46 protein-coding genes and 2 pseudogenes are annotated in these 55,415 nt (G+C 57.5%); 17 read left to right on the top strand and 31 right to left on the bottom strand.

Annotated features, from left to right (window positions below; genetic code table 11):
* Nucleotides 1–21: 21 nt before the first annotated feature.
* The gene (locus HW556_RS09465) at nucleotides 22–783 is read right to left on the bottom strand and encodes an alpha/beta fold hydrolase (RefSeq protein ID WP_246289591.1); all 762 of its coding nucleotides are present in this window, start codon (nucleotides 781–783) and stop codon (nucleotides 22–24) included.
* Between the two features lie 172 nt (nucleotides 784–955).
* Here HW556_RS09465 and HW556_RS09460 point away from each other — a divergent pair.
* Nucleotides 956–1,117: pseudogene (locus HW556_RS09460) on the top strand (enoyl-ACP reductase); the annotation flags it as partial.
* Between the two features lie 96 nt (nucleotides 1,118–1,213).
* Here the strand turns inward: HW556_RS09460 and HW556_RS09455 are convergent.
* The 10 genes from HW556_RS09455 to HW556_RS09420 all read right to left on the bottom strand — a co-directional run bounded on the left by HW556_RS09455 (nucleotide 1,214) and on the right by HW556_RS09420 (nucleotide 9,579).
* Nucleotides 1,214–2,131, bottom strand: coding sequence for a carboxypeptidase-like regulatory domain-containing protein (locus tag HW556_RS09455; protein ID WP_176899775.1), 918 nt, complete (start codon nucleotides 2,129–2,131; stop codon nucleotides 1,214–1,216).
* 69 nt (nucleotides 2,132–2,200) lie between these two features.
* Nucleotides 2,201–2,860 carry a DUF3885 domain-containing protein gene (locus HW556_RS19100; RefSeq protein WP_449404412.1) on the bottom strand — a complete coding sequence of 220 codons (660 nt, stop codon included), beginning with the start codon at nucleotides 2,858–2,860 and terminating at the stop codon, nucleotides 2,201–2,203.
* Nucleotides 2,861–2,911: 51 nt separating this feature from the next.
* Nucleotides 2,912–3,346 carry a porin gene (locus HW556_RS18660; RefSeq protein ID WP_317170502.1) on the bottom strand — a complete coding sequence of 145 codons (435 nt, stop codon included), beginning with the start codon at nucleotides 3,344–3,346 and terminating at the stop codon, nucleotides 2,912–2,914.
* 18 nt (nucleotides 3,347–3,364) lie between these two features.
* Nucleotides 3,365–4,003, bottom strand: a complete 639-nt coding sequence (locus HW556_RS18655) for a porin (protein ID WP_317170501.1) — start codon at nucleotides 4,001–4,003, stop codon at nucleotides 3,365–3,367.
* A 108-nt stretch (nucleotides 4,004–4,111) separates the two neighbouring features.
* The gene (locus tag HW556_RS09440; protein ID WP_176899773.1) at nucleotides 4,112–5,113 is read right to left on the bottom strand and encodes a hypothetical protein; all 1,002 of its coding nucleotides are present in this window, start codon (nucleotides 5,111–5,113) and stop codon (nucleotides 4,112–4,114) included.
* 289 nt (nucleotides 5,114–5,402) lie between these two features.
* A complete protein-coding gene (locus HW556_RS18650) occupies nucleotides 5,403–5,636 on the bottom strand; it encodes a hypothetical protein (RefSeq protein ID WP_246289586.1) in 234 nt (77 codons plus the stop codon).
* Between the two features lie 54 nt (nucleotides 5,637–5,690).
* Nucleotides 5,691–6,473 carry an SDR family oxidoreductase gene (locus HW556_RS09435; RefSeq protein WP_246289585.1) on the bottom strand — a complete coding sequence of 261 codons (783 nt, stop codon included), beginning with the start codon at nucleotides 6,471–6,473 and terminating at the stop codon, nucleotides 5,691–5,693.
* 127 nt (nucleotides 6,474–6,600) lie between these two features.
* Nucleotides 6,601–6,750 carry a hypothetical protein gene (locus HW556_RS09430; protein ID WP_176899772.1) on the bottom strand — a complete coding sequence of 50 codons (150 nt, stop codon included), beginning with the start codon at nucleotides 6,748–6,750 and terminating at the stop codon, nucleotides 6,601–6,603.
* 305 nt (nucleotides 6,751–7,055) lie between these two features.
* Nucleotides 7,056–7,649, bottom strand: coding sequence for an REP-associated tyrosine transposase (locus HW556_RS09425; protein WP_176899771.1), 594 nt, complete (start codon nucleotides 7,647–7,649; stop codon nucleotides 7,056–7,058).
* Nucleotides 7,650–7,767: 118 nt separating this feature from the next.
* Nucleotides 7,768–9,579: an ABC transporter ATP-binding protein gene (locus tag HW556_RS09420; protein WP_176899770.1), complete on the bottom strand. Its 1,812-nt coding sequence runs from the start codon at nucleotides 9,577–9,579 to the stop codon at nucleotides 7,768–7,770.
* 164 nt (nucleotides 9,580–9,743) lie between these two features.
* Here HW556_RS09420 and HW556_RS09415 point away from each other — a divergent pair, with 164 nt between their 5' ends.
* Entirely contained in the window at nucleotides 9,744–11,330 is a 1,587-nt protein-coding gene (locus HW556_RS09415) for a M28 family metallopeptidase (RefSeq protein ID WP_176899769.1), read from the top strand.
* 240 nt (nucleotides 11,331–11,570) lie between these two features.
* Here the strand turns inward: HW556_RS09415 and HW556_RS09410 are convergent, their stop codons facing one another.
* Nucleotides 11,571–12,275, bottom strand: coding sequence for a hypothetical protein (locus tag HW556_RS09410; RefSeq protein ID WP_176899768.1), 705 nt, complete (start codon nucleotides 12,273–12,275; stop codon nucleotides 11,571–11,573).
* A gap of 217 nt (nucleotides 12,276–12,492) precedes the next feature.
* Here HW556_RS09410 and HW556_RS09405 point away from each other — a divergent pair, with 217 nt between their 5' ends.
* Nucleotides 12,493–12,945 carry a 3-oxoacyl-ACP synthase gene (locus HW556_RS09405; protein ID WP_176899767.1) on the top strand — a complete coding sequence of 151 codons (453 nt, stop codon included), beginning with the start codon at nucleotides 12,493–12,495 and terminating at the stop codon, nucleotides 12,943–12,945.
* A 93-nt stretch (nucleotides 12,946–13,038) separates the two neighbouring features.
* Here the strand turns inward: HW556_RS09405 and HW556_RS09400 are convergent, their stop codons facing one another.
* Complete coding sequence (locus tag HW556_RS09400; protein ID WP_176899766.1) at nucleotides 13,039–13,524, bottom strand: hypothetical protein; 486 nt, start codon at nucleotides 13,522–13,524, stop codon at nucleotides 13,039–13,041.
* A 174-nt stretch (nucleotides 13,525–13,698) separates the two neighbouring features.
* On the opposite strand from HW556_RS09400, the gene HW556_RS09395 reads away from it, so the two are divergent.
* The 3 genes from HW556_RS09395 (at nucleotide 13,699) to HW556_RS09385 (ending at nucleotide 17,124) form a co-directional block, all read left to right on the top strand.
* On the top strand, nucleotides 13,699–14,877 hold the full coding sequence (locus tag HW556_RS09395) for a 1-deoxy-D-xylulose-5-phosphate reductoisomerase (protein ID WP_176899765.1): 1,179 nt from the start codon (nucleotides 13,699–13,701) through the stop codon (nucleotides 14,875–14,877).
* A gap of 229 nt (nucleotides 14,878–15,106) precedes the next feature.
* Nucleotides 15,107–16,453 (top strand): RIP metalloprotease RseP, encoded by a 1,347-nt coding sequence (gene rseP, locus HW556_RS09390; protein ID WP_246289584.1) that lies wholly within the window; start codon nucleotides 15,107–15,109, stop codon nucleotides 16,451–16,453.
* Between the two features lie 173 nt (nucleotides 16,454–16,626).
* On the top strand, nucleotides 16,627–17,124 hold the full coding sequence (locus tag HW556_RS09385) for a DUF6702 family protein (RefSeq protein ID WP_176899764.1): 498 nt from the start codon (nucleotides 16,627–16,629) through the stop codon (nucleotides 17,122–17,124).
* Nucleotides 17,125–17,311: 187 nt separating this feature from the next.
* On the opposite strand, the gene HW556_RS09380 is transcribed toward HW556_RS09385, so the two are convergent.
* On the bottom strand, nucleotides 17,312–19,366 hold the full coding sequence (locus tag HW556_RS09380; RefSeq protein ID WP_246289583.1) for an OmpA family protein: 2,055 nt from the start codon (nucleotides 19,364–19,366) through the stop codon (nucleotides 17,312–17,314).
* 450 nt (nucleotides 19,367–19,816) lie between these two features.
* Between HW556_RS09380 and lon the strand changes: the two genes are divergently transcribed.
* The 4 genes from lon to HW556_RS09360 all read left to right on the top strand — a co-directional run bounded on the left by lon (nucleotide 19,817) and on the right by HW556_RS09360 (nucleotide 26,021).
* A complete protein-coding gene (lon, locus tag HW556_RS09375; RefSeq protein WP_176899780.1) occupies nucleotides 19,817–22,273 on the top strand; it encodes an endopeptidase La in 2,457 nt (818 codons plus the stop codon).
* 200 nt (nucleotides 22,274–22,473) lie between these two features.
* Nucleotides 22,474–23,529 (top strand): type IX secretion system protein PorQ, encoded by a 1,056-nt coding sequence (gene porQ / locus HW556_RS09370; RefSeq protein ID WP_176899763.1) that lies wholly within the window; start codon nucleotides 22,474–22,476, stop codon nucleotides 23,527–23,529.
* Between the two features lie 183 nt (nucleotides 23,530–23,712).
* Nucleotides 23,713–25,128 carry an ATP-dependent protease ATPase subunit HslU gene (gene hslU, locus HW556_RS09365; protein ID WP_176899762.1) on the top strand — a complete coding sequence of 472 codons (1,416 nt, stop codon included), beginning with the start codon at nucleotides 23,713–23,715 and terminating at the stop codon, nucleotides 25,126–25,128.
* Nucleotides 25,129–25,286: 158 nt separating this feature from the next.
* Nucleotides 25,287–26,021, top strand: coding sequence for an SDR family NAD(P)-dependent oxidoreductase (locus HW556_RS09360; RefSeq protein WP_176899761.1), 735 nt, complete (start codon nucleotides 25,287–25,289; stop codon nucleotides 26,019–26,021).
* Between the two features lie 132 nt (nucleotides 26,022–26,153).
* On the opposite strand, the gene HW556_RS09355 is transcribed toward HW556_RS09360, so the two are convergent.
* The 7 genes and pseudogenes from HW556_RS09355 to HW556_RS09315 all read right to left on the bottom strand — a co-directional run bounded on the left by HW556_RS09355 (nucleotide 26,154) and on the right by HW556_RS09315 (nucleotide 39,765).
* On the bottom strand, nucleotides 26,154–27,545 hold the full coding sequence (locus HW556_RS09355; RefSeq protein ID WP_176899760.1) for a SusD/RagB family nutrient-binding outer membrane lipoprotein: 1,392 nt from the start codon (nucleotides 27,543–27,545) through the stop codon (nucleotides 26,154–26,156).
* A gap of 29 nt (nucleotides 27,546–27,574) precedes the next feature.
* Complete coding sequence (locus tag HW556_RS09350) at nucleotides 27,575–30,880, bottom strand: SusC/RagA family TonB-linked outer membrane protein (RefSeq protein ID WP_176899759.1); 3,306 nt, start codon at nucleotides 30,878–30,880, stop codon at nucleotides 27,575–27,577.
* A 170-nt stretch (nucleotides 30,881–31,050) separates the two neighbouring features.
* Nucleotides 31,051–32,005 (bottom strand): annotated as a pseudogene (locus tag HW556_RS19095) (transposase).
* Nucleotides 32,006–32,165: 160 nt separating this feature from the next.
* Nucleotides 32,166–32,744, bottom strand: a complete 579-nt coding sequence (locus HW556_RS09330) for a hypothetical protein (protein ID WP_176899755.1) — start codon at nucleotides 32,742–32,744, stop codon at nucleotides 32,166–32,168.
* A 36-nt stretch (nucleotides 32,745–32,780) separates the two neighbouring features.
* On the bottom strand, nucleotides 32,781–34,349 hold the full coding sequence (locus tag HW556_RS09325; protein WP_176899754.1) for a SusD/RagB family nutrient-binding outer membrane lipoprotein: 1,569 nt from the start codon (nucleotides 34,347–34,349) through the stop codon (nucleotides 32,781–32,783).
* 31 nt (nucleotides 34,350–34,380) lie between these two features.
* Nucleotides 34,381–37,548: a SusC/RagA family TonB-linked outer membrane protein gene (locus HW556_RS09320; RefSeq protein WP_176899753.1), complete on the bottom strand. Its 3,168-nt coding sequence runs from the start codon at nucleotides 37,546–37,548 to the stop codon at nucleotides 34,381–34,383.
* Nucleotides 37,549–38,901: 1,353 nt separating this feature from the next.
* Nucleotides 38,902–39,765, bottom strand: a complete 864-nt coding sequence (locus tag HW556_RS09315) for a dienelactone hydrolase family protein (protein ID WP_176899752.1) — start codon at nucleotides 39,763–39,765, stop codon at nucleotides 38,902–38,904.
* A 95-nt stretch (nucleotides 39,766–39,860) separates the two neighbouring features.
* Here HW556_RS09315 and HW556_RS09310 point away from each other — a divergent pair, with 95 nt between their 5' ends.
* The 3 genes from HW556_RS09310 (at nucleotide 39,861) to HW556_RS09300 (ending at nucleotide 41,083) form a co-directional block, all read left to right on the top strand.
* Nucleotides 39,861–40,232: a LytS family sensor histidine kinase gene (locus HW556_RS09310; RefSeq protein WP_176899751.1), complete on the top strand. Its 372-nt coding sequence runs from the start codon at nucleotides 39,861–39,863 to the stop codon at nucleotides 40,230–40,232.
* Nucleotides 40,233–40,417: 185 nt separating this feature from the next.
* Nucleotides 40,418–40,588: a hypothetical protein gene (locus HW556_RS09305; RefSeq protein ID WP_176899750.1), complete on the top strand. Its 171-nt coding sequence runs from the start codon at nucleotides 40,418–40,420 to the stop codon at nucleotides 40,586–40,588.
* A 15-nt stretch (nucleotides 40,589–40,603) separates the two neighbouring features.
* Complete coding sequence (locus HW556_RS09300) at nucleotides 40,604–41,083, top strand: LytR/AlgR family response regulator transcription factor (RefSeq protein WP_176899749.1); 480 nt, start codon at nucleotides 40,604–40,606, stop codon at nucleotides 41,081–41,083.
* A 13-nt stretch (nucleotides 41,084–41,096) separates the two neighbouring features.
* Here HW556_RS09300 and HW556_RS09295 read toward each other — a convergent pair whose 3' ends face one another.
* The gene (locus HW556_RS09295; protein WP_176899748.1) at nucleotides 41,097–41,468 is read right to left on the bottom strand and encodes a cupin domain-containing protein; all 372 of its coding nucleotides are present in this window, start codon (nucleotides 41,466–41,468) and stop codon (nucleotides 41,097–41,099) included.
* A 20-nt stretch (nucleotides 41,469–41,488) separates the two neighbouring features.
* Nucleotides 41,489–41,737: a Kazal-type serine protease inhibitor domain-containing protein gene (locus tag HW556_RS09290; protein WP_176899747.1), complete on the bottom strand. Its 249-nt coding sequence runs from the start codon at nucleotides 41,735–41,737 to the stop codon at nucleotides 41,489–41,491.
* A gap of 212 nt (nucleotides 41,738–41,949) precedes the next feature.
* Here HW556_RS09290 and HW556_RS09285 point away from each other — a divergent pair, with 212 nt between their 5' ends.
* A complete protein-coding gene (locus tag HW556_RS09285) occupies nucleotides 41,950–42,384 on the top strand; it encodes a YtxH domain-containing protein (protein ID WP_176899746.1) in 435 nt (144 codons plus the stop codon).
* 138 nt (nucleotides 42,385–42,522) lie between these two features.
* Nucleotides 42,523–42,819, top strand: coding sequence for a YtxH domain-containing protein (locus HW556_RS09280; protein ID WP_176899745.1), 297 nt, complete (start codon nucleotides 42,523–42,525; stop codon nucleotides 42,817–42,819).
* A 327-nt stretch (nucleotides 42,820–43,146) separates the two neighbouring features.
* Here HW556_RS09280 and lysS read toward each other — a convergent pair whose 3' ends face one another.
* The 7 genes from lysS to HW556_RS09245 form a co-directional block, all read right to left on the bottom strand.
* Entirely contained in the window at nucleotides 43,147–44,703 is a 1,557-nt protein-coding gene (gene lysS / locus HW556_RS09275) for a lysine--tRNA ligase (protein WP_176899744.1), read from the bottom strand.
* A 224-nt stretch (nucleotides 44,704–44,927) separates the two neighbouring features.
* Nucleotides 44,928–45,968 (bottom strand): hypothetical protein, encoded by a 1,041-nt coding sequence (locus HW556_RS09270; RefSeq protein WP_246289581.1) that lies wholly within the window; start codon nucleotides 45,966–45,968, stop codon nucleotides 44,928–44,930.
* 237 nt (nucleotides 45,969–46,205) lie between these two features.
* Nucleotides 46,206–48,353, bottom strand: coding sequence for a carboxy terminal-processing peptidase (locus HW556_RS09265; protein ID WP_176899743.1), 2,148 nt, complete (start codon nucleotides 48,351–48,353; stop codon nucleotides 46,206–46,208).
* Nucleotides 48,354–48,665: 312 nt separating this feature from the next.
* Nucleotides 48,666–49,361 carry a hypothetical protein gene (locus tag HW556_RS09260; RefSeq protein ID WP_317170499.1) on the bottom strand — a complete coding sequence of 232 codons (696 nt, stop codon included), beginning with the start codon at nucleotides 49,359–49,361 and terminating at the stop codon, nucleotides 48,666–48,668.
* Between the two features lie 187 nt (nucleotides 49,362–49,548).
* Nucleotides 49,549–49,929, bottom strand: a complete 381-nt coding sequence (locus HW556_RS09255) for a hypothetical protein (RefSeq protein ID WP_176899742.1) — start codon at nucleotides 49,927–49,929, stop codon at nucleotides 49,549–49,551.
* 108 nt (nucleotides 49,930–50,037) lie between these two features.
* Nucleotides 50,038–51,225, bottom strand: coding sequence for a proline dehydrogenase family protein (locus HW556_RS09250; RefSeq protein WP_176899741.1), 1,188 nt, complete (start codon nucleotides 51,223–51,225; stop codon nucleotides 50,038–50,040).
* A gap of 246 nt (nucleotides 51,226–51,471) precedes the next feature.
* Nucleotides 51,472–51,915, bottom strand: a complete 444-nt coding sequence (locus tag HW556_RS09245) for a hypothetical protein (protein ID WP_176899740.1) — start codon at nucleotides 51,913–51,915, stop codon at nucleotides 51,472–51,474.
* Nucleotides 51,916–52,049: 134 nt separating this feature from the next.
* On the opposite strand from HW556_RS09245, the gene aroB reads away from it, so the two are divergent.
* Both aroB and HW556_RS09235 read left to right on the top strand, forming a co-directional pair.
* Nucleotides 52,050–53,096: a 3-dehydroquinate synthase gene (gene aroB / locus HW556_RS09240; protein ID WP_176899739.1), complete on the top strand. Its 1,047-nt coding sequence runs from the start codon at nucleotides 52,050–52,052 to the stop codon at nucleotides 53,094–53,096.
* A gap of 104 nt (nucleotides 53,097–53,200) precedes the next feature.
* Nucleotides 53,201–54,421: a 3-phosphoshikimate 1-carboxyvinyltransferase gene (locus HW556_RS09235; protein WP_176899778.1), complete on the top strand. Its 1,221-nt coding sequence runs from the start codon at nucleotides 53,201–53,203 to the stop codon at nucleotides 54,419–54,421.
* Nucleotides 54,422–54,460: 39 nt separating this feature from the next.
* Here HW556_RS09235 and HW556_RS09230 read toward each other — a convergent pair whose 3' ends face one another.
* Entirely contained in the window at nucleotides 54,461–55,270 is an 810-nt protein-coding gene (locus HW556_RS09230; protein ID WP_246289580.1) for an ABC transporter substrate-binding protein, read from the bottom strand.
* Nucleotides 55,271–55,415: the final 145 nt, after the last annotated feature.

The following is a 55,415-nucleotide window of genomic DNA, read 5'->3' as shown; positions in this document are numbered from 1 at the left end:
AATGGCTGGCCGGTTCGCGGGTCAGGCTGCCAGGAAAGTTTCCATTACTTCTCGGGTGAGAGCCGGGGCGCTTACATGCGGGCAATGACCGCTAACGGGCAGCGTCACCAGTTCTGAGGTTGGTAGGGTGGCCTGCAGAAAATCGCCCACTTCTAAGGGCGCAACCAGGTCGCGGGCACACTGAATGAACAGGCACGGAACCTTGCAGAGGCCCACATCGGGTCGGTTGTCGGAAAGGAAAATGACGCGGGCGAAGCGCTTGGCAATGGTCGGATCATTCTGGCATAGGCTATGAAGCAGCTCCTCGGCCAGCGAAGGTTGGTCGGGGTTGCCCATTACAAACGGGGCGAAAGTATCGACCCAGCCCATGAAATCCTGATCCATGAAGGCCAGCATCTGTTTCATGTCCTGCTGGTCGAAGCCGCCATGGTAATTCGTTTCGTTCAGGTAGCAGGGCGAGAGGCACAGCAATTGTAGCTGGCGAAAATACTTCGGGGCTTCAATGGCGGCTAGCATCCCGATCATGGCCCCCACGGAGTGGCCGATTAGGGTAACGTCGGTCAGGTTAAGCTCCTGGCAAATGTCGAGCAGGTCCTGGGCATACCCCTGAAGCGAGCCATGTTTTTCCGGGTCATAGGCCGAGGACTCGGACAAACCAGCCCCAACATGATCGAAAAGCACCAACTGAAAGCGGGAAGAAAAACTGGGTGTGATAAACCGCCAAATGCTCTGGTCACAGCCAAAGCCGTTGACAAAGAGCAGCGTTCGTGCCCCAGAGCCCATTATATGGACATTATTGCGTTTCAGCGGGCTGGTCATCGGGCTAGAAAATTTAACTAAATAGGACAATAAAATATTTATTATAGATAACAAATATTCACCATAATAGCAAGTAGACTGACCGCTGAGTATCGCCTTTGTTGGCATGGGCCATGGCACCAGCAGGGAGTACTGCTTCAGTACGTTCTACGAATACGCCGACCGCCTTTCGCCCCTGGGTAACGCCCCCGCCGAAGCTTGCGCCGACTACGTGGTGAGTCTGTTCTCGGCCCTGATCCGCTACGTAAGCATGCAGAACCTGATGCACGACGGTGGCTTCAGCACCGCCGGCACCTAGAAGGAAATTGTGGAGTTGGTAGTAATCCGGTTCTTTTCCCTGAAAACAGCAACGCCCGGCCAATGTGGGCGGGCGTTGTTTTTGATAGCGCTGATGTTAATAGAAATAGCGGAAGAGAGCGAAGGAGACTTCCCGATACTCCCGGAGCTGGTTGTAGTTGACTCCAGCGCCAAATCTGCCAAATAAACTACGCTTGGCACTACCCTGTAGCTGCCAGTAGCCGGGCCAGCGTGTGGCGGTTACGTTTACCCACAGGCCAATTGGGTAAGGCAATGCGTGTTGTAAACCAACTGTGTAACCAAACCCGGTGATTTCTACTCGTTCGCCGTTGCGCAACTCGCTTAAGTTACTGTAGCCGCCGCCTACCACTAAATCGGGGGCCAATACTGGGCCGATATGGTAGAGGCCAGCTTCCACGCTGGCTGAATAAGCGCGAAAGCGAAAGTTCCGTGGTGCGGCCTGTAGCCATTGGTAGTTGAGGTGTTCATTTAGTGTTAGCCGATGACCAGGGTGTAGGGTGGGTAGCCCAATTTGAACGGAAGCGGCATTATTCTTATTAAGATTGGTCTGGTAGCTAGCCTGAAACTGTGAAATCAACGGCATGTACCTACTACTATACACCCGGACGAAGGCTCCAACAGGTGCGTAGCGCGTGCCCGAGAGTAATCCGGCTTCGGAACCCCAGGTAATTGATAAATCACAGAGCTCCTTACTGTCTGCTGACAGCCCGAAATGAGCACTGTCGCCGAGGTGCACCTGGCGCCGCTGGCTTATATAGCCAATATAAGAAACGACCAGACTTAGCGTATCAGCAGCGGATGAGGTCACCGGCAACGAAAAAACGCCATTATCCTCGGTACTGATGCCATTGGTAGTTCCGGACTGTAAAACGATGCAGCCCGAAATCGGTTGGCCAGTCGAGCGGTCGGTAACGCGCCCGGCGACGACGCGCTGTTGGGCATAAACAGGCCATACGAGCAACAAACAGCAAAAGAGTAGTAAACCTGATTTCATAAGCGGGAAGTGTATGATAGTAGGCTGATGCTTCTGGTAGCTACAATCCACATCCCCTTGGAAAATAAATTAATCTTGGTTGGGCTTTAGCAGCGGTTCGGTTGCAAACAGCGTGTCAATTGCAGCCCGGTCGTAGTCGAGAATCCAGTCATTATAGTTCTGGTAGAGGGGCTGAATCGTTTCAACGTCGGGACCGATGAGGTCAAGGCCCCGGTCGTCGTACATCTGCAAAATCAGCTTAGACCGCAGGTTGAGGAAGAAAATGTCGTCTTGCAGTTGCGGGCTGCGGCCAGGGAAATCCTGGTGGCTGATAGCTTGCAGAATCTGCTGGTGTGGGATGTGCGCGGCCAAGCGTTGCACCGTGAAGCGAACAAGCTGACGAGTATCGGCGAAGCGGGTACGGTTGGCTAACCGTTGGAACTCTGCTTCCTGTTTGGATACTTTCAATTGGCGGAGTACAAAGTGGTTTGCCCGAAACCGCCAACGCCTAAATCGGCCCTCCCAGCGTCTGCGCTGCACTACCATTAGTACCTCATCATCGGGGGCGAATACGGCCTCAAATGGTATAGAAGCACGGCGTAGTACCTCGGCAAAGTAAGCATCGTCCGAAGTAGCAGCCTCACTCTGCAAATCAAACCGAAGCCCGATGGGCCAAGAGTGAAACAAGCCGGGACCTAACACCAAGCCAGGGTAATGTAACGAGAGAAAATGAGTAATTGCCGAGGCCATGGTATCATCGAGAATAAGGGGTTAATGTAAGATACAGCCCCCTGCTTTCTCCTAGAAATTCACCTGGGCCTGCAGGCGTAGCAGGCCGCCGCGCTGCCGGTTATCTTGCTTTTGAAAATCTTCGAAGCGGCGGTCGGAAAGCGTGTACATCGTTACCAGCTCGAAGCTGGGGAACGGGGCCCACTCAAGCCCCAATTCGGCCTCGCGCACCGTGTAGCTGCGGGCGTCCCGTTCGTGCTTTTTGCCGCCATCATAGTACTGCACGCGCAGAAACGGGTAAAACTGCTGCTGCTTGTAGAGCAGGCGGTAGTTAAGCATCACATAGCCGCCGTGCAGGCCGCGGGTTTCGATGCTGTCGGTGCGCGGGTTGAATTCGGGGCCGCGGCCTACATTGTATTCGGCCTGCAAGCCAAAGGGCTGCGGGTACACGATGAACGAGGCGGCCACGCGCTGGTCGGGGTAGCGTAGGTCGGGCCGGGTTTTCACTCCAGTTGAAAGCTGGTCTTAGTTCAGCACATACTCGCCGGAGTAGGCCTGCAGGCCGGGCTCGATGATATGCTGGCCGATTTCGAGCGGATACGTAACGCGGGCCACCACATGGCGCTGGTTGTTGAGCTCGGGGCGGTTGGCGGTCTGGCCGTTGAACACGCCTAGACCTACCACGCCGTAGTCGCCCGAGCCCTTCAGGCCTTCCTTCACCAGCCGGCTGAACCGCTTGCGCACGGCAGTGGGTGCCCAGTACAGAAATGCACCCAAATCCCGCTCGTTGGCGAAGGCGCTGTTGATGCCGTCGTTGCGGTCGAGCGGTAGTCGGTTCTGGCTCGACTGCATGTTCTCGAAGCCAAACGGAATCTTGCTATGGCCCAGCCACACCCGGAACTGGCTGGCTTTATCCAGCCCGATGTCCATGTAGGCATCGCGCAGTAGCGTGGCATTGAGGGAGGAACTGCCGCTGAGGGTGCTGGCAAAATCGGGCTGGATGTAGAAGTAAACCCGTTCGTGCAGCTGGCCGAAGAAAATGATGCGGATCCGGCGCAGGGAAATTCCGCCATTGCGCCCCCACGACTTATCGCACTGCTCGCAGCTCAGGTCGGGGTTGGTTTCCAGTAGCCGGTTGTAGCGGGCCTGCACGTAGCCCCGCACCGAAACCGACTAGTACCATTTGGGGGTGGGTGCCGGCTCAGAGGAAGCCGAATTGGCGGTTTGAGCGTTAGCGTAGCCCGCTGCCAGCAGTAAAGCAATGGTTAGCAATTACCACCGCCGCAGATACAGCAGCGTTGACTGGCCTGAGGGACCATATTTGTCATTGAGCAGGAAATAACCGCCGCGGTGCGCCGCCAGACCCTCCCAATTGTAGGTCTGGTATTCCAGGGGAAGCGCCAGCAGCGGTTTCCACTTGACGCCGTGGCGCGTGTAGCGCAGGCTGATGAGGCGGGAGTAGTGCTGGTAGCTGCCGCTGCTGTCCTGAATCAGGCGGGCATTCGGGTCGGGCGGGGCCACGCGGTACAAGGCGTCGGAGGGGCCATTGAAGAAGTAGTTGATGGCCGTGAAGCGCCGGCGGCCGACTGGTTCCATGTCCGTTACCCGAAACGGCAGCGGGGGCAAGCCGACGAGCCGGAGCATGCGGTCGGGGCGCAGGACCAGGGCGTAGTTGTTGCGGGGCAGGTAATTGTACTCGAACAGTAGCAGCAACCCCTGGCGGTAGCGGGCCAGGGCCTCAAAACCCGCATTGAAGGCGTGGCTGCCATCGGGCAGCAGTGGCTTGGGCAGCGCCACCAGGTAGCTGCTGTCGAGCTGAATCAGACTCCGGGCTTCGTCGAGCACACCCCGCACGAGGTAGCAGTTGGGGGCTGTGGTAATCGTTTCGATGGAGAAATAGGCCGTGTCGCGAAGCATGGCCAAGCCCTCCAGCCCTTCATAAATGGCACCGGCACTGTCGATGCGCGCCCGGGCCTGATCGAGGCCCCGGATGGCGTATTTGCGGAAGGGCAGTTCGGCTGTTGAACCGGCTATTTGCCGGTCGAGGTTGGGCAGGGCCAAGCCGTATACTTTCGCTTCGGCCTGCTCCTGCAGGCGGCTTTCGGAGAGCAGCAGCAACTGACCGCGGTAAGTGCAGAGGCCAGAGAACTGGTTTTCGCGCTCGGCCAGTTCGGCGGGGAGTTGGATGAGGTGCGCCAGCGGCGTTGGCTGGGCTTGGGCCTGAGCAAGCCCGACAGGCAACAGGAGCGTACAAAAAGCAAAAAACCAGTTCATGCACAACGATGAGAGCCGCTTTATGGGGGTAGCAAAGGTAGGGAACCGGTGAGATGCAGCCACACCAGACCTGGCAACTCGCCACCTCATCTATTCGCTCAGACTTCGCCAGCAACCGGTCCCTGGCCCAGTTGCTGGCTATTACTACTGTGGGCCCGCAGGTTGGTAGCTTGGTGACAGGTGGCGCAGAACTGCCATTACCCTCCGGTACTACCCGTTTTTGGCTGGCCTTTGGCGTGGGTCGAATCGCCACTACGGCGTCATCGGGCAGTATCGTGCCTGGCCGTTCCTACGGAATCAGGCGGTCGGTGCGGAGTTGGGCGAAGAGGTCAAAGAACGAGTCCTCGGTGGTCTGGTAGGCCAAAAAGCCGTGTCGGCGGCTCTTGCTCATGTCGGTCATCACCTCAATTGGGCGGCCCAAGTCGAGGTCGGTGTGCCAGGGCGAAGCCAAGCGGCTGAGGTCGTCCTCGGCCAAGTTGTGGCGGTTAGCTATTTCGCGCCACACGGGGGCGTCGGCGCTCATTTCGGCTTCCAACGGATGAATGCTGCCATCAAATCCCACGGCTTCCAGCCCAAACTAGGCGGCTAGGCGCGGCCACAGCCAGCTCCAGCGGAACACGTCGCCGTTCACGATGTTGAAGGCCTCGTTGCGGGCCGTTTCGGCGGTGGCGGCCCAGCGTAGTTGCTGGGCGATGATGCGGGCGTCGGTTACGTCGGAGAGGCCGTTCCACTGGGCTTCTGAGCCGGGCCAGCGGAAGGGACGGCCGGTTTCGTAACAGATAGAAGCGTACACGGCCAGCGTGGTGCCCAGGTTCATGAGGTTGCCCACGGCCTTGCCGATGATGGTGTGGGGACGGTGGATGCTCCATGTGAAGCCGTCGCGGGCGGCGGCGGCGTACACTTCATCTTCCTGGGCGTAGTAAAAGTTGTCGAGCGGGAGGCGGGGCTGCTCCTCGCGCAGGGGCGTGGGCGGCGGGGTGCCCCCGTTCACGTAGGCCTCAAATGGCCCCAGGTAGTGCTTGAGGCCGGTAACCAGCGCCACATGCTGAACCGATTTCTGCGGGGCCAGCGCGTCGAGCAGGTTGCTAATCATCAGGCCATTGACGCGGATGTTCTCGGCCTCGGTATCCTGGCGCATCCAAGTGGTGATGAACACGTGGGTGGGAGCGAGGTCGGCGAGGGCCGTTTTCAGGCTGGCGGGGTCGAGCAGGTCGGCGGCCACGGGCTGCAGGCCGGGCACGTCGTCGGGGCGGGGCGAGCGGGACAGGCCGTAGGTGGGCCAGTCGTGGGCCAGCAGCTCGCGGGCCAGGTTGCTGCCAATAATGCCGCTGGCACCGACTACTAAAGCACGGTAGTTCATATTTCGGATTCAGGATTGTACGGTGTGAGCCACTGTATACATAGTGGCAGGGAGTTATAACAGCCGAAACCGCTAATCGGCCCGCCGAGAAGTCAACTGCCCTGTCCTCCCGGCTCCGGCCCGCCCGCTACGCCAGCATGATGCGCTTAGGAGCCATTGTTTCGGCGTAACCCTGCATCACCTGCCGCAGAATCTGCATATTGCGGGGGCGGTAGCGGGTAAATTCTTTCCAGTTGGTCAGCATCAGTACGGGCGGCATTTCTACAATGGTCACCACCGAATTTCAGAAGGCTTCCCAGTCTTCGAAGCCCAGCTGTTCATTAAAAAACTGGTGCAGAGTGACTCTGGTGGTAATGCTTGTCAGGTTGAGGTTCCTGGGGTTGGCTGTCGTGTGATTGGTTACGCTTGCACAACTCTGATTGGCGGTGCGTGTGATCTAGCCGAACAAATGCAAGGGGCAGTAACAGTAGCGCGAACTTTGTAGTTCGCGTCCCCGCACCGTTCCAGCAATATCATACGGTGCGGAGACGCGAACTACAAAGTTCGCGCTACTGTGCTACTGGCACTGCTGGGTAATGGGCGTTAGACTTCTGAGTAGTAAGTGTGTGGCCATTGCTCCCAGCTTTCCACCAAACAGGCTTTTACCGGATTGTTGAGCACATAGGCAATTATGCGCTGCATTTCGTCCCCGCTGCGCACTATGTGGTCGTAGGTTTCACGCTGCCAGAATTGGCCGGAGCGTCCTAGAATTTTATTAGCCTGCAAGGCCGTGTAGCCTTTGATACGCTGCAATGTTTCGGCCAGTAATGGGGCGCCATCCTCCAATGAAACAACCATATGCACATGATTAGGCATGATGCAGTAACAGTGTAACTGGTAGGCCTTCGGATTAAAATGACGCAGTGAATCGCCAACTACCTTAGCTATGTCCGGGTTACGCAGCCAAGTTGCTCCATGGGCAGCTTTATCCAACAGCTGGTCAAAGCGGCCGAAGTAGCGGCGTTGCGCTGCGTAAGAAGCTTCCGGCAATAGGTTTTCCCCTGCGTTAAACTGAGCCCGCAGGCGCGCAATTGTGGCGGCTGGTAACGAATCGGCTAATCGGAAGGTCAGGAATAGATCGGAGCCCGGCGGCAGGCGATGGGGTAGGTTGCGCTCATAATACAGCAAGTTGCTCATTCGACAACAATATAAATAACTGGCCGCAAGGTAGTAGCGCGAACTCTGTAGTTCGCATCTCCGCACTGTTCCAGCAATTACAAACGGCGCGGGGACGCGAACTACAGAGTTCGCGCTACTACCCCGCCGTGTCGCCCAGCTCGTCCTCGTCATCGACCAGCACGCGGGCCAGCTTCTCGATGTTGAGGCTGCGGGCGGAGGCGTCGAAGATTTCGCGGTAGGTGCCGCGCAGGTCGTAAAGGTGCTCGTGAGTGCCGCTTTCCACCATGCGGCCCTGCTTCATCACATATATGCAGTCGGCATCCACAATCTGAGCGAGGCTGTGGGAGATGATGACCACCGTACGGCCTTGCTTGATGGCGTCGAGCGAGTTCTTGATCTGCTCGGTGGAAATGGCGTCGAGCGAGGCGGTGGGCTCGTCGAGGAAGATGATGGGTGGATTTTTGAGGAACAGCCGGGCAATGGCGATGCGCTGCTGCTGCCCGCCCGAGAGCTGCTGGGCATCAGACTGGTAACCGTTAGGTAGCTCCATGATCTGCTCGTGCAGGTAGGCCTGGCGGGCGGCATGCTCGATTTGGGCTAGCGGGGCATCCATCACGCCGTAGCGGATGTTCTCTTCTATGGTGCCCTTGAAAATGTGGTTTTTCTGGAGCACCAGCCCGATTTGCCGGCGTAGGTCGTGCGTGTCGTAATCGGCCAGGGGCTGGCCGTCGAGCAGCATCTGGCCGCGGTCGGGGGCGTAGAACTTGCAAAGCAGGTTGATGATAGTGCTCTTACCGGCCCCGCTCAGGCCCACCAAGGCGGTGGTTTTGCCGGCTTCAATCGTGAGGCAGACGTCGTGCAGGGCCTGGATGCCGCTGGGGTAAGTGAAATCGACATTGCAGATGTCAAAGGTGCCGTGCAGGTGCGCTGGCCGCAATGGGCCGGTGGGCTCCACGGCGTTGGCAGCATCCAGGATGTCGAAGAAGCCTTCGGAGTAAGTGAGGGCGTCGTTCATCTCATCGTAGATGCGGTGCAGCTGCCGGATAGGGGCCGATACGTTGTTGAACAGCAGGATGTGGAACATGATGGCTCCGATGGACATCTGCCGGTCGAGTACCAGGTAAGCCGTCAGGATGATGATGAGCACTACCCCGATCTGCTCGGTGAAGGTTTTCAGGCCGTCGTAGCGGAAGCTGGTGCGGCGCGTCTGGAGTTGGGCGGCCTGCAGCTCGTTTTGGAGCTGGTTCTGCTTGGCGGCCTCGTAATCTTCGCGCACGAAACTTTTGATGACCACGGCCGAATCAATCAGGTTGACCAGCCCCTGGCTGCGGGCCTCGCGCAGGCCGCGCAACGCCCGCCGGGTGCCGTTGAGGCGGTCGGCCTGCCGGTAGCTCAGCCAGAAATACACCGGCAGCACCGCCACGGCCACCAGCCCTACATACAGGTTGGCCGCAAACATGACCACCAGCGCCACCAGTGAGTTGGCAAACAGCGGCAGGATGTCGATGAAGAAGTTCTGCACCAGCTTCATCAGGCTCTCCACGCCCCGGTCGATGCGGGTCTGGAGCTTGCCGGTCTGGTTGCCGGTATCGGCGTAAAAGCCCAGCTGGTAGCCCACCACGCGCTGCACGGCCTCGTGCATCAGGGCTCCCGACACGCTGATGCGGATTTTCTCGCCGAAATACCGCTGCCCAAACTGAATGCAGGTGTAGATGATTTCCTTGCCCAGCAGCAGCCCACTCACCAGCAGCAGCAAATCCATGCCCTGCGCCAGTCCCTGGTTGCGGTCGAGCAGTTCCTGCACTGTGTCTACGGTGTAGCGGAGCACGAACGGGTTCACCTGGGCCGCCAGTGAGCCAACCAGCGTGAGCAGCAGCGTGCCCAGCACCAGCCCGCGGTAAGGCCGCACGTAGGGGTACAGGCGTTGAATGATTTCCCAGAGGCTCATGCACTAGCAGCTAAGTGAGTAGCCGGTTAGACGGGCGCGGTGTGGCAGGGGTTATGCCCGGACGCCCGACAGCGCATGAAGAGCAGTAGGAACCCGCTGCAACTCCGGCGCTTTTCCGGGGTTTTTGAGCTACTCTCCGATTCCTCAACCCTTCTTTTTTCTCTATGCTGAACACGTTCCGTTTCCTCGTGCTGGCCGGTTCGCTGGCTGCTACTGCCCCTGCGCTGGCCCAAACCGGCGGCACCAAGGCCGACCCGGCCATGCTCGCCAAAATCAAAGATGAAGGCCTGAACCGCTCCAAAGTGATGGAAACGGCCTTTTACCTGACCGATGTGAGCGGCCCACGCCTGGCCGGCTCCGAGGGCTTGGCCCGCGCCAACGAGTGGAGCCGCAAACAGCTCACCGACTGGGGCCTGACCAAAGCCAACATCGAGCCCTGGGGCACCTTCGGCCGCGGCTGGAATATCGATAAGTCGTACCTGGCCATGACGGCCCCCTACTACCATGCCCTCATCGGGGCGCCCAAGGCCTGGACGCCCGGCACCGACGGCGCGCTCAAAAAGCGGGTGATGGTGGTGAAAGCCGCCTCGGAAGCCGACCTGGACAAGTACAAGGGCCAACTGCGCGACAAAATCGTGCTGCTCGATGTGGCCAACCCGCCCAAGCCCTCCTTCGAGCCCGATGCCCGCCGCCACACCGACGAGGCACTGCAGAAAATGGCCGACTTCAAGTTGGAAGCCCCCGCTGCCACGCCTAAGCCCGCCGACCCTAAAGCCGAGGAGCAGCTGAAAAACCGCCGCGCCCAGTTTGCCCTGCGCACCAAAATGCTCGATATGGTGCAGGCCGAAGGGGCAGCCGCCATCCTGAGCTCCCGCGGGGGCTCCGACGGCACGTTCTTCACCTCCAACGGCGCGCCCTACGCCGCCGATGCCAAGTCCGTACTGCCCGAAATAGAAATGGCCCCCGAAGACCTGCTGCGCCTCATCCGCCTCGCTGATGCCGGCCTGCCGGTGGAAGTGGAGATGGAAACCCGCACCCGCTTCCAGGACAAAGACCTGCAAGGCTACAACGTGGTGGCCGAAATTGCCGGCACCGACCGCAAGCTCAAGAGCGAAGTGGTGATGCTGGGTGCCCACCTCGACTCGTGGCACGCCGCCACCGGCGCCACCGATAACGCCGCCGGCGTGGCCGTGATGATGGAGGCCATGCGCCTGCTGAAAGCCGCCGGCGTACAGCCGCGCCGCACCATTCGCATTGCGCTGTGGGGCGAGGAGGAGCAGGGCCTGTTCGGCTCGCGGGGTTACGTGAAAAACCACTTCGCCGACCCCGCCACCATGAAGCTGCTGCCCGACCACGAAAAGCTGGCCGCCTACTTCAACCTCGACAACGGAGCCGGTAAAATCCGCGGCATCTATGCCCAGGGTAACGAGGCCGCCGCACCCATCTTCGCCGACTGGCTGAAACCTTTCGCCGATATGGGGGCCACTACCGTCACGCTGCGCAACACCGGCGGCACCGACCACCTGGCCTTCGACGCGGTAGGCCTGCCGGGCTTCCAGTTCATCCAGGACCCGCTCGACTACGGCACCCGCACCCACCACACCAACATGGACACCTACGAGCGCCTGCCCGCCGACGACCTCAAGCAGGCCGCTGTGGTAGTGGCCTCGTTCGTGTACCAGGCCGCCATGCGCGACGCTAAACTCCCCCGTAAGCCGTTGCCGGTGGTTAAGACCGTTGGCCAGTTGTAGGCTGATTGGCGAAAGCCAAGCTGCCATACTTACGCAACCATCTAACGAAAAAAACCGGCCCTTTAGAGTCGGTTTTTTTCGTTAGAATATGGAAGTTAAAATGTTGATGAATAGATGAATGGCGACGATAATCGGCGTAGAAACTATCACTAGAGTTACTGCTTAAGGCAAGCAGAATTTCTCGCGGGCGCTGTTCCGGATTTGCCGAAAAGTTGTCGATGTAGTGGCTCTCGCTGTTTGTTATTGCTTCAGCAGCTCCACCTGCCGCTCCTGCACTACCAGCGTGTCGCCACTGCGGAGTTGCCCGAGTACGGCTGAGTCGAGGAGGTTCCATTCGCCGGATTGCGTAATCCCGCAGGTGGCCGTTCGTATCAGCCAGCTGAATTGGGGAATGAATAGTTTTTCGTCCTGGATGCGGATAACCCGCACCGGCCGATTTTTGCAGGAACTGGAGAAAAAAGAGGAGTCAGGTCGGCACCGCTCGCCCGGATATGCCACCTTGATTCTATCTGCCAACATGCTACAGCCGTCTTTGATGGAAAAGGGCTTTCGTATCGGCCCAACGGAATCCAGGTTGGCCAGTACGAAGTAGTCGGTGGTGCGATCTGTTATTTCGGCTTCGGTCGTATCGTGCCGCGTTTGGTAACTGGAAATGAGCGCGGCCTTGTTGTTGGCGCGGATAGCCAAGGTAGTAGTGCCGGGAAAAATGATATTGGTGCGGGAGAAAGACGGGTTGTACCTGGCGTGGCGTTTTAGATACCGGTCGATTACGGCCTGGTTATCTATTTGCCCGCGGCTGGTGTACATGACAATAGGATTGGCAGCCAGCACTGTGCCGGCAGCTCGGTATTCACCCTCTAGCACCAGCGGAATATTTTCCCCGTCCTTGCTGCAGCTGCCAAGTGAAATAGTTAGTAGAAATAAGGCAAAGTAAGATTGTTTCATGCACACAGCTAAGAACAGAGAATGATAGTTCGCAATAGATCGTAAATATGCTGGACAACCTTCAGTTTTCCGGCAGAGTCTGTTAATAAAGTTTGAATTTTCTCTGTCAGACCAAGCAGCCAATTCTAGGCAAGCTCAACTAAAATCGCCTAAAATTAAGCCTGTATTGCCCTTTTGCATCGTCCTGCTACCTGCCATGCATCTCCTCTATAATAGTATGAGTTCAATGAAACCCCGCCTCCACGCTCTGTGCTTGGCCTACGTGCACGACCGGCTGGCCACCATCCAAACGGCCATCAACGCGGCGCAGGAATCGGCCAACTCCGAAACCAAGAGCAGCGCCGGCGACAAGTACGAAACCGGCCGCGCCATGGCCCAGAATGAGCGCGACCGAAACCTGGTGCAGCTCCAGCAGGCCCGTCAGCTGCTGGCCGAAATCCAGCGCATTAACCCAACGCTGCCGTGTGATGCGGTGCGGCCTGGGGCATTGGTGCACACTTCTATGGGCTGGTTCTACTTAGGTATTAGCGCCGGCAAGCTCCCGCTCGATGGCACCGATTACTTCGCCGTATCGGTCGCCGCGCCGGTGGCCGCCGCGCTGGCTGGCAAGCGCCCCGGCGACTCGGTGATGTTCAACGGGAAATCAGTGCGGGTTTTGGCTGTTAGCTGAACGTCATTCAGAGCGAAGCGAAGAATCTCGCGGGCTGACGTACTGCAACGACTACCCGCGAGATTCTTCGCTTCACTTTGAATTACGTTAAGCCTATTGTATTCCTTTGAGCAGGCCGGCTATGCCGCGGATATTGAGGCGGATGAAGTTGCGGATGCGCTCGAAGCGGCCGCGGGCCTCGTCCAGCTCCTCATCGGGTTCCAACTGGCTAGGGCGCTGGGTGTCGAGCAGGGCGAAAACGGTTTCGGCCAAATCGAAGTAGCCCAGTAGCATGAGCAGCAGCAGCTTCTTGTCGTCTTCGGCATAGCCCTTGGTGCGAATGGCCTTTACGAGCGTGTCTAGCTGGGAGGTTTCATCCACGAACAGGTCGCGCAATACGGCCCGCTGGTGCTGGTAGTCGAGCAGCTGCTGGGGCGTAGCGGCTGAGGCCGGGAATGGGAAAGTTTCAGTGAAGCGGGTGGCGGCGCGGTAGTCGGTTTCGGCGGCGTAGATGGTAGTCAGATGCTTCTGCAGGCTGGTCCAGAGGCCGGTGCGGGCTTTATCGGAGGCGGCAGAATCGGGGGCGGCAGGAGAACTCACGGCGGGAGGAAGGGAGGTGGAAGCTCAAAGTACGGGGTTTTGGGCCGCTGAGGTTAGCGCAGGTGCTGCCCAAGCCGCCGGAAGCTGTAGTTTTGCCTGACCTAATCGTCAGTTCGACAAGTCCAAGATATTGACAAGTCCAAGATAACAGTCCCGGTAACCCAACCCCGCTCCATGCCCCCCGAAACCCCTAAGCGCGTCGCCCTGCTCGGCTCTACCGGCTCCATCGGCACCCAAGCCCTCGAAGTGCTCCGTGCCCAGCCGGGCCGCTTCGTCGTGTCGGCCCTCTCGGCCCAGTCCAACGCCGATTTGCTGGTGGCCCAGGCCCGCGAGTTTCGGCCCGCCGCTGTAGTTATCGGCGACGAAAGCAAGTACGCCCAAGTGCGCGACGCCTTGGCCAATCAGCCTGAAACCGAGGTGCTGGCTGGTGCCGAGGCCTTGACGGAGGTAGCCGGACGGCCCGATACCGATGTGGTGCTGACGGCCATGGTGGGCTACGCCGGGCTGCTGCCCACGGTGGCAGCCATCAAAGCGGGCCACGATATTGCGTTGGCCAACAAGGAAACCCTGGTGGTCGCCGGCCAGCTGATAACCGAGCTGGTGCGCGAGCACGGCGTCAAGCTGCTGCCCGTTGATTCGGAGCATTCGGCTATTTTTCAGTGCCTGGTAGGGGAGGAGCAGAACCCGATTGAGAAGATTATCCTCACGGCTTCGGGCGGGCCGTTCCGGGGCCGCAGCCGCGAGCAGCTGGGCCAGGTGACCCGCGCCCAGGCCCTCAAGCACCCCAACTGGGATATGGGCGCCAAAATCACTATCGACTCGGCCTCGCTCATGAACAAGGGCCTCGAAGTGATAGAGGCCAAGTGGCTGTTCGGCCTCCGCGACGAGCAGGTGGAAGTCATTGTGCATCCGCAAAGCATCATCCACTCGCTGGTGCAGTTCGAGGATGGTTCGCTGAAGGCCCAGCTTGGCCTGCCCGATATGAAGCTGCCCATTCAGTACGCGCTGGGCTACCCGCAGCGGTTGCCCAACGAATTTCCGCGCTTTAGCTTCCTCGATTACCCGCAACTGACGTTTGAAGCCGCTGATACCACCGCGTTCCGCAACCTGGGGCTGGCCTTCGAGGCCATGCGCCGGGGCGGCAACGCGCCCTGCATCCTCAACGCGGCCAACGAAATAGCCGTGGCCGCCTTCCTGCGCGACGAAATTGGCTTCCTGCAGATGTCGGACGTGGTAGAAACCAGCCTCGCGCGGGTTTCGTACCTTGCCGACCCAACCCTCGCCGACTACGTGGCCACCGACCAGGAAACGCGCCGCGTGGCCGCCGAACTGCTCAGTACCGTGCGCGCCTGACAGGCTGGCCGGAATCCGGCGAACCACGGGCCGCGGCGCGTTGTTTGTTGGCTGTGAGTAAGGGAGTAAAATGAGAACGTCATGCTGAGCAAAGCCGCAGCATCTCTACCGCTTCGTTGCAGCTGGCAAGGTTAGCATAGCGGCAGAGATGCTTCGACTACGCTCAGTATGACGCCCTGCTTGTAACCTTTTTATTAAAATTACCTCATCACCCCATTACCCTGCTCTTTTGGAAGGATTAATCATGGCCGGCAACCTGTTGCTGGGCCTTTCGCTCCTGGTGGGCCTGCACGAGTTCGGACACTTTGCGGCCGCCAAATATTTTAAAATCCGGGTCGATAAGTTTTACATCTTCTTCGACTTCCTGTTTCCGCTGCCCGGGGTGATGAACTTCGCCCTGTTCAAAAAGAAAATTGGCGAGACGGAATACGGCCTGGGCTGGTTCCCGCTGGGTGGCTACGTGGCCATCCACGGCATGATCGACGAAACCCAGGATGCCGAGAGCCTGGCCGCTGAGCCAGCCCCCGACGAGTTCCGTTCGAAGCCGGCCTGGCAGCGCCTGATTGTGATGCTGGGCGGTATCATCATGAACGTGATTACCGGTATAGTCATCTTCACGCTGCTCACCTTCAGCTACGGCCAGAGCTACCTGCCGGCTTCGGAGGTGCGCTACGGCATTGTGCCGAGTGAGCTGGGCCAGGAAATGGGCTTCCGCGAAGGCGACAAAATCGTGAAAATCAACGGTCGTCCTTTTAAGGATTTCAGTGACGTGTACAGCCCCGACGTGATTCTGGGCTCCAACGGCTACTACACCGTCGACCGCGCTGGCCAGCTGGTAGATGTGCCCGTACCCAATAATTTTATGGACCGCCTCGCTGACGAGGGCGAGCAGCGCTTCGTGCAGCCGCTCGACCCATTCGTAGTCGACCAGGTAGTGCCCGGCAGCCCCGCTTCCAAGGCTGGCCTCCTGCCCCAGGACCGCATCCTGACCGTTGGCAGCGCCTCCATCCGCTTCTTCCCCGAGCTGCAGAAGGCCCTGAAGGATCAGGCCGGTAAGCCGGTGGCAGTGCGCGTAGAGCGCGCCGGCCAGCCCGTAGCCCTGAATGTGAACGTGGACGAAGACGGTAAAATCGGTTTTCTGCCTAAGTCGTTGCTCAAGTTTGAAACCCGCGAATACGGGCTGGTGGAGGCTATTCCGGTGGGCACCAAGCAGGCTTTCGGTGTGGTAACTACCCAGATGAAGGCCTTTGGCAAGATTTTCCGGGGCGAGGCTTCGTTCCGCAAATCGGTAGGCGGGCCGATCGAAATTGCCCAGCAGTACGGCGGCACTTGGGACTGGCTCCGGTTCTGGACGCTCACCGGTCTGCTCTCGATGGTGCTGGCCTTCATGAACCTGCTGCCTATCCCGGCTCTCGACGGCGGCCACGTGGTGTTCCTGCTCTACGAAATGGTGGCCGGCCGCAAACCCTCCGACGCCTTTATGGAAAATGCCCAGAAAGTAGGCATGATGATTATTCTGGGCTTGATGGCCTTTACGCTCATCATCAACCCGCTTATCAAGGCTTTCGGAGAATAGGTTTACCGAATCGAATTGAAAAGCCGTGCTGTCCGTTGGGGTGGCACGGCTTTTTCTTGCGCTGTATCTTTCCCGCAGAGAGGCGCAGAGGTTCCCGCGTAAGGGCGCGGAGTCGTTCTGATCAGCTCTGCCAAACTTTCGCGCTCATCTGCGGTAAACTCTTCTTTTCAACAATGCCCAAACTCTTCCGAATCCTGCCGCTTCTGCTCCTGATCAGCCTCGCGGCGTGGGCTCATACCTACCACGCCAGCCTGATGGAGGTGCGCTTCAACCCCGAGAAGCAACGACTTGAAATAGCCCTCAAAGTCTTCACCGACGACCTGGAAAACGCAATTTCGCAAGGCCAAGCTGAATCTTATACCATCGGCCGGCTCTCCCGTGCCCAACTCGACCCTTTGCTGCTGAACCTGCTGCGGCGTGAGGTGCAGCTCAGCACGCAGCCCGGCCGGCCGCTGCCGCTCACGCTGGTGGGCCTGCAAAAGGAAACCGACTCGCACTGGCTGTTTTTTACCGCCCCACTGCCGGCCACTGCCACCAGCGTCACGCTTCGCCAGGGCCTGCTGCTTACTATCTTTCCCGACCAGATGAACCTTGTCAACCTCACCGCTGGCAAGCAGAAGGAGAGCTTCCTGTTTCGCAATGGGAATGAGGAGCAGGAACTGAAGTGGTAGTGGTGATGAAAAAGACGTCATTGCGAGCGAAGCGAAGCAATCCGATCATACAAAATGACACCTCTAAGGAAGCGGAAAGCCCCTGATGTCCTCTCGTCAGGGGCTTACTGCTTCATTGAGTTGGTCGTTTTGCTCCCACGGATTGCTTCGCTTCGCTCGCAATGACGTCTTTTTCACTATCCCACCGCTACCACCCGTCATCCCCGCCAGCTGGTTTGGGCTCGGGTTTGCCGGTCGGAGCGGGGTCGGCTTTGAACTGCTCGTCGCCGGCCGGCTTGACGACGCGGAACTCCACGCGGCGGTTGGTGCGGGCGTCTTCGCGGTTTTTTTCCTCTTTGAGGGGCTTTTCGCTGCCGTAGCCCATGCTCTCTACGCGGTTGGGTGGCAGCTTGCCTTTCTGCTCAATGTAGCGGCGGATGGCCTCGGCGCGGTCCTGCGACAATTTCAGGTTGAAGTCAATGTCGCCGCGGCTGTCGGTGTGGCCCGCAATGTTGAGCCGGAACGTGGGGTGGTCGACGAGGAAAGTGGCAATCCGGTCGAGGGTAGGGTACATGGTCGGCCGGATGTTGGCCTTGTCCTGGTCGAACTCGATGTTCTGGAACACCATCGGCAGCTGATAGTCGATGGCGTTGGTCATGAGCTGAAATACCGTGTCGTTCTTCAGCGCAAAGCTTTTCTCGACGCTGAAAAAGTCGGGGCTCTGAATCAGCATGACGTAGTGCGAGCCTTCCATGAGGTCGAAATCGAAGGAGCCATCGTCGCGCAGGTACTTGCTGGCCACCTCAATCCCGTTATCGGTGTCGATGATGCTGACTAGGCCATTGAGCGGCTTGCGGCTCACCGAGTCGATGAGCGAGCCCTCGATGTGCGTGGTGGCGGTGGGCTGGGCCTCCATTGGCAGCGGGAAGGAGTAGAGGTCCAGGTTCTTCATATCGGCTTGCTCGGAGCGGGCGTAGTAGAGGTCCTTCGAATCGGCGTCGATGGTGAAGTAGTACTCCGAGCCCTTGCCGTTCACCAGCGGCCCGATGTTGATGGGTTCCTGCCAGCGGCTCCGCGTGCGGTAGGTTTTATAGATGTCAAAGTCGCCGAAATTGAGCAATTGCCCCCGCGAGCTAAAATACAGCACGTGGTAGAGCGGATGGTAAAACGGGCTCACCTCACTTTCGCGGGTGTTCACAACGGGCCCCATGTTCTGGGCCGCCGTCCACTGCCCGGCCTTATTCTTCACCGTAAACCAGATATCCGAGAGGCCAAAGCCGCCGAGCCGGTCAGAGGCGAAGTACAGCGTATCCTCGCCCGGCGAAAGCGTCGGTTGCGAGTCCCAGGCCGGAGAGTTGACGCCGGGGCCCAGGCTTTTGGGCATGCTCCATTTACCGTCCTGAAAGTTCGCCTCATACAGGTCACAGTTGCCCTGGCAAGTCGGACACTCGCAACGGGCGAAGTACAGCGTTTTGCCATCCTTGCTGATGCAGGCCGAACCCTCGTTGTAGGCCGAGTTGATGGGTTTGGGCAGTGCTTCGGCTTCGGTCCAAAGGCCATTTTCGCGGCGCGACAGGTAGATGTCCTCATCGGAAACCTCCTGCAGGCGGCCGCGGGTTTTGCGCTTCGAGGTGAAGTACAGCAGGTTGGAATCGGTGTTGAGCGTGGGGCCGTAGTCCTCCTTTTTCGAGTTTATGGCGTCGCCCATGCTGGTGTACACCCCTTTGGGCGGCCGGAACGTGGCAATGCTCTTGCGATACTCCACCAGCTCGTAGTACTTTTTGAGGGGCACGTACAGTTCTGTTTCCTTCTGTTCGAGCGAATCGTAGTACTGTTGCACCTTGGTCAGGCTCTGGCGGCGGTGCTTGAGGGCGAGCCGGAAGTAGGAGCGGGCCCGCTGCTCGTCGCCAGCCTTGTCCCAGAGCTGGCCCAGACGCCACAGTAGCTGCGTGTCGCGGTAGAAATTCTCGGTGCCAAACTGGCCCACGTAGGTTTCGAGCAGGTTGCGGGCCGCCGGCCAGTTCTTGCGCTTTTCGGCCTGCTGAATGGCGCGTAGGGCTTTTTTGTCGCGAAAATATGCCAGCCGGTTCACGTTCGGAAACAGTGGCGTGGCATCGGGCCGGGCCCGCAGCTGGCGGATAACTTTGGCCGACAGGGGCCGCTGGGCATAGGTCGGGGCCTTCTGCTGGGCACTCGCCGGTACCGACCAGCCACAGCCCAGCAGCAACCCGCCAAGTAAACACAAAATGACAACTCGAAGCATAAGGAATACAGGCGCTGGCAATGGTCAGCGAGCCGGCATCAAAAATAGGAAAATTTCGATGTGGTTGTTTACGTGCCGGAAGTGAAGATTAGAAGAGTGTCCTTCCGGGCGCTGTAAATAATCCTGCATGTTGACGTTGCAATGGTAGCTCTGAGACAACGCGGGAATCTTCGCCACGCTCGAAAAGATGTTCATTTACTTCATCCGGTCCCTGGCCCTTCAGCTCCCAAGTTCCCCAAGTCTCTCATATGGCTTCCTGCCGATGTGGCAAAAGGCGGCCGTGGCACGGCGCTTGCCCAACCCATACCTTCGGCACAGCTCCGCCGTAAAGGAGCCTGGGTCCGGGAGCTAGCCTGTCATTGTGGCACCCGGACTTCTATTTTGCCCGTCTTTTCGCCTCGCATGAGCTATTCCATCCCGCCTAACGCTTCTCTATCCTCGTTACTGCTGATGACCGACGACTCCACCGAAATGGTTTCTATTGTGGCCGCCGACCCCGACCAGCCAATGGCTCCCGGGGAGCAGCCGGAAGTGCTACCGCTGCTGCCAGTGCGCAACACGGTGCTGTTTCCGGGCGTGGTGCTGCCGGTTACCGTAACGCGCAAAAAGAGCATCCGGCTGGTGCGTAAGGCCTACAAGGGCAACAAGCTGATTGGCGTGGTTGCCCAGAAAAATGGCCAGTCCGATGACCCCACGCTGGCCGATATGTACCAGGTGGGCACGCTGGCCCGCATTCTGAAGATGCTGGTGCTGCCCGACGGCAACACGACTATTATTATCCAGGGGCAGTCGCGTTTCAAAATTGAGGAGGAAACCCAGAGCACGCCCTATCTCACGGCCCGTGTGAGCTATGCGCCCGAAGCGTTTCCTGCCAAAAGCTCTAAGAGCCTCAAGGCGCTGGTGTCGTCGCTTAAGGAGGCGGCTTCGCGCATGCTCAAGCTTAACCCCGAAATCCCGCAGGAAGCTCAGGTGGCGCTCGATAACATCGAGTCGCCGGCTTTTCTGACGCATTTTCTGTCGTCTAACCTCAATGTGGAGGTGAGCGTGAAGCAGCAGCTCCTCGAAACCAACGACGGCGTGGAGCGCGGTACCAAGCTGCTGGAGCTGATGCTCAAGGAGATTCAGCACTTGGAAATCAAGCGCGAAATCCACACCAAGGTCCACACCGACATCGACCAGCAGCAGCGCGACTACTTCCTGCGCCAGCAGATAAAAGTGCTGCAGGATGAGCTGGGCTTCGATGGGCCGGAGCAGGACGCCGATAAGCTGCGCCAGCGAGCCAAGGGTAAAAAGTGGCCTGAAGCCGTGGCCAAGCATTTCGAGAAAGAGCTCGATAAACTCACCCGCCTCAACCCCCAGGCCGCGGAGTATCCCATCAGCGTGAATTACGTGGAGTACCTGCTCGATTTGCCGTGGGGCGAGTACACCAAGGACAACTTCAACCTCAAGCGTACTCAGCGCATCCTCGACCAGGACCATTACGGCATGGAGAAGGTGAAGGCGCGCATCATCGAGTATCTCGCAGTGCTCAAACTGAAAAACGACCTGAAAGCGCCGATTCTGTGCCTGTACGGCCCGCCCGGCGTGGGCAAAACCAGCCTTGGTAAATCCATTGCCAAGGCGCTGGGCCGCAAGTACGCCCGCCTGAGCTTAGGCGGCGTGCGCGACGAGGCCGAAATCCGGGGACACCGCAAAACCTACGTGGGGGCCATGCCGGGCCGTATTATCGCCCAGATTAAGAAGGCCGGCGCTGCCAACCCGGTTATCGTACTCGATGAAATTGACAAGTTGGCCTCCGATTTCCGCGGCGACCCCAGTTCGGCGCTGCTCGAAGTGCTCGACCCCGAGCAGAACTCGACCTTCACCGACAACTACCTGGAGGTGGAGTACGACCTGAGCCGGGTGCTGTTCATTGCCACCGCCAACTCGCTCGACACTATTCAGCCCGCTCTGCGCGACCGGATGGAAATTATCGATCTGACGGGCTACACGCTGGAGGAAAAAAGCCAGATTGCCAAAAAGCACCTCTGGCCCAAGCTACTCGAAGAGCACGGTCTCGGTCCTAAAGACGCCGCCGTGAGCACCGCCGCCCTGCAGCGCGTGATTGACGATTACACGCGCGAAAGCGGCGTGCGCAGTCTGGAGCGCAAGCTCGGTGGGCTGGTCCGCAACGTGGCCAAGAGCAAAGCCATGGACGAAAGCTACCCCGCCACGCTGCAGCCCGCCGATGTAAAGCGCATCCTCGGGGCGCCTATTTTCGACCGTGACCAGTACCAGGACAACGAAACGGCTGGTGTTGTGACGGGCCTGGCCTGGACCAGCGTGGGTGGCGACATTCTGTTCATAGAAAGCCTGCTGAGCCGCGGCCGGGGCAAGCTCACGCTCTCGGGCCAGCTTGGCGACGTGATGAAGGAATCGGCGGTAACCGCGCTGAGCTACCTGCGCAGCCGCGCCGACGAGTTGGGCATCGATTACCGCCTCTTCGACCAATACGACCTGCACATTCACTTCCCCGAAGGTGCCGTGCCCAAAGACGGCCCCAGCGCCGGCATTGCCATCTTCACCAGCATTGCCTCGGTGTTCACCCAGCGCAAAATCCGCAGCCACCTGGCCATGACGGGCGAAATAACCCTGCGCGGCAAGGTGCTGCCGGTGGGCGGCATTAAGGAGAAAATCCTGGCCGCCCGCCGCGCCGGCATCAAGGACATTATCCTCTGCCCCAAAAACCGCAAGGACATCGACGAAATAGCCCCTCACTATCTCCAGGGCCTCACCATTCATTACGCCGACCGCGTGGATGACGTGCTGCGCGTGGCGTTGCTCGATGAGCAGGTGGCGCACCCGATGAAACTGATAGTGCGCGACGAAGCCCCTGCGCCGTTAGGCCCGAGCGTGGAAGTGCAGTAGGGAAGCGTTAGGCCAAAAAAAACGTCATGCTGAGCTTGCCGAAGCATCTCTACCGCTTCGTTGTGATAGTATATTCAACAGGCGGTAGAGATGCTTCGGCAAGCTCAGCATGACGTTCTTCCAGCATCGAATCACCCACGTCGCACAATAAATCCGGCCGCCGCAACGTCCTGTCCGGGAACTGCTTTATCTTACCGTTGATGAACCAACTCCTACGCCGCACCGCCGTTGTTTTTGCCATTTCGGGCCTTACGCTGGGCACGGCGCGCGCTCAGATTGGGGGGCAGCGGGTCTTCTCTTTCCTCAACCTGCCTACCAGCGCCAAGCTGGCTGGCTTGGGCGGCGTCAATACCTCGTCGCGCGATGCCGATGGCACCATGATCTATGCCAACCCGGCCCTGTTGAACGCCGATATGGACGGCCGGCTGGCCCTGGGTTTTGTCGATTATCTGGCTGATATCAAGCAGAGCACTGCTGTATATGTGTTCAACACAGCCAAAGCCGGCCGGATAGGAGTAGGGTTAACCTACCTCAACTACGGCGACTTCGAGCAGTTCGATCCGGCCGGTAATTCGTTGGGCCGGTTTACAGTGAATGAGTACGCCCTGAGCCTCTCCGATTCCTATACCTCGGGCGTGTTCACGCTGGGTGGCACGCTCAAACTGGCTGGCTCGGGCATTGCCGGCAACCACTCGTACGCCGCTCTGGCTGATGTAGGCGGCCTGTTTAAGCACCCCACCGCCGATTTCACCGTAGGCTTGGTGGTGCGTAACGCCGGCGTGCAACTCAAGGCCTATGACGGGGCCGACCGGGAGCCGATGCCATTTGATGTGCAGTTGGGCGCATCCATTAAGCCCGAGTACCTGCCGTTCCGGTTTTCCCTCACGGCCCATCACCTGCAGCAGCTCGACATCGTTTACCTCGACCCCAGCCAGCGCGGCCAGATTGACGAGAATGGCAACGAGGTAAAGCCTGAAAAGAGCCTGGGCGACAAGATTGCGCGGCATTTCGCAGTGGGTGGCGAACTACTGCTTAGTAAAAACCTAAACGTACGCGTCGGCTACAACCACCTCCAGCGCCGCGAGCTGCGCCTGGATAACACCGCGGGTGGGGCCGGCTTTTCGTTCGGTGTAATGCTGCGCATCAGTCAGTTTCAGCTCGATTATACGCATGCCGGCTACCACGCCTCGGGCGGTGCTAATTACTTTACCGTTTCTCGTAGCCTCGACTCGCTGTTCAAGAAACAGCCCCAATAGTTAACTGTTGTCTACAAGTTCATTCTGAGTATTCCGCGAGCTGAGCGGCGACGAAAGACTATGTAACGCTGAAGATGCCCTAAGGCTCAGGCATAATAAGGTCCTTCGTCGCCGCTCAACTCGCGGAATGCTCAGAATGACGAGTTATTATATCAGCCTCTCCTCCAAACAGTACCTCCATACATGCTTGAATCCTCGGAATTTCTGACCCCGGCCCAGATTGTGGTCGAACTCGATAAGTACATCATCGGCCAGCACGAGGCCAAGCGCCACGTGGCCATTGCCCTGCGCAACCGCTGGCGCCGCCTGCGCGCCGCCCCCGAAATGCGCGACGAAATTGTGCCCAACAACATCCTCATGATCGGCTCGACCGGCGTGGGCAAAACCGAAATTGCCCGCCGCTTGGCCGGTATTTCCGGCTCGCCCTTCGTGAAAGTCGAGGCCTCCAAGTTTACCGAAGTAGGCTACGTGGGCCGCGATGTGGAGAGCATGGTGCGCGACCTGGTGGAGCAGTCGGTGAATATGGTGAAAACCCGCCGAAAGGAGGAAGTAAAAACCCGGGCCGCCGAATTGGTGGAGGAGGCCATTCTAGATATCCTGATTCCGCCGGTGACCGGCGCACCCGGCGTAGCTAAGCCCGCCCTGGGTTTCCCTACTACCACCGGCTCTGGTGAGATGCCCGATTCCGATAGTGAACTCAATGAGCGGACCCGCGAGCGGTTTCGTGAGAAAATCCGGAATGGTGAGCTCGACGACCGCAAAATTGAGATTCAGGTACAGCAGGGCGGGGGCGGCATCAGCGTGATGGGTGGCGCGCCCGGCGGCATGGATGAAGCCAGCATGGCCGGTATCCAGGACATGCTGGGCTCGATGATGCCCAAAAAAACCCGCAAGCGCAAAGTAACGGTGGCCGAGGCCCGCAAGCTGCTGTTCGACGAGGAGGCCGCCAAGCTCATCGACATGGACGAGGTGAAGGACGAGGCTGTACGCCACGCCGAAAACTCGGGCATCATCTTCATCGACGAAATCGACAAGGTAGCCAGCAAAAGCAGCAAGGGCGGCGGCGGCCCCGACGTGAGCCGCGAAGGCGTGCAACGCGACCTGCTGCCCATTGTAGAGGGTTCGGCCGTGAGCACCAAGTACGGCATCGTTAACACCGACCACATCCTGTTCATTGCTGCTGGCGCCTTCCATGTGGCCAAGCCCTCCGACCTCATTCCCGAGTTGCAGGGCCGTTTCCCCATTCGCGTCGAGCTCCAGAGCCTGACCAAGGACGACTTCTACCAGATTCTAAAAGACCCCAAAAATGCCCTCACAAAGCAGTACGAGGCGTTGCTAAAAGCGGAAGATGTAGAACTGACTTTTGAAGATGCGGCCCTGGAGCGCCTAGCCGAAATTGCCTTTGAAGTCAACAGTGAAGTGGAAAACATCGGGGCCCGCCGCCTGCACACCGTCATGAGCCGCCTGCTCAACGACATCCTCTTCGACGTGCCCGACAAAATCGGCGCCAACGCCCGCATCCTCATCGACCGTGCCTTGGTGGAGGAGCGCCTGAATGACATGGTACGCAACCGCGACCTGAGCCAGTATATTCTATGATGAAGTGATGAGGTAATAGGGTGAATGCCGTTCAGGTACTTCGCTAATGCTGAAATGATGCGTGCCGTTCAACGCCACCTTCGGTCCCCGCGTAACTACTGCGGAGACTGGGTGCGCTGAACGGCACTCACCATTTCACCCTCTCACTATTTCCCCTCATGCATTACTACCTCATCACTGGCGCCAGCCGGGGCCTGGGCCGGGCACTGGCCGAAGCCGCCCTAGCGCGGCCCGACACCACCGTTATCGGCATCTGCCGCCACGCTACCGTTCAGCACGAGCGGTACCAGCACCAGCCCCTCGACCTCTCGGACTTGCCGGCTGTGCAGCACAACCTGCACAAGGTGTTTGCCCGCTTCCCCGATGCTACTAGTCTCACCCTCATCAATAATGCCGCCGTGCTGGGCGAAATCGGCTACCTGGGTGAGCAGACCAATGAGCACTTCGAATTTGTGTTCGACATAAATCTGCTGGCCCCGGCCATGCTGATGAATACCTTCCTGAGCGCCTATCAGGGCCGCGAGTTGCCCCGCACCATCCTCAATATCAGCAGTGGCGCGGCCCAACGGCCCGTCGACGGTTGGGGAGCCTACTCGGCCTCCAAAGCCGCTCTAGATGCTCTCTCACGCACGGCCCAGCACGAGCAGGAGTTGCGCGGCAGCGGCGTCCGTATCCGCAGCCTCTCGCCCGGCATCCTCGATACACCCATGCAAGAGCATATCCGCTCGGCCGACGCCCATGATTTCAGCGAAGCCGCCAAATTTGCCGATTTCCACCAGCAGGGCCAGCTGCGCCAGCCGGCCGAAGTAGCTGGCCGCATCATGGCGTGGCTGCAACAGCCCGATCTGGGGTCGGAGGTAGTGCTGCGGATTGATGAATTGATGACGGCCTAAAAGGTGCATGTAAAACTGACCTGCTTACTCCGATGAGTAGCCCAACAAAAAAGCTCCAACCATACGGTTGGAGCTTTTTTGTTGGGCTACTCAAATAGCTTTTCAGTCAGCGGCTAAACTGGCTGGTTAGTGCTACTTGTTCACAGGAGTTTGGTCAAACAAACCGGGCAGGGGGCTAGGCACCTGGTTGCGGTTGGTGTTGATTTCACTCTGTGGATACAGGAAGCGCTGTGGCAGAGACGGCGCGCCGGACGTCTTGAGCGGCAGACCCAACGCGTTGTTGGTGCGACGGGCATCGTTGAAAGCACCAATCTGACCAATGAAGGTCAGGTAGCGCTCCGTGCGAATCTCGCGTAGTAGCTTAGCGTTGTCGGTGCCGGTGCCGGGCAAAGTGGCCAGGGTGTAGGGAGCATACGTGCTGCCAGCATACTGAGCCTGTAGCGCGGCCCGAACGTTGTTAAGGGCAGTTAAGGCAGTAGCATTGTCCCCGCTGCTGTTCAGAATGGCGGAAGCCTCAGCTATAATGAGCTGGTTCTCCACATACGTCACCAATGGGAACGATGCATCTGGCGCACTGAAGCCTTCTCCTTCTTGGAGGCCATAATTAGTTGTGCCAGTTGGGGCCGCCGTGAAGTAATAGTCGAATCGGGCTGATTCATCTGTGGCGGCCGTATTACGGTTATTTGCCATACCCGCACGGGCGGGGTCGAGCAGCTGAGCGGCATACGAGTTCGTAGCGGTTAGATAGCCTCCCCGCTCGTTCACGGTGAATTGGAAATAGACGTTCTGGCCGCCGCTAGCATCCAAGTGGGGCATAATCATGCTGTTGGCCGGCGACGATATACCCGACTGAGCCGCCGTACGGGCCGCCGCGTAATTTTTAGTCTGCAGGTAATAGCGGGCTTTCAGCGTGTTAGCGACCCCCGCCCACTTTGGGGCGCTGCCAGCAAAGAAGATGTCCTGCGCAGCCGGAATACCACCCGATTTACCTAGGTTGGCAATGGCCACATCCAGTGCTTTCTGCAGATCGTCGTAGATCTGCGGCTGCGGGTCGAAGGCAGGCTGCGGGAACTGAGCACGGTCTACCGCTTCCCGGTACGGAATATCGCCGAACAACGACGTCAGCGTACCAATCATGTGGGCTTCCAGAATTTGGGCGACGCCCTGCAGGCGGAATACCCCGGCCGCTTCGGCGTTGGCGGCCGTGATGCGAGCCTGAGCAACAACGCCGTAGTAAGACGTATCCCAGATGTCGTCGAAATTGCCCGACGTAACGTTGTAATTGTTGAGCGGAATATACTGAGCTATCGACCCAGTGAACTGGGCCGTCCAGATGCCGGACAGCCGAGCCGCTTCGGCCTCGTGTACCAGCGCGTCGGCCACAATTACGCCTTGCAGCGTATTGGTCGCGTCAACGTTGCTCGGGTTGTTGGGATCAACGCTCAGGTCGTCTACGAACTTGTCGCACGAGCCGAGCGCGAGGCCAAGAGTGAGTAGGAAAGCAAGTTTAGAAAAATGTTTCATAAGAAACCGAAGAAAATCAGGATTGATACTTAGTAAGTGATGCGCAGGCCCACGAGGAAGGAGCGCGTGCCGGGGTTGTTAAAGTACTCTAGGCCCCGGCCATTGGAAACGCCTGTTACGTTCGTCTCTGGGTCGACGCCCTTGAACTCCTTGGTATAAAGCAGCAGGTTGCGGCCGGTTAGCGTAAATTCTACATTCTGCAGGCGCGTAAGCTTGCGGAAGCCTTCCGACTGCAACGTATAGCCCAGCGTAAGTTCGCGCAAGCGGGTCCAGGTGGCATCCTGTATGAATTGCTCCGCTACCGGACCAAAGCCACTGCCGGTAGAGGTGAACCAGCTCTCGTCGAGCAATACGTTACCTCCACCAAAGTTGTCCAACCGTCCCCGAACCGTGTAAGTGCCATCGGCATTCGGCGTATAGTCCGAGGCTACGGTAGCTCCCGCGTCGCTGTAGGTTTTAGTGACGGCGGCGTCGGCGGCCGAGAGAGTAACCTCCCCAGCCGTGTAGGTCGAAGTACCGAAATTGCGCAGTACGCCTTCTGTACCTGCCCAGATGTCGCCTCCAAAGGAAGTTTCTACTAAGGCAAACAGCCGGATGCCCTTATAAGTAAGCGCGGTGTTTATTCCGGAACGCCACTTGGGGTTGGGGTCGCCGATAACGCCTTCCGTTTGGGCTGGCTGTGGGAAACCATCATTATCGAGGGCCAGTGACCCATTCTCATTCCGCTCCCAGCGGCCACCCCAGAGGACCCCAACGGGCTGCCCCTCCACGGCCCGCGACGAGGTGCCAGCAAAACCGTTAAGGAAAATCGACTCGGCTCCGGCCAAGCTGTTCACCTTATTGCGGTTGCGGGTCCAGTTGCCACCGACCGACCAGTTGAGGCCTTCCTTCTGAAGGATGATTGCGTTCAGGTCGATTTCGATGCCTTTATTCTCTAACTCGGCTGCGTTGGCGTATTCCTGGGTGTAGCCCGAGGAAGCAGGTACCGGCACGGGCAGAATGGCGTCGGTAATTTTGTTCTGGTAATAGGTACCACTCAGGCTAATCCGGTCCTTGATGAACCGCAGGTCCAGGCCGGCTTCCACCTCCTGCTTACGCTCAGGCTTCAGTAGCGGATTCCCGCGCAGTGAACTGCGTGCAAAGGCTCCGTTATAAGCGGCCGGGTCGATAAAGGGACCGTAGCTTTCCGTGTAAGAAGCTGGCACGAATACGTCGCGGGTCAGGTAGATACCGAAAGCGCTGCCCGAAGCTGGCTGCAAGCCTACTTCACCGTAGGCAGCCCGCAGCTTACCGAAGCTCAGGATATTGTTGCTCGCCAAAGCACCCACTTTCGAGAACTGCCAGGCCAAATCGGTCGAAGGATAGAAGAACCGGCTCTGAGTTTGCGGACCAAAAGTCGAAGCGTTTTCCACGCGACCGGTAGCATTCAGAAAGAGCTGCTCGCCCAGCACGAGGCCCGCCGTAGCGTAGCCGGCCGATGTGCGCTGCTTGGCTTCCGCGTCGAAAGCTGTTACGTTGGCTTTAGTCGCGTTGTTAAAGAAGCTCTGGCCGCGTACGTCCAGAATGAAGTTCAGGTAGCTGGCCCCTATATTGCGGGCTTCGCGCTGGTTGAAGTTTGTGCCAATCAGCAGGTTGCCGCTCACGAAGGGGCTGAACTGGTGAGTTGCCCGCGCGAAGGCGTCCACGTTGAACTGGGTTTCAGTAACGATTTCCTCGGAAGCCGAGCCATTTCCGCCGTTTTCCGCCGAATTGATGGGGAACAGGGTCCGGCGGCTGTCAGTGTAGGTATCAACGCCGGGACGCACGGTGAGCGTCAGCCAGGGTCGCGGATTTACGTTCAGCTCCAGGTTGCCTAGGAAACGGTCTACCTCGCTGGGGTTTATCTGCTCATTGATAGTCCAGAGCGGATTGTTGTAGACCGGGTTCGCATTATTGCCAACCGGCCGGCGGTATGCACGCTGCCGGTTCGGGAATATGTTGCCGGCCGGGTCGGTGTAGGTACCAATGTAGCCGCTCTGGTCAAAATCGGCGGGCGAGCGTAACAAGCCCAGGTACAAACCAGCCAGGTTGGAGCCCTGCTGAATGCGGTTCGACGATACGCGACTGTAGGTTACGTTACCGGCAATCTTAACGATATCATTAAAGTTGCGGAAGGCGTTCACCCGGCCGCTGGTGCGGCGGTAATCCGAATTGTTGCGGATAATGCCTTGCTGGTTGAGGTCGGAAATACTCGCGAAGATGTTGCCATCCTTGTTGCCCGCCGTCAGGCTCAGGTTGTTTTCTAGGTAGCTACCGGTCTGAAAAACGCTGTCGAAGTTTTTATCTACGAAAGTCTCGCGACTATTCTTCTTACTGATTGGCAAGTACGTCTGTCCATTCTGGGCCAGGAAGGAGCCACGGTCGGTAAAGAACTCGTTTGGACCGCCGCTACGGGTGCTAATTTTATCGCCGTAAGAGGCGGCCTGCGTACTGATTCCCAGGGCAGCTACGCCCCCGGTACCCTGTCCGTATGTGTCCTGCAGGTCGTGCTTGTAGGAAACCCGGTCGGCCGAGTAGGTAGCACCGTACGATACGCTAATTTTGCCGTTGGCCGAGCCGCCGCGCTTGGTCGTAATGTAGATTACGCCGTTGGCAGCCCGCGAGCCCCACTGTGCACTGGCCGCAGCACCTTTCAGAATCTGCACCGACTCAATATCGTTGGGGTTGATGTCGCTCAAGCGTGACTGCTGGACTACGCCGGCCGTGCCGCTGCCCAGGTTGCTGTTGCTCACTGGTACGCCATCCACGATGATGAGGGGCTGGTTGGTACCCGTAATCGAGTTCTGACCCCGAATCTGGATGTATGCCCCTGCTCCGGGGTCGCCGCTGCTCCGGGTGATCTGGACGCCCGACGCCTTGCCCGACAAGCCGGTGATGACACTGGTTTCACCCGACTGCACTACGGCTCCGCCTTGCACCTGTGCAACCGCGACTCCCTGCTCGTCTCGGGACTGCTTTACGCCTAGGGCCGTTACGACCACTTCGCTGAGCTGCTTGGAGTCCGACGACAGGCCGATGTTCACCTGGCTTTCGGTTCCGATCGGCCGCTCAACAGAAACAAAGCCGATAGAGCTAAACACCAACGTGCCGCCGGTAGCGGGGACTGTCAGCGTAAACGAACCATCAGAATTGGTAGATACACCAGTAGTCGATCCTTTTAAAAGAACCGTAACACCCGGTATACCATCACCGGTGCTCCGGTCGGTAACCCGGCCAGAAACGGTCCGAGTCTGCGCAACTACCTGAGTGGCCGAGAAAGCTATCAGAGGTAGTGCGATAAGTAAACTTCTTTTCATAAAAAGGAGTGTGTGAGTGAGTAGATGAGGGCTTGAGAAGTCAACTTCACATCAGCCAAGTTAAGCTGTGAGCGAGCAAAGTAAGGATAAAACAAACATATAACTAATGGATATTACGCACGGAGTTGGGCAAGCCGCTGATACATGGCTTCCAAGCCGACGGTGTAGCGTTAGGCCTTGAAGCGGAAATAGCCGAGCCCGCATTTAAGCTTTAGCACTTCCAGTTTGACGTAAGCCAAGACAGCGGTTAGGAAATGATTGGCCTGGGTGGCCACCATTTTAGTAGGCGATTTGGCCATTGAGGCATTCTGTTTGAGCGACTTATGGTATCCTTTTACTTCCCACCTTCTCTGGTAGATTGTCGTGAGTTGGTCCTGAGTCAGGTTGGTGTCGATGCTGACCAGATACAACACGCCCTAGCTGCCGTCTTTGTCTGTAAAGACTTGCCTGCTCACGAGCACCGCCTCCGCGACGGCCCGAAAATAGACGAACAGTGACTGCGCATTGGGAAAAACGAGCGTCTGCACGGCCTGAAGCTTGCCCTGTGCCCGCGCCCCCTCGCTCAGGGCCACGGTGCGGCTACTTTCCAAGGCAAAGATAAAGTAGTGGCCCAGCGCCCGTACCAGGTGCATATTCTCGACCGAGGCGTACCAGCTGTCGGCCAGCAGGTAGCATTAGGCCAGTTGCTGATGGGCCACGCGCAGCAGCAGCACGTACTCGTTATTGGTGCATGGGCTCTCGTATTTGGTCTGTTGCCGTTTGGCGTCCCACCCGGCTACGGTCTTGCGCAACAACTCAACAAACGGCCAACGGCAGCGCCAGTTGCCCGGCCTGATAGAGCAAGCTCACGAAATTCAAGCCTTTGACGTGCCGCTGCTGGCTGTGGTCTCAATGGTAATCAATCAGCTTGTTGGTATCGGTATGCGCCTTTTCCAGCACCGAACCGTCTAAGATGAGCACCGCGAAGTAGTCCGGTTGCTGCCGGGCTTCGGCCTGCCGAATGAGCGGTTTGACCTGCCGCCAAATATCAGCCGAACTGTAGGCCGCACTGCGCAGCTAGCGGGTGATGTGGTCGTGGCTCAACGCCCCGTCCAACAATTGCGACAGGCCGGTGACTGTCGTCAAACACGTCTAATTCAGCAGATAATCCGTGTACAAATCCAGCGTGCAGCTCTCCATGCCTTTCTTAAAAGAGATGAGTGTCAACCTGATTGCGTAACATCAGTAAGCAAGAAGGCCCCTGGCATATCGCCAGGGGCCTTCTTGCTTACTGATGTTACGCAATCTATGGAATAACTCGAACCCGTACTGGTCTTGGAATGAGGATGGTACCATCCTCTAACTCAATGCGGAAGTAAAAGCCGATATCCGTAGGAACAGCGGTGGTGCTAGGCACTGGTGCTGTTAATCTGGGTGGAGTACCAGCTGCAGGGCCAGCCGGACCAGCCGATGTACCTACCCGTATCCGGTAAGGCAGGTAATCTCTTTGCAGGTTGGTTGTGAAAGTAATGGTGTTGGTACCATTACCCGGAATGGGAGCTGTGTTATAAGCCGAAGCAGCAGTAGTCGAGTTCAGATTTCCCAAGTTGATCGATGTGGCTGTACTCGTAGCCACTTTGGTAATCTGCTTTATAACATTTCCAGCCGGAACGGCTAGCTGAATGTTAATATTTCCGCCGGCTGCTATCGAAGTAGTTACGCCGGGATACCGCTCAAAGAACTCGGCGTTGGTCACCGTTACGGGCGTGTTGGCGATGCTGTCTTCGAGTGGTCCTAGGTCGTTAGGTCCAAAATCCTTTTCGCAGGCCAGCAATCCGGTTGAAAGGACCGCCAGCGCGCACAGTTTAACTAGATATTTTTTCATGAGAGGCAAAGTAAGAAGTGAATCCGAAGTGAGGTGTTAGTCAACATCCCACCATACGGGCACTGTAGTGCCGGGAGCCGGGTTCGGCGCATTTACTACGTTACCCGACAACTCGGAGGCCGGATACACGAAGCGCTTCGGCAGCACATTCGGATCGTCGCCCTCAGCGTTTTGGGCCAGGGCAAGACGTGGGAAGCCGGTACGACGGTAATCATTGTAGGCCTCGTAGCCGTTGCCCACCCACGAAATCCACTTCTGCGTCATAATCTGGTTCAACCGCTGCGTGGTCGAGCCACGAAGAATTGCTACCGATGGGTTAGCCGCAAAGTAGTCCGTTACGGCTTGGTCGGTAATACCAGCCTTTGTCATCGAAGCCCGGATAGCAGCCTGATACAGGCCCTGCACAGAGCTACCACCCGTAGACGTGTTCAGGATCAGCGCTGACTCGGCCATGATAAACAGCCGTTGTGTGTTGGTGAGCACACGGATGGGGGCATCCCCAGACGCCCCTGCGATAAAGGCGTTGTAGCGCGAACGGTCGGCCGTAGCTGGCCGGGGGGCCACAGTTCCATTCTGCAGCCCTGTGAAGGTCAGGAAAGTACCCGCGGTCGGACCCGGTATAGTCGTACGCGTACCGCTAACATTCACGGCTGGTGGTCCGCCAGTAGTCGGAAGCACCGGAGTGCGCGTGGTGGTAAAGTAGATGGGTAGTCGCGGGTCATTCTTAGCCGCCATACTATCGAGCAGGCGCTGGCTCAGAAATAGATCTAGCGGCCGCTGACCGTTACTGGCGTCGCCGAACGCGTAAATGGGGTTTCGGTTACCTATTCCTCCGCCAAAGGGAACTTCAAAATCGTTGGCGTTGGTCAGAATGGCGCTGTTGGCAGCGATTACCTCGTTGATGATGGTCGCCGCTAACGCCGGCTCGCGGCGGCTCATGGTGTTGGCCAGCTTCAGCCGAAGCGTGTTGCCCATGCGTGCCCATTTCTGCAGGTCGCCTGCGTAAATGGGGTCGTCGGTACCCGAAGGCATCAGGTCGCTGGGCTTCGCCAGGTCGGCCAGGCCCTCTTTTATCAGTGCGTCGAGGCTCTGAATTCCCTCCGCGCCCTTATAAATATCCTCCTGCCGATCGAAGCGTGGCTGCAGGTTGTTCAGCCCCCGCAGAGCCTCCGAGTACGGAATATCGCCCCACAGATCGGTCGTCAGAGCGAAATTGTACGCCTTCAGCAGCTTGCCGATGCCCGCGTAGGCGGGGCTGTTGCTACGCTCGGCAATGTCGATCATCGTCTGCGAGTTCTCCAGCGTACCGGCGTATAGCTCGCCCTGCCACTGGTTATCGAGTCCTCCCCGGATGTTGTATACATCCGCAGCGGCTGCCTGGTTAGCGGCTCCGGCCACATGCTGCACGAGCAGCGAGGTAATCCGGCCGATTTCGTTGCCGACGCTGAAGCCTGTTGAGATGGCCGTACTGGTCAATAGGACCGAGGGCGGTACGCTCTCGGGGTTGTTGGGGTTCTGGTTGACGTCGAGAAAGTCCTGGCAGCCGACGGCTCCAAAAGCTATTATCCCAGTCAGCGCAAGACCAATATATTGCGGGTATTTCATGTGTTGAAGAAGAAAAGCTAGTGGAATCCTATTACAAAGTAAGGCGCAGGTTAATTCCGTAGTTGCGCGCACTTGGTGCCCCCTGCAGTTCTAGACCCCGTATGTTACCGGCTCCCTGCGTGTTATTTTCCGGATCGATCGGCGCGTTGGGCGCATAAAAGAACAGGTTGCGGCCCGATAGCGAGATAGAGGCTTGACCAAATGGGGTGCGCTCGAGCAACGTTTTGGGTAAGGTGTAGCCCAGCGATACTTCGCGCATCCGGTATACGGTGGCATCATACACGTTCAGGTCGCTCTGCAGGCCAAAGCTCTGCCAGTACGACTGCGCATCTACCTGAATAGTGTTGGCCCGGTAGGTGCCGTCACCATTATCAATGGCTCCCGGAATTACCCGTGGCGCTTCGCGGTCAACTCCGGTTTCCTCGAGCGCACCGCGGCTCTTGTAGAAGCCCGACGAGAACGACACAAGGTCGCCGCCCACCACGGCGTCTACCAGGAAGGAAGCTGTCAGGCCCTTAAAGGTGAACTGGTTGTTGATACCACCCTGCCATTCGGCGTTGGGATCGGCGATTACTTGGTTGTTTAGCTCCGGCGCGAACAAACCCGATGCCGGGTTGATGAGGTACTGCCCAAAGAAAGGACTGTTCTCGTCGGTTACCCGAGCTTTGGCGTTGCCCCGGATGATACCGTAGGGAAAGCCGACCTTGTATGAGGGAATTGTACCAGTGAAAGCTGCGCCACCAATAGCGGCCTCATCTACGCCGGACGCGATAGAAATTACCTCGTTGCGGATGCGCGTGAAGTTGGCATTGATGTCCCATCTAAAGTTGCTTGAGCGCACGGCCGTAACATTGAGCAAGCCCTCAAAACCCTTGTTATCTACGCGGCCCACGTTGGTAACCCGCGAGGTGAAACCCGTAGAAGGAGCCGTCGTAACGGCCAGAATCTGGTCGCGGCTGATAGTTTTGAAGTACGTTGCGTCGAGAGTTACCCGGTTGTTGAAGAAACCTAAGTTAATGCCTCCCTCAAACGATTGCGTGAATTCGGGAGTCAGCACGCTACCCCCACCCAGCGCGTTGCCGATGTCGAAGCCCGCGTAAGTTCTGCCGTTGGCGGTGAAGGGAAAGGTAAAGCTGGCTACGTTGTTGCCCTGGCCTCCTACCGTATACACGGTGTTGAGCGCGTAAGGGTTGGCATCGCGGCCCACTCGTGCGACGTTACCTCGGATTTTACCGTACGAGAAGATGTCGTTGGAAATCTTGAGTGCGTCGCTGAACACGAAGCTCGCGCTGGCGGCCGGGTAAAAGAAGGTGTTGTTAGCTACTGGTAGCGTCGAAGACTGGTCGAAGCGGCCGGTTAGTTCCAGGAACAGGTAATTGTTATAGGCCAGCGACAACTGCCCGTAGTAGCCTAAAATTCGCCGCGTTGATGAAAATTCTCCTGTGCCATTGGAGAATACTTTGGCGTTGTTGAGGTTATAGAAGTTAGGCAGTGTCAGATCGTCGCCCACTGCGAGTACTTCCTGCACCCGGCGCTGGTTGATGTTCTGGCCCAGCAGCAGGTTGGCGTTGAAGCCCTCCGCGAAGAGGTTGTCTTTTTTCAGCGTAACGAGCAGGTCACCGTTCAGCTCGCTCCGGAACAGGGTCTGGTCGATAACCTGGCCCGTGGCCGCCCGTTGCGAAAAAATATCGGTAATTGACTTGCGCCGGTCGGTGTACGTGTCGTAACCGGCCCGGTAGGCAACGTTCAGCCAAGGCGTTACCTCGTAGCTCAGGTTGGCTACGTTAATAAAGCGGGTTACGTCGGAAGCGACCGAGTTGCGGGCGATACTCCAGCGCGGGTTTTCACTACCCGGAAAGAATACGGGGCGGCCGGCAGCATCAATAAATGGCAGGCCCTGCAGGTCGTAGCTGCGGGGCACGTTAATCAGCTGGCCAAACGGCGAGCCGCCGTTGCCCTGCAACGGGCCAACCTGGTTGGTTTGGATGAAGCTGACCGAGCCACCTGCCCGCAGCTTGTTGAGCAGCTTGGTATTGCCGGCTAGCTGCACGTTGGTCCGGTTCAGTTCGGACCGCTCCGTGATACCGCGCTGGGCAGTGTTGTTAACGTTCAGCGAAACATTCTGGTCGGCATTACCTCCCGTTATGCTCACGCCATTCTGCAGAATACGACCAGTCCGGTAGAAATCCTGAACGTTATCTTCGTAAAGCTGATAATCTAGGTTCTGTATATTGTTGTCGGCATCACGGAACAGCAGACCATTGGACAGGCTTGGCGTAGCACCGAAGCGCGGACCCCACGAGTTTACGCTACCTAGGTTGACATTGCCATTGGGCAGCAGGTTGACGCCACCGTTGCCCTGTCCGTAGTCGTTTTGAAAATCGGGCAGGCCATATGCTTGCTGCAGAGAAAAGCCCGATGTAACGGTTACCTCCACCTTACGGTTTATGTTACCCCCCTGCTTGGTGGTAATGATGATAGCTCCGGAGGCAGCCCGCGACCCGTAAAGGGCGGCAGCAGCCGGACCTTTCAAAATGTTGACGCTGGCAATATTCTCAGGATCAATATCGAGTGCCCGGTTGGCCTGCTGTGCCCCGAACAGCGAGCTGCTAGTCCGGTCTAGGTCGTTGCTGATAGGAATGCCATCAACCACGAACAGGGGCTGGTTGCTGCCGGCCAGCGACGTAATGCCGCGGATGTTGATGTTGGTAGAAGATCCGGGTAGACCGCTAGCGTTGGTGATATTCACACCGGCTACTTTGCCTTGCAAGGCACTGAGTACGTTCGGCTCTGACTTTTGGGAAATCTGAGCTGCTTTAATCTCTTGGGTAGCGTAGCCCAGCGTACGAACATCGCGCTCGATACCTAGAGCCGTGACTACTACTTCGCTCAACACCTTGGAGTCGGCGCTCAGCCCAACGTTTACTGAGGCCTCGGTACCGATAACGCGCTCGATACTGGAGAAACCAATTGAGCTGAACGTTAACGTCCCACCCGCGGCGGGTACGGTAAGGGTGTATGATCCATCCGAGTTGGTTGAAATGCCATTGTTCGTGCCTTTCAGCAGAACTGTAACTCCAGGAAGACCCTCTCCAGAAGACCGATCAGTGACCCGGCCGGATATAGTCCGGGTCTGTGCTATCACCTGCGTCGCGGAGAAAGCGACTAGCGGTAAGACAGACAATAGAAATTTTTTCATGAAGAAAAATGAGTGAAAGTGAGTGAAAACATGGCTACTATGTTCTCAGAGTGTTAAATGTAAGCACAACGTAAAAGATTTCCACGTTTTCGGGCAAATAAAGACGAAATTTATACGAAATCCATCGTTTTTCTTCTGTTTCCGACGGCAACATCCGATTTAGCGAAGCTAGTGAAGAAGAAGTAATGCTCGCTACTATATATGTTTCAGGACAGAATCCCTCTTTTCTGCGATAAAATACTGTTTTATAGATGCTTGTACAGAAATAAATAAGTGTATTATCCACAAATTTGCTATGCTATTAGAAATGTAAGCTAGCAGGAGATATCCCTTTGCCGCCTCCCTGTTGAGCCTATGTCTTCCTTAGTGAACCGTAGACGTAACTTTCTGGACATATACTTATCTCCGCTTTAAAGCGAGTTAGCTAAATATATGATAATTTAGTGAAAATATTATCATATATTGTTGATTTTCACAGGATAAGCGGTAAACCCTATTCGCTTGATTTACGCATTCGCGTTGCCACGACTTGTGAGCAGGTTAGCTCGTGCCAGCAACAAGTCGTCGAGCGCTTTGACGTGAGCGTTACGTTTATCCGGAAGCAAAATCACTAGCAATGCTTAACTGGCTCACTAGCCGCCACGCCAGCCAGCGGCGGGCTGGGCGATTTCGCCAGCCGAGCAAGCTTGGCTCGTGGCTATGTGGGCCATATATCGATGCTTTACTGGACGAGTTTAACGCCGTCTAACAGGCTGTATTTGGTCATCCGATGAGCTAACCAGCATCTGGGCCGTATTGGACGCGTATAGACTACGCCGCAAAAAGAGTACTCAAGCCACTTTGTGCATCCGTGAGCGGGTGTGCCCGGCGCAGGCCGCGCATGTGGAAACGGTCTGCCCGCAGCCTGATGTGGCCCGCTTCCGTTTTTTTGCTAAACAGGCTTAATCCTTCACGACTACCGCCAGCATACCTGAGCCCTAGGTGGGCAGCATATCGAAACTGAGCCGCTGCCTGACACTGATTGGGGCGTTGCAACTGCTGGAAGGCGGCCTGAATTACGTCAATTTTGCCTAGGTATGGATCCATGCACAGCTCTTGGCTCAACATGGCCGAAACCCAGTTTGCTGCCCTTTCCCGCCAGTGTCTCGACAGACACATCGGCTACTTCAACGACTTGAACAGGGGACTAGCCTAGTAAGTTAATTACAATCAGGCCCCCACTAAAGTCAATTGGTCTTTTACGACTAAAAAAGCCCACGAAAAAATTAGAAACTCTCAATATGGACTACCCAAAATAATTACTGAACATTAAGTTAGAAGACCATTAGCTGCGGCGTTGCTCACCCCACCTGTTTACCCGCGTAGCTGTTCCCGAAACAGCGCTAGGGTCCGGCCCCAGGCTTGGGCTGCTGCTTGGGCATTATAGCGGGCAGGTGAGGTGTCATTGTTGAAGGCGTGGTTTACCCCCTCATATACAAACTGCTCGTACTTGGTGCCCACAGCCTGCAATGCTGCTTGCCAAGCGTCTTTGCCGGCATTCACTCGCTCGTCGAGGGCAGCGTAGTGCAACAGCAGATGCGCTTTGATATTGGCGGCTTCTGCGGCGGGCGGTTGTGTACCGTAGTAAGCCACGGCGGCATTCAGTTGGGCATCGTGCACGGCGAGGCGGTTGGCTAAGGCTCCGCCCCAGCAAAAACCCACGCAGCCGGTGCGGCCGTTACTGTCGGGGTGCTGGCGCAGGTAGGTCAGGGCGGCCAGATAGTTGGTCAGCGTCTGGTCTTTGTCCAGCTTGCTGATGAGGGTCCGGCCCTCATCCTCGTTGGCCGGGGTGCCGCCGAACTCCGATAGCCCATCGACGCCCAGGGCCAGATAGCCAGCCTCGGCCACGCGCCGGGTTATATCCTTGATGTGCGGCGTAAGGCCCCTGTTTTCGTGAATGACTACCACGGCACCGCGCTTTTTCCGGCCTTTTGGGTGTACCAGGTAGCCTTGCATGGTAACGCCGGCCGCGCCCGGCCAGGTCACGGTTTCTTCGCGTAGGCCCGTGGCCGCGGCAGGCGCAGTGGCGGCACTGGCGTAACCCGGTTCCAGCACGGCCAGCGCGGCTGCCGCCAGCGCCGTGCTGCCAGCTAACTTCTGGAGCCGGTCCAGAAAGTCGCGACGGCTGAGCGGGGCGTGGGTGTACTCGTCAAAGAGCGTGATAATGCGTTGGTCCATGGGGCGGGGGTAAATGTGAGAAAGGGAAAGGTAACGAATTCGAGAGCACGCTTTCGGTCATTCGCGCCCGGCCTCCCGGCACTCGCCCAATTTCTGTGCCGCTGACGGAGGAGCTGGCCTTCCTGCGCGACTATCAGTTTATGCTGCAGCGTCGGTTCGGGGCGGCGTATGTATTCGAGGAGGACATACGGGTGCCTAATGCCGAGCTGGGAAACCTGCTGATTCCGCCTAGGGTAGGGCAGGAAGTGCTCACCAACGCCCTCAAGCACAAACTGGGCAGCCGCGCCAAACCATTGCGGGTGCAGCTTATGATAACGGCCACCAGCCTGAAAATGCGCAACGCCCGCCAGCCCCGGCCGGTGCCCGCGCCGTGCGAAGGCAGCGGCCTAGCCGGCCTGCGTGCCCGGTTGGCTTTGCTGCACGATGTGCCGGTGCGGGTGGAGGAGTCAGTCGGCGGAATAGTTTAGCGTGACGCTGCCGCTGAGCCGGCTGGACCCATTACCAGCGTGAACGCCACTTTCAATCCAAAATCCTGCTACCGCCAATGCTTAGTTTGCTGTTGGTTGAAGACGAGGAACCCGCCTTTAACCAGCTTAGCCGCTTTGCCCTGCGCTACGCCCCAACGGCCACCATTGTGGGCGAGTGTCAGTAGATGAGTGAGGCCGCAGATTTCCTGCATCAGCACCCGACCCCCAACCTTATTCTATTGGATATTGAGTTGCTCGACGGCAACGTGTTCCAGCTGTTCGGGCAGGTGGCCGTCAGCAGCCCTATCATCTCCGTCACTGCCTACGACTCGTTTCTAGTGCAGGCCTTAGAGTAGAACGTCATTGCTTATGTGCTCAAGCCGGTGCAGTACGCGCAGTTTGCGGTGGCCATGCAGAAGTTTGAGCGGCTGCGCCAGTCATTTCAGGCGGGCGTGCTGCAGCAGCTAGCCGCCACGCTGGGCGGCGGCGCGGACTCCGTAGCAGCCCCGGCTTACAAGCAGCGCCTCGTGAGCAAAACCCGCCAAGGCCTGTACCTGCTCGATGTAGCCGAGCTGCACTACTTCCAGCTGCGCAACGGCGTAACGCACGCCTTCGATGCCCAGAGCAAGAGCTTCGTGCTCAACGAAAGTCTGAGCCAGCTCGAAGCCCAACTCGACCCGGCGCAGTTCTTTCGGCTCAACCGCACCGAAATGGTGCAGCTGGGTGCTATCGAGCGGCTCGAACTCTACTTCAACGATACGCTGGTGGTACACCTGAAAAGTGCTGGGGTAGCCCTCACGACCAGCACCCACCGTACGCCCGAGTTGCGCCGCTGGGTGGGCCTCAAGTAAGGGCTGCCGACTCTTATTCCTCCTCCCGATTAACAGTTGCCGGGCTGAAGGCAGGCACGCAGATGGACCAATACTCGCACTCGGCGTCGAAGGGGTTGGAGTAGCGCACCCGCGCCCCGGCCTTAATCAGCAGCGACTCGCCGGCGCTTAGCTCTACTACATCACCGTCAATCTCGAACCGTTTGCGGCCGCGCACGACAATCGTTACTTCGTCGAACTCGGGGCGCTGGTGGGGCTCGCTCCACTGGGGCGGGGCCACCATGTGGGCCACGCTGTACTGGCTGGTGCCGGTGCTGGCCTGGCCGATGTGCTCCTCGATGAGTTTGCCATCGGTGGTGGGCACTATAAAGGGGTTTTGCTGGCGGAAATAGCGTTTTTCAGACATTAGTAAAAGCTGGTGAAGAATTAATTTGTTCGGCCGGGACACTCGCCAGGGGTGGAGCTGGTTACGCCGGCGTTGGTAGCCTGGCAGGCGTTGCCGTAGGTTTTGCCGTCGCAGCCGCATACCGGGTCGTACTGCATGGTGCAGGCCGCGTCGGGCCGAATTTTGGCCGGGTCGATGCAGAGCGGATCGGCGGCGGTGGTAGGGTAGCTGCGTTGGCAGGCTATAAGGGCCGGTAGCAACAGCAGGCAGCAAAACAGTCGGGTGAGCATGGCGCTAAGATAAGGGCGAAGGTTAGAGACAGTAACACAGCTACTACGATAGTATAGCCGCTTTAGTATATTTTCAATCGATTTTTCGGCCCGCGTATAACCCCGCCCGCCCGGCTTCGTATAGGGAGCCATAACCGGCGGCCAGGCTCAGCAGTTATGCGCCTCGTTTCCGCTTCCTTTGAATCTCTATTTCCAACCTTTCTCTCCACAACATGTCGCATTACGAAGAAGACAACTCGGGTAAAATTCTCCTCGCTGTTATTGCCGGTGCTGGTGCCGGTATCATTGCGGGCCTCCTGATGGCTCCTGATAAAGGCAAAGAAACCCGTAATAAACTCGGCAGCGCTGCCACTAAGTACAGCGGCCAACTCGGCGACCAACTCTCCAAGTACGGTGAAGACCTCGATTCTAAGTTCAAAGGCTACATCGAAAAGCTCGAAGACATGGGCCTGACCGGTGCTGGCGGTAGCCTGAAGCTGAAAGGCAACTGGGACGATCTGAAAGGCAAGCTGAAGCAGCAGTATGCGCAGCTGACCGACGAGGACCTGACCTACGCTGAAGGCAAAAGCGACGAGTTGGTTGGACGTTTGCAGACCAAGCTCGGCAAAGCCAAGAACGAAGTAGTGAAGATGCTCAACGATCTGTAGGTCGAGCTTCATAACAACAAAGGCCCCTGTCTTTTTGCAAGGCAGGGGCTTTTTGTGTAAACCCACCTGCCGTTGCCGCGTTATAAAAGCGGGCAGGCCGCAGTGGCTGCCATCTAACGCCATTATTTCCCTTCAATCATGCAAGACACGAAAGGCAAAGTAATTCTCTCGCTGCTGGCTGGCGCTACAGCTGGCATTGTGGCCGGCTTGCTACTGGCTCCCGAAACCGGTGATGAAGCCCGTGCCGATATCAAAGAATCGGCGGGTAAGCTTAACAAAGACCTCGCGAAGCTGCTGAGAGAGGGTAAGGCCCGCTTGGATTCCTTAACCGGCAACGCTCCTGCCAACTCCGAGCAGCAGTCTGCCGACCGTACGGCCGCCGACGACCTGCTCAGCTCCATGAATCAGCCATCTGGTCCCGGCGCCGGGATATAAATTATTTTTTCAGTTGATGTAACCATGTATTCAGCGTTTCCGTAAACATGTGTACAAGCCGCCTGAAAGATAGGTGGAGAAGCCATTCCAGTAAAATTGCCGGCCGTTAAGCTTCTGTCAGAACCTGGTTAAATAGCCTGACAGCAAAATTAATTGTTGCCCATCGCACATTTCTGTCTTGGCCCTGCCTTGAATGGTAGGCGGTTTGTAAATAAAGAAAGCCTCTCGTCCTTATTGACGGGAGGCTTTCTTCTTTTATGTGGTCTGGTTAAAAACGAGCGAGTAGGGTTGGCCTCGTATAGCCTGTCCTACTCGCTCGCCTACTGCTTATTGCTCGGGGTGCGGGGCATTTTCCGACTTTGTGTACTCCGGCTTCATCTGCGGGAAAAAGAGCACGTCCTGGATGGAATTGGAGTTGGTCATAATCATGCTCAGGCGGTCGATGCCGATTCCCAATCCGGCCGTGGGCGGCATGCCGTATTCGAGGGCCCGCAGGAAGTCCTCGTCGAGCACCATGGCTTCGGTGTCGCCTCGCTTACCCAGTTCCAGCTGCTCTTCGAAACGGGCGCGCTGGTCGATGGGGTCGTTGAGCTCAGAGAAGGCGTTGCAGATTTCCTTGCCGTTGCAGATGGCTTCGAACCGCTCCACCAATCCCGGCTTGCTGCGGTGCTTCTTGGCTAGTGGCGACATCTCCACCGGGTAATCGGTGATGAACGTGGGCTGGATGAGCTTGGGCTCCACATGCTCACCAAAGATTTCGTCGATGATTTTGGCTTTGCCCATGCTCGGGTCGAGGCCTACTTTCAGGTCTTTGGCGGCGGCGCGCAACTCCTCCTCACTCTTGCCTTCAATGTTGAAGCCGGTGAAGTGCTCGATGGATTCGGCCATCGTGTAGCGCTTCCAGGGGCGCTGGAAATTGATGAGGTTGTTGCCTACCTGCACCTCGGTTTTGCCGTGCAGCGCCATGGCCACGCGCTCCACCATTTCCTCCACCAAATCCATCATCCAGTAGTAGTCCTTGTAGGCTACGTACAGCTCCATCTGAGTGAACTCGGGGTTGTGGAACCGCGACATACCCTCATTGCGGAAGTCCTTGCTGAACTCGTATACCCCATCGAAGCCACCCACAATCAGGCGCTTCAGGTACAGCTCGTTGGCAATGCGCAGGTATAGCGTCATGTCCAGCGTGTTGTGGTGCGTTTTAAAGGGGCGTGCTGCCGCGCCACCGTACAAAGGCTGCAGAATGGGCGTTTCCACCTCCAGGTAGCCCTTATCGTTGAGGTAGTTGCGCATGGCCTGCACCAGCTGGGTGCGCTTGATGAAAGCCTCGCGCACGTGCGGGTTAACCACCAGATCCACGTAGCGCTGGCGGTAACGCTGCTCGGGGTCGGTGAAGGCGTCGTAGGTGATTTTCTCGCCGGTGGCTTCGTCGGTACGCTCCTTTACTACGGGCAGGGGCCGCAGGGCTTTACATAGCACCGTCAGGCCGGTTACGTGAACGGAAGTTTCGCCCACCATCGTTTTAAACACCCGGCCGGTTACGCCAATGAAGTCGCCCAAGTCGAGCAGCTTCTTGAAAACCGTATTATATAGCTCCTTGTCTTCGCCGGGGCAGATTTCGTCGCGGTTGATGTATAGCTGAATCCGGCCCGAAGCGTCCTGCAGCTCAGCAAATGAGGCTTTACCTTTCACCCGCATCGACATCAGCCGGCCCGCTAGGCTTACCTCCTGAAAGTTGTTGAGCTCGACGTGATAGTTATCGAGAATTTCCTGGGCGTAGAAGCTCACATCGAATAGCTCCGAAGGGTAGGGCTCGATGCCGAGCTGCTGGAGCTCGGTTAGTTTATTGCGCCGGATGATCTCCTGTTCGCTGAGGTGCTGCATAGGATGAGGGGGTAGCGGCCCCGCAAGGAGCGGGGCTAAGTCAAGCCGCAAAAATAGCGCAGCCTGCCCGCCTAACCTAACCCTTCATTTTGCTATAAGCTGCTGCTCTTTCAGGACGGAACAGTACTGACGCAAAAAGCGCCGACCCAGGGGGCCAGCGCTTTGGTATATATGCAGTAGGGGGTACGAAGGACAGCTATCAGCTAACATAAATAGCTCAGAAACTATGCGGCCATGCGTAGCACCGGCGTTTCATCGTCGGTGAGCTGCGGGGTTACGCGGGTACGCAGGCGCTCGGCCACAAACGAGTTGTGCAGATGGCGGGGCAATTCGGCAACCAACTGCTCATAGCGCTCCAGGCCCAGAGCCTTGGCCACATAGGTTTCGTGCAGACCGTTGAGGTAGCTCACAATATCGAGCAGCGACTGGTGGAACAAGCTGAAGTCGATGTCGGCCTCCACAAAACGCTCAATCTCGCGGCTGGTCTGCGAAATGCGCAGACGACCCAGCAGGTCGAAAAGCGTAGTGTAGCCCAGGCGCCAGGTAATCTGCTGCCAATGGGCGGGCGTCCACTTATCGAGCACCTTGCCGGTCTTCTGGCTGCGCAGGGCCGTATTGGCGTTGGCCTGCACCTGCAGGCGCGTGGTCTTAGCCTTGATGGTGCGGGTTGTGCGCAGAAACTGCCCAATCTGGGCCTGGGCGTCTATTTCCTTGCCCGCAATCTGCAGGCCCGCCTTGTAGCCGGCCAGCGGTAGGCGGTGGATGCTAAAGTCGCCGTAGGCTCCGGCAGCATAGAACGAAATGGGGCGTGGGTAGGCATTGCGCACTACCAACCGGCCCACCTCACGGCGCACCAGCGCGGGGTTGTTGCTACGTGCGCCAGTGGTATACAGAAAGGCCTGCAGACCGGCCATAATAGTGTGGTAAGCTTGGGGGAAAGTCCAGTGCAGGGCGTTGCGCAGGTAGTCTTCGTCGCCCAACTCAGCAGTAGCCCGCAAGGCGTACTCAGTGCTCCAGCAGGCATGCAGCATCTTGGTTATGGCCTGCACGTCGTCCTCGGCCAGCTCGGGCTGGTGCGCCCGGAAATAGGGGAGGTGACGCAGGCCACCCTGGGCATTGTCAGCCTCCTGAATGTGGTAGTTAATGGCGAAGAAGTAATTGAGAAACACCTGGGCCGGAATCGATTTGCGCCAGGTTTCCTCGGCTTGCTTCTGCTCCTCAGTCACGAGGGGGATAATCGGAGTTTCCATGTCTGTCGTCGTCATGATTAGTAAACCATCAGACACAAATATAAGTTCTTATTTGCTAAAAATATTGACAATGTATTTGCATTATTAATGTAATGATATTCAATTAGTTGTGTGAAACATAGAGCTGGATATTATGTGGGTCTATGTGTGTCTATTTACTAAGGTGAATAGGGGTGATGACAGGGAAACAAAAAAGCCTCCCGAACCAGAGTCCAGGAGGCTTGTATACTGGCCAACGTGGGGGCCGGTAGCTTAGATTTCGTCGTGGAGCACGGCTACGGCTTCGCGCAACGTGATATCCTTGGTAAGCGGCTTCACAAAGCGCGAGGTACGGTTCACCTTAATCGTATCGGCACCAATCTGGCGCAGATCGAATGCCAAGGGCGCGATGGTCATGGGCTGAGCCGCGTTCTGGATGGCCTCGTACTTGTCGGCCTCCACTTTAGCCAATTGCTGTTCGCTCCGGTAGCTGGTCAACTGCAGCGACACCTTGGTGTCATCCTTCCGCTTCACCATGCGCTGCACCATTTCGGAAAGCTGCTTGAAGCTGGCATTGCTGTTTACGCGGGTTAAGCTGGCCTGCCGCAACTTGTCGATGGGCGGGTTGCCGGCCCAGGGACGGTAGCGGGCGGGCGAAATCTCGTCCCACTTCAGGGCGTACTCCTGACTTTTCTCGCCTTGATCAAGGTAGCTATAAGCGTCTGGCAGAATGATGTCAGGCACAACGCCTTTGAACTGCGTCGAGCCACCGTTGATGCGATAAAACTTCTGGATGGTGAGCTTAAGCGAGCCGAAAGGCTTGATGTTGTTGAACTCGGCAGGCAGGGCATCGTCCAGATCGATGATGCGCTGTACTGTGCCCTTACCATACGTGCTGGCCGAACCCATTACCACGCCGCGTTTGTAGTCCTGGATGGCAGCGGCCAAAATTTCTGAGGCCGAGGCACTGTACTTGTTCACCAGCACAATCAGTGGGCCGCTGTACTGCACCCGTGGGTCACGGTCGTTGAGTACGGTGGCTGCGCCCTGGCTGCCACGCACCTGCACTATCGGGCCGCTATCGATGAACAGGCCCGCCATTTCCACGGCGTCCTGCAACGAGCCACCGCCATTGAAACGTAGATCAAGCACAATGCCCTTTACGTTTTCGGCCTTCAGCTTTTCCAACTCTTTCTTTACATCAGCGGCCGAGCTACGGCCGCCGTTGTCGTTAAAGTCAGCGTAGAAGTTGGGCAGCTTGATGTAGCCCAGCTTATCGCCGTTATCGTCGATAGTAGCCGACTGCGCGTACGTTTCCTCAATCACGACTACATCGCGAACGATGGGGATGATTTTGGTGCTGTTATCGGGCTTGCGCACCGTCAGGCGCACTTCAGTGTTCTTACGTCCCCGAATCAGGGTAATAGCTTTGTCCAAACGCCAGCCTTCTACTGATACAGGCTCCTCGGCACCCTGAGCTACCCGCAGAATAATATCACCGGCTTTCAAATCGCCCTGCCGGTACGAAGCCGAACCAGGCACGATGTCGTTTACCCGGATGTTGCCGTCCTTCTCCTGCAGCGTAGCGCCAATACCTTCAAAGCGGCCGGTCATGGCAATATCGAAATCGTCTTTCTGGCGTGGGGCGAAGTACTCGGTGTGTGGGTCGTAAGTATTGGCAATCACGTTGGCGTACATAGCCAACCGGTCGGCCGCTTCGGTCTGCTCCAGGTCGTGGAAGTAGTCGTTGAAGTACTTGAGCACGCGCTTGCGGGCCTCCGCCTCCATTTGTTCAGCATTCAGTACCGGACTCGATACTGTTGCTTCCGACGGCTTGGCGTTGGTAGAAGCCAAAGGCTTATCCTTCTTTTTGGCCTGCTCATCCATAATCTCCGACAGGCGCACCATCGTTTGGTATTTTAAAAACTTGCGCCACTCCTCGCGCTGGGCAACCGGGGTAGCGGCGAAGGTATTTTTGTCGGCTTCCGTTTCAAATGTTTCAGCTATTGTGAAATCGAAGGGCTTGGCCAGAACCTCACGGTAGATTCCCTGTACATCCTTCACGCGCTGGCCCATGAGCTTGGTGCTCAAGTCGAGGTACTCGTGCGTACCTCGGATAATTTGGTTATCGATGTCGTTCTGAAACTTGCGTAGCTGCTGCACATCGGTAGCCAGCAGAAATTTCTTGCTGCCATCAACGCGCTTAAGATAAAGGTCGAATACGCGCTTGGAGAAAGCGTCATCCAAGCGCTCGGGCTGGTAATGGGCCTGCGACAGACCTTGCACCATTGCCTTGATAAGCACCTCATCTTTCTGAAGCGGTTGCGTGTCGTTGCGCCGGTAAAGCTTGTAGGAAGCCAGTACGAAAACGGCCAGCAGAACCGAAACGTAGAGGCCTATTTTAATGCGGGGAGCAGGCATGGGCAGAAGAAGAGGAAATGAAAAACAAGCGGTCTAAGCTGCCGTAACGGCAGGACGGAGCGCGATTTAGGTAGATAACGTGCCGGGCGATGAAATAAGTGCCTAAGCCCATCCACCAACTGGCCCTTACCGGAGTTTGTGTGCGCTGGAGGCCAGCAATGGGCTTGCAAGCTGTGAATATAGCAACTCAGCAAATAGAAGCCCAAAACGGGCGTAAAGTTGCTTTTTTTAGCCGTTAGCGTATAAAAAAAGGTTCTTCCCTACCAGGGAAGAACCTTTTGCTTCGCTCAGATACGCCAGAGGCGTATTTACTTAGTAGCGACGTACTTTATCACCGTTATGGCGACGGAACTCCTCTTCGAAGTAACGAGCGTCCTCTTCGTTGCGGGGACGTACACCCATAACAATGTTGCCGTTCTTCACATCGGTTTCGTACTCAGCAGCATGCTCCTCAGGAATACCCGAGCCTACCAAGGCACCTACTAGGCCACCCGTCAGGCCACCGGCACCGGCACCAGCCAGAGCAGCAGCAATAGGACCAGCAATTACGAGGCCCAAGCCGGGCAACGCTACCGAGGTACCGATGGCAGCAATAGCACCAATAATTGCACCGGCGGTGCCGCCAATGGCCGAACCTACGCCAGCACCTTCCATGGCCTTATCGCCAAGCTCGGTGTCAACTGTGTCGTCGCCGAAATGCTGCTTGCGCGTATCATCCGACATTACAAGGTTCACATCATCCTTATGGTAGCCACGCGAAGCGAGCGACTGATAGGCACGCTCAGCGCTATCACGGTCGCGGAACGAGCCTGCCGTGTAAGAGTTGCCCGATCCGTAAGTTTCATTGTTACCAGTTACAGCACGAGCAGCGTCGCCGGCAGCATTCTGGGTGGCATCAATGCCAGCACCTACAGCAGCACCTACCGAGCCGGCAGCAGCAGCACCTTTCTGGGTAGCGCTGAAATCGTGATTAGGATTGTTGTCGCGGTTCATCGAATCGTTGTTCATGGGATGGGAGATTTAAGATGGAAATGGAAATAAAAAGTGATTTCCGTGCTCCAATGGAAAGGAAGAGAGTAACGGAGGTTTCGAGGCTTTTAACGCAGCCCCCAAAACGAAGTTGCGCCAAAATGATGCACGCAACCTTTTTCCACTCTAAAGATCCTGCTTTAAGCCCCCATGGGCCACTTTTGACCTAAACCTTAGGCTTTGCAAATTTTTCGAAATTGGCATCATCCTGCCAAAATTCGCGGCACTGGTGGCGCAGGTCCTTCAGGAAGTTCTCGTCCTGCTTAAGCGTCCGCCACTCACCCATACCCAGCCGCTCACACATCTTGAAGAAATTGTCACCCTGGCCTTTCGAACCCTTTACTTTCACCAGGCAACTGAGCATCGGGCGGCCAGCCTGAAACTCGTTCTCCGAAATATCCGTCAGAATTTCGTTGAGGCGGGCCTTTTCGTGCGTGATTTCCATATTGAGACCTAATTCAGCTTCCTGGATCAGGTTCAGGTAGCTGGTGGTGCCAATTTGATTTCGGGAAAAGCGGATGAGGTGAGAGCGTACTCGGCCAATCATGGGCGGGAGAAGAGAGAGTGAATAAATGCGCGCCCATAAAAGGGCAAAAGGCCTACCGGTGCCAAAACTATGCCGTTTGACTCCGGTAGGCCCAAGTGTGTTGTGCAGCTACAGCTTGCGCCGCCGCATCTCCTTCTGAATCAGACGAAACTCGCGACTGGTCTGGCCGGCAATGGCGGTGTTTTCGTCGGCACGGCGTAGCAGGTAGGGCATAACCGCTTCTACAGGGCCATAGGGCACGTACTTAGCGGTATTGAAGCCAGCGTTGGCTAAGTTATAGCTCAAGTTGTCGCTCATGCCATACAGTTGGGCAAACCATACGCGTGGGTCGTTGGGCCGCAGGTTGTGGTGCTGCATGAGGTCGGTAAGTAGGAGTGAGCTGGCTTCATTGTGCGTGCCGGCACACACGCTTACGTGGTCGATGTGGCTGATGCAGAAGGCCAATGCCTCATCGTAAAGGGCATCAGTAGCTTGCTTAGTGGGGTTGATGGGGGTAGGGCGGCTCTGGGCTGTTGCCACGCGGGTTTCCTTCTCCATGTAGGCACCGCGCACCAGCTTGGCCCCAATCTGGTACTGGCCGGCTTTGGCCTCGGCAGTGGCTTCTTCGAGCGCCGTCAACCGGTCGTGGCGGTAGAGCTGGTAGGTGTTCCAGACAATGGCCGACTCGTGGTTGTAGCGCCGCATCATCTGGTAGGCCAACTGGTCGATAGTACCTTGAAACCAGCTTTCCTCGGCATCAATAAACACGCGCACACCATACTGGTGTGCCCGGGCACAGATGGCATTCACCCGCACTACCGTTTTATCGAAGCTGGCCTGCTCGACCGTGCTCAGCGTATTGCCGGCCTGTACTTTCTCCAGAATGGCGACTTCGCCCACGCCGGTTACTTTAAATACCGAGAAAGGAATGTGCTTGGAGCGATGCGCGAGGTCAAGCGTAGCCAGAATTTCGGTGGTCGTGGCGTCGAAGCTCTGGTCGTCGCCTTCGCCCTCCACCGAATAGTCGAGGATGGTGCCGATGTCGTAGCGGCCCAACTCCTCAATTACAGGGAGGCACTCCTGAATGGTTTCACCCCCGCAGAAATGCTCGAAAATAGACTTTTTGATGAGAAACTTAGTGCCGGGTAGATGCCACTTAAGAGCCATTTTCATCAACCCGCCACCGGTTTTTACCAGCGTAGGGTTGTTCATGGACGCAAACAGGGCGTACATTTTACGCAGCTCGCCATTGGAGCGGGAGGCAAATGCAACGGCCGTATCCTCAAAGGAAATGGGGGGAGCCTGTAACTGGGACATAAAGAGCAGCGGGTGGGAGCGGCCGCAAAGCGGACACGTAGCAATAAGAATAAGTAAAGATAAGCTGCCAACCTAGTTTCTCCGCATCAGTCTGCTACGGAGCTGCGAGCCTTCGCTCCCAACAGGAAAGGCCCGTATACAAAAAAGGCTTCACCAATTACGGTGAAGCCTTTTATAAACCATTTTCCACCACAGGTGCCTACTGACACAGCGGTAAAGGAAAAAAATATTCAAGCAAGCTTGGCCTTACCGGACAACATGCACCGCCGACGTTATGACGGCTCTTTCGCTGCGCTGAAACAGATGGGTAGATGGCTGATTGATAACATCCTGCAAGTGCAGCTGATTGCCGGTTAAGGAGTAGGTCTGCCGGCGCTGATAGCCGTGATACGTAATCATGTAGCGCACCGGCCCCCACCAACGCAGCCCGTCGCGGCGAACCGTGAAGTTGGCGGCACTTACCAGCACGTCATCCTGATAAAAGCGTGCCCGGCCTCGGCGGTCGAAGCAGATGCTCATGTGATGACCGGTGTTGGCTGGAGTAAGGGCACTATGACTCCCATTGTTTGTGTGCTTCCACTCCCAGTTACCTACTAAGCCAGCCTCGTTGGCCGGAAGCAGCGCTTGCTGGTTACAGGAAGCCAGCAGACCAATACCAGCTACTGCTAACAGCCAACAGGCAAGGCGCACCAGTGGGTGTATGGATAAATGAGATGTAAGTTGCGGGCGCATAGTATGGCACGTATAATATTTGGATCGAAATAAGCATTAATTGTTTGTATCATCATCGTAATTTTGAATAAACATCGAAAAATCATATAAAAATGTTTCAAACCATACAAATAGGCCTTACAACGTTGGTGCAGCTGGCCGAACTGTTGCACACTCCGGCCGTGAGCCAAGTGGTTGTGCTGGCCGATGAGAATACCGTCAGGGAGTGCCTGCCACTAGTGGAACCGCACCTGCCGGCCGGTTACCGACTGGTTGAAATGCCCGCCGGCGAGGAATACAAAACGCTCGATACTTGCCAACTGCTCTGGGCCGAGCTGACTGAGCTACGCGCTGACCGGTATGCCGTGGTAGTGAACCTGGGCGGCGGAGTGGTAACCGATTTGGGTGGTTTCGCGGCGGCTGTGTACAAGCGCGGGGTGCGCTTCGTGCAGGTGCCCACTACGCTGCTGGCCCAGGTAGATGCCAGCGTAGGTGGTAAAACCGGCGTCGATTTCATGGGCTTCAAAAACCAGTTGGGCGTATTTCAGGCGGCGGCGGCTGTCTTTATCGACCCACGCTTTCTGCGCACCCTCGACCCGCGTCAGCTGAAATCAGGCTACGCTGAGGTGGTGAAGCACTGGCTGATTGCTGATGCCGAGGCCTTCGAACGTAATCGCTACGTAGGCATTATGGTCGATGACTGGACGCCGGTTATTGAAGAGTCGGTGGCGCTTAAGCAGCGCATCGTCGAGCAGGACCCACTGGAAACCGGGTTGCGGAAGCTGCTTAACTTCGGCCATACGGTGGGCCACGCGTTGGAAAGCTACCTGCTCCAGCAACCGGGCCGCGAGATTCTGCATGGCGAGGCGGTAGCGGCTGGCATGGTGTGCGAAACCTGGCTCAGCTACCACCGTGGCTTGTTGAGCGCGGCCGAGCTCGACAAAATCGAGACGTTCCTGTTCTCTATTTTCGAGAAGGTGCAGTTTGTGCTCCTCGAAACCGAAGCCATTGCTGATTATGCGCTTCAAGACAAGAAAAATACCGGCTCCATAATCAACTGCACGCTGCTCGAAGGTATCGGCCATGGTGTATACGACCAGCCGGTAACGCTGGCCGAAATTGTGGAGGCCCTGCGCTACTACCACCGGCTGCCGGGCTAGTGGCCCCGCCGGGCATTGTTTTACCAGGGGCGAAGCACCAGTTCGTCCTGCATTCTGCTACTGTTATCAACTCATTTCTCACGCTTACCTGGCCGGTTGGCCCATTGCGCGGCACGGCGCAGGTACCGGCTTCTAAAAGTGAAAGCAACCGAGCCCTGATCATCCAGGCGCTAGCCGGCGGCGGGCAGCTCCACAATCTCTCCGACGCCAACGATACCCAACTGATGCAGCGGCTGCTGCAGGACCCCACCGCCCCGGTATTCGATGCCCAAGACGCGGGTACCGTCATGCGCTTCCTGACGGCCTACCTGGCCATGACAGGCCGGCAGACGGAGCTAACCGGCACGGCCCGCATGCTGGAGCGGCCCATTGCGGTGCTCGTAGACGCGCTGCGCGAATTGGGTGCCCGCATCGAGTACGTGGGCCAGGAGGGCTACCCGCCGCTGCGGCTGCTGGGCCGCACGCCCCAGCCCGCCACGGCCGAAGAAACGGAACCCGTTGAGCTGACAGTGCGCGGCGACATTAGCAGCCAGTACATTTCGGCGCTGCTGATGATTGCGCCCACACTGCCGGCCGGCCTGCGCATCTGGCTGACGGGCAAAGTCGGCTCGCGGCCCTACATCCGGATGACTCAGGCGCTGATGCAGCATTTCGGAGCCAATTGCCGCGACCTGGGTACGGTGCTGGAAGTGCGCCCGCAGCCCTACCAACCCACCGATTACACGGTGGAAGGCGATTGGTCGGCGGCCAGCTATTGGTACGCCATGGTGGCGCTGGCCCCCGAGGGCTCGTACCTGACGCTGCCCACCCTGCGCCGCTACTCCTGGCAGGGCGACCAGGTCATTGCCGGCATCATGGCCCAATTGGGGGTGCATACCGAGTTTCTGGCCAATGAAACCCTGCGCTTGACCAAAACGGCCCCCGCTGCCCGCCTCACCCAGGATTTCACCGACTGCCCCGACCTCGCCCAGACCGTAGCCGTAGTAGTGGCGGCCCTCGGCATCCCGGCTACCTTCACCGGCCTCGAAAGCCTGCGCATCAAGGAAACCGACCGCATAGCCGCCCTGCAAACCGAGCTAGCTAAGTTCGGCGGCGCGCTCACGGATGCAGGCGAGGGCCGGTTCGAAGTGTCAGCCGAGAACTTCCACGTTGAAGGCCAGACGGTGGCCACCTACCACGACCACCGCATGGCCATGGCCTTCGCGCCATTGGCGCTGTTAGGCGAAATTCGCATTGAGGCCCCGCAGGTGGTGCGCAAGTCCTACCCGCAGTTCTGGCAGGAGCTGGAAAAGGTAGGTTTCAGCGTTCCAGCCTCAACTAACTAACCAGCTCAGCCGCCAACTATGAAACCGGCGAAATCACGATTAACCAGCGGAAACTAGTGATTTAAGGTAGCTGGCCGTCAGGCGCAGGCGGCTGCCGTACCAGCTGAACAGTTCGCCATCGACGATACGGATGCGGGCGTCGGGGCAGAGCTGTCGGAACTCGGCTACATGCTTTTCGGCGAAAGGGTAGGGCTCCGAAGAAAGTAGAATCTGCTGGGGTGCGGCGGTTAGCAACTGCTCGGGCGTGATTTCGGGGTAGCGACCCAGATGGCCAAACACGTTGCGGAAGCCGGCGCGGGCCAGCATCTCATCAATGAACGTGCTGCCGGCCGCTACCATGTAGGGCTTGCGCCAGATGAAGTAGGCGGCTGGTACCAACTCGGCGGCGGGCGGAGCCAGCGCGGCAAACGAAGCGGCAATGTCGTTGGCCAGCGCGTCGCCCGCTTCCTTGCGGCCCGTTAGCAGGCCCACTCGCTTAATCATATCCAACGCATCTTCGAGCGTCGAAATGTCGCTCATCCAGACTGGATACTTGGCTGTCAGCTGCTCGATGCCCTCCTGGTAGTTCTCCTCTTTGTTGCCGATAACGAGGTCGGGCTTCAACGCGGCAATTTTCTCGAAGTCGAAGTTCTTGGTGCCCCCAACTACAGTGGCCGACTGTCGGGCGCCATCCGGATGCACGCAGAACTTCGTCAGGCCAACTATCCGCTCGCCCAGTCCTAGATCAAACAACAGCTCGGTTTGCGAAGGCACCAGCGACACAATCCGCCATGGCGGAAACGGCACCGCCACCTGCCGGTCCATCTGATCGGTTACAGTTAACGGCGGAAAAATGGGCGGTAAGTCCATAAGACGGATGTAGGAGTAAAAGAGCCAGACATTTAGTCGTAACCAAAAGGAGCCGCCCTCATCGGACGGCTCCTTGTACCGTATTGAACGATGTAGGGGCGGGGCGCATCTCCGCCCCCCCGCCCCTCGGCACGAGGTCGGGTGG

Source organism: Hymenobacter terrestris, from assembly GCF_013377905.1.
GTDB lineage: Bacteria > Bacteroidota > Bacteroidia > Cytophagales > Hymenobacteraceae > Hymenobacter > Hymenobacter terrestris.
The sequence above is the reverse complement of the archived record's forward strand: the minus strand, read 5'-3'. Positions and strand labels throughout refer to the sequence as shown.

Excerpts from the sequence above, each read along its gene's own strand:
- HW556_RS09465 (WP_246289591.1), bottom strand. The coding sequence starts at position 783 with ATGGGCTCTGGGGCACGAACGCTGCTCTTTGTCAACGGCTTTGGCTGT.
- HW556_RS09455 (WP_176899775.1), bottom strand. The coding sequence starts at position 2,131 with ATGAAATCAGGTTTACTACTCTTTTGCTGTTTGTTGCTCGTATGGCCT.
- HW556_RS19100 (WP_449404412.1), bottom strand. The coding sequence starts at position 2,860 with ATGGCCTCGGCAATTACTCATTTTCTCTCGTTACATTACCCTGGCTTG.
- HW556_RS09440 (WP_176899773.1), bottom strand. The coding sequence starts at position 5,113 with ATGAACTGGTTTTTTGCTTTTTGTACGCTCCTGTTGCCTGTCGGGCTT.
- HW556_RS18650 (WP_246289586.1), bottom strand. The coding sequence starts at position 5,636 with ATGAGCGCCGACGCCCCCGTGTGGCGCGAAATAGCTAACCGCCACAAC.
- HW556_RS09435 (WP_246289585.1), bottom strand. The coding sequence starts at position 6,473 with ATGAACTACCGTGCTTTAGTAGTCGGTGCCAGCGGCATTATTGGCAGC.
- HW556_RS09425 (WP_176899771.1), bottom strand. The coding sequence starts at position 7,649 with ATGAGCAACTTGCTGTATTATGAGCGCAACCTACCCCATCGCCTGCCG.
- HW556_RS09420 (WP_176899770.1), bottom strand. The coding sequence starts at position 9,579 with ATGAGCCTCTGGGAAATCATTCAACGCCTGTACCCCTACGTGCGGCCT.
- HW556_RS09415 (WP_176899769.1), top strand. The coding sequence starts at position 9,744 with ATGCTGAACACGTTCCGTTTCCTCGTGCTGGCCGGTTCGCTGGCTGCT.
- HW556_RS09410 (WP_176899768.1), bottom strand. The coding sequence starts at position 12,275 with ATGAAACAATCTTACTTTGCCTTATTTCTACTAACTATTTCACTTGGC.
- HW556_RS09405 (WP_176899767.1), top strand. The coding sequence starts at position 12,493 with ATGAGTTCAATGAAACCCCGCCTCCACGCTCTGTGCTTGGCCTACGTG.
- HW556_RS09395 (WP_176899765.1), top strand. The coding sequence starts at position 13,699 with ATGCCCCCCGAAACCCCTAAGCGCGTCGCCCTGCTCGGCTCTACCGGC.
- HW556_RS09385 (WP_176899764.1), top strand. The coding sequence starts at position 16,627 with ATGCCCAAACTCTTCCGAATCCTGCCGCTTCTGCTCCTGATCAGCCTC.
- HW556_RS09380 (WP_246289583.1), bottom strand. The coding sequence starts at position 19,366 with ATGCTTCGAGTTGTCATTTTGTGTTTACTTGGCGGGTTGCTGCTGGGC.
- lon (WP_176899780.1), top strand. The coding sequence starts at position 19,817 with ATGACCGACGACTCCACCGAAATGGTTTCTATTGTGGCCGCCGACCCC.
- porQ (WP_176899763.1), top strand. The coding sequence starts at position 22,474 with ATGAACCAACTCCTACGCCGCACCGCCGTTGTTTTTGCCATTTCGGGC.
- hslU (WP_176899762.1), top strand. The coding sequence starts at position 23,713 with ATGCTTGAATCCTCGGAATTTCTGACCCCGGCCCAGATTGTGGTCGAA.
- HW556_RS09360 (WP_176899761.1), top strand. The coding sequence starts at position 25,287 with ATGCATTACTACCTCATCACTGGCGCCAGCCGGGGCCTGGGCCGGGCA.
- HW556_RS09355 (WP_176899760.1), bottom strand. The coding sequence starts at position 27,545 with ATGAAACATTTTTCTAAACTTGCTTTCCTACTCACTCTTGGCCTCGCG.
- HW556_RS09350 (WP_176899759.1), bottom strand. The coding sequence starts at position 30,880 with ATGAAAAGAAGTTTACTTATCGCACTACCTCTGATAGCTTTCTCGGCC.
- HW556_RS09330 (WP_176899755.1), bottom strand. The coding sequence starts at position 32,744 with ATGAAAAAATATCTAGTTAAACTGTGCGCGCTGGCGGTCCTTTCAACC.
- HW556_RS09325 (WP_176899754.1), bottom strand. The coding sequence starts at position 34,349 with ATGAAATACCCGCAATATATTGGTCTTGCGCTGACTGGGATAATAGCT.
- HW556_RS09320 (WP_176899753.1), bottom strand. The coding sequence starts at position 37,548 with ATGAAAAAATTTCTATTGTCTGTCTTACCGCTAGTCGCTTTCTCCGCG.
- HW556_RS09315 (WP_176899752.1), bottom strand. The coding sequence starts at position 39,765 with ATGGACCAACGCATTATCACGCTCTTTGACGAGTACACCCACGCCCCG.
- HW556_RS09305 (WP_176899750.1), top strand. The coding sequence starts at position 40,418 with ATGAGTGAGGCCGCAGATTTCCTGCATCAGCACCCGACCCCCAACCTT.
- HW556_RS09295 (WP_176899748.1), bottom strand. The coding sequence starts at position 41,468 with ATGTCTGAAAAACGCTATTTCCGCCAGCAAAACCCCTTTATAGTGCCC.
- HW556_RS09290 (WP_176899747.1), bottom strand. The coding sequence starts at position 41,737 with ATGCTCACCCGACTGTTTTGCTGCCTGCTGTTGCTACCGGCCCTTATA.
- HW556_RS09285 (WP_176899746.1), top strand. The coding sequence starts at position 41,950 with ATGTCGCATTACGAAGAAGACAACTCGGGTAAAATTCTCCTCGCTGTT.
- HW556_RS09280 (WP_176899745.1), top strand. The coding sequence starts at position 42,523 with ATGCAAGACACGAAAGGCAAAGTAATTCTCTCGCTGCTGGCTGGCGCT.
- lysS (WP_176899744.1), bottom strand. The coding sequence starts at position 44,703 with ATGCAGCACCTCAGCGAACAGGAGATCATCCGGCGCAATAAACTAACC.
- HW556_RS09270 (WP_246289581.1), bottom strand. The coding sequence starts at position 45,968 with ATGACGACGACAGACATGGAAACTCCGATTATCCCCCTCGTGACTGAG.
- HW556_RS09265 (WP_176899743.1), bottom strand. The coding sequence starts at position 48,353 with ATGCCTGCTCCCCGCATTAAAATAGGCCTCTACGTTTCGGTTCTGCTG.
- HW556_RS09260 (WP_317170499.1), bottom strand. The coding sequence starts at position 49,361 with ATGAACAACGATTCGATGAACCGCGACAACAATCCTAATCACGATTTC.
- HW556_RS09255 (WP_176899742.1), bottom strand. The coding sequence starts at position 49,929 with ATGATTGGCCGAGTACGCTCTCACCTCATCCGCTTTTCCCGAAATCAA.
- HW556_RS09250 (WP_176899741.1), bottom strand. The coding sequence starts at position 51,225 with ATGTCCCAGTTACAGGCTCCCCCCATTTCCTTTGAGGATACGGCCGTT.
- aroB (WP_176899739.1), top strand. The coding sequence starts at position 52,050 with ATGTTTCAAACCATACAAATAGGCCTTACAACGTTGGTGCAGCTGGCC.
- HW556_RS09230 (WP_246289580.1), bottom strand. The coding sequence starts at position 55,270 with ATGGACTTACCGCCCATTTTTCCGCCGTTAACTGTAACCGATCAGATG.